This window comes from Ruegeria sp. CDSA021 (assembly GCF_059612325.1).
Genome location: NZ_JBXWQJ010000015.1, coordinates 1 through 57,671, shown reverse-complemented (window position 1 = coordinate 57,671; position 57,671 = coordinate 1). Strand labels below are relative to the sequence as shown.

General features: G+C 57.2%; 45 protein-coding genes (1 of these 45 running past the window's edge). 22 read left to right on the top strand and 23 right to left on the bottom strand.

Annotated elements, in window-relative coordinates:
- Positions 1-1,232, top strand: the 3' portion of a protein-coding gene (locus tag AC2FLD_RS18045; RefSeq protein WP_496671967.1) for an O-antigen ligase family protein. 205 nt of this gene lie to the left of the window's left edge; only the last 1,232 of its 1,437 coding nucleotides appear in the window; its start codon lies off the left edge, out of view; the stop codon is at positions 1,230-1,232.
- Here the strand turns inward: AC2FLD_RS18045 and AC2FLD_RS18040 are convergent.
- Genes AC2FLD_RS18040 through AC2FLD_RS18025 form a run of 4 tightly spaced genes read right to left on the bottom strand, consistent with a single transcriptional unit; the run spans position 1,152 to position 5,039 of the window.
- The gene (locus AC2FLD_RS18040) at positions 1,152-1,832 is read right to left on the bottom strand and encodes a polysaccharide deacetylase family protein (protein WP_496671965.1); all 681 of its coding nucleotides are present in this window, start codon (positions 1,830-1,832) and stop codon (positions 1,152-1,154) included. The two genes, AC2FLD_RS18045 and AC2FLD_RS18040, sit on opposite strands and share 81 nt — an antisense overlap.
- Positions 1,829-2,872 carry a lipid II:glycine glycyltransferase FemX gene (locus tag AC2FLD_RS18035; protein WP_496671962.1) on the bottom strand — a complete coding sequence of 348 codons (1,044 nt, stop codon included), beginning with the start codon at positions 2,870-2,872 and terminating at the stop codon, positions 1,829-1,831. Before AC2FLD_RS18035 ends, AC2FLD_RS18040 begins: the two co-directional genes overlap by 4 nt.
- Positions 2,869-4,089: a GNAT family N-acetyltransferase gene (locus tag AC2FLD_RS18030; protein WP_496671959.1), complete on the bottom strand. Its 1,221-nt coding sequence runs from the start codon at positions 4,087-4,089 to the stop codon at positions 2,869-2,871. The genes AC2FLD_RS18035 and AC2FLD_RS18030 overlap by 4 nt, the downstream gene beginning before the upstream one ends.
- The gene (locus AC2FLD_RS18025) at positions 4,086-5,039 is read right to left on the bottom strand and encodes a glycosyltransferase family 2 protein (RefSeq protein WP_496671957.1); all 954 of its coding nucleotides are present in this window, start codon (positions 5,037-5,039) and stop codon (positions 4,086-4,088) included. Before AC2FLD_RS18025 ends, AC2FLD_RS18030 begins: the two co-directional genes overlap by 4 nt.
- A gap of 231 nt (positions 5,040-5,270) precedes the next feature.
- Here AC2FLD_RS18025 and AC2FLD_RS18020 point away from each other — a divergent pair, with 231 nt between their 5' ends.
- Positions 5,271-6,425, top strand: a complete 1,155-nt coding sequence (locus AC2FLD_RS18020) for a DegT/DnrJ/EryC1/StrS family aminotransferase (RefSeq protein ID WP_496671954.1) — start codon at positions 5,271-5,273, stop codon at positions 6,423-6,425.
- 46 nt (positions 6,426-6,471) lie between these two features.
- Here the strand turns inward: AC2FLD_RS18020 and AC2FLD_RS18015 are convergent, their stop codons facing one another.
- Entirely contained in the window at positions 6,472-7,998 is a 1,527-nt protein-coding gene (locus AC2FLD_RS18015) for an oligosaccharide flippase family protein (RefSeq protein WP_496671951.1), read from the bottom strand.
- 381 nt (positions 7,999-8,379) lie between these two features.
- Between AC2FLD_RS18015 and AC2FLD_RS18010 the strand changes: the two genes are divergently transcribed.
- Both AC2FLD_RS18010 and AC2FLD_RS18005 read left to right on the top strand, forming a co-directional pair.
- Positions 8,380-9,642, top strand: a complete 1,263-nt coding sequence (locus tag AC2FLD_RS18010) for a nucleotide sugar dehydrogenase (protein WP_496671948.1) — start codon at positions 8,380-8,382, stop codon at positions 9,640-9,642.
- Positions 9,635-10,885: a glycosyltransferase family 4 protein gene (locus tag AC2FLD_RS18005; protein ID WP_496671945.1), complete on the top strand. Its 1,251-nt coding sequence runs from the start codon at positions 9,635-9,637 to the stop codon at positions 10,883-10,885. Before AC2FLD_RS18010 ends, AC2FLD_RS18005 begins: the two co-directional genes overlap by 8 nt.
- A gap of 12 nt (positions 10,886-10,897) precedes the next feature.
- Here the strand turns inward: AC2FLD_RS18005 and AC2FLD_RS18000 are convergent, their stop codons facing one another.
- The 7 genes from AC2FLD_RS18000 to AC2FLD_RS17970 form a co-directional block, all read right to left on the bottom strand.
- The gene (locus tag AC2FLD_RS18000) at positions 10,898-12,004 is read right to left on the bottom strand and encodes an acyltransferase family protein (RefSeq protein WP_496671942.1); all 1,107 of its coding nucleotides are present in this window, start codon (positions 12,002-12,004) and stop codon (positions 10,898-10,900) included.
- A 42-nt stretch (positions 12,005-12,046) separates the two neighbouring features.
- Positions 12,047-13,594 carry a hypothetical protein gene (locus AC2FLD_RS17995; RefSeq protein WP_496671939.1) on the bottom strand — a complete coding sequence of 516 codons (1,548 nt, stop codon included), beginning with the start codon at positions 13,592-13,594 and terminating at the stop codon, positions 12,047-12,049.
- 182 nt (positions 13,595-13,776) lie between these two features.
- The gene (gene xrtD, locus AC2FLD_RS17990; RefSeq protein WP_496671936.1) at positions 13,777-15,396 is read right to left on the bottom strand and encodes a VPLPA-CTERM-specific exosortase XrtD; all 1,620 of its coding nucleotides are present in this window, start codon (positions 15,394-15,396) and stop codon (positions 13,777-13,779) included.
- 132 nt (positions 15,397-15,528) lie between these two features.
- Entirely contained in the window at positions 15,529-16,962 is a 1,434-nt protein-coding gene (locus AC2FLD_RS17985) for a hypothetical protein (protein ID WP_496671933.1), read from the bottom strand.
- Between the two features lie 156 nt (positions 16,963-17,118).
- Positions 17,119-17,730, bottom strand: coding sequence for a polysaccharide biosynthesis/export family protein (locus AC2FLD_RS17980; RefSeq protein ID WP_496671931.1), 612 nt, complete (start codon positions 17,728-17,730; stop codon positions 17,119-17,121).
- Positions 17,731-17,844: 114 nt separating this feature from the next.
- Positions 17,845-20,298 carry a tetratricopeptide repeat protein gene (locus AC2FLD_RS17975; RefSeq protein WP_496671928.1) on the bottom strand — a complete coding sequence of 818 codons (2,454 nt, stop codon included), beginning with the start codon at positions 20,296-20,298 and terminating at the stop codon, positions 17,845-17,847.
- Positions 20,299-20,368: 70 nt separating this feature from the next.
- A complete protein-coding gene (locus AC2FLD_RS17970; protein ID WP_496671925.1) occupies positions 20,369-21,058 on the bottom strand; it encodes a sugar transferase in 690 nt (229 codons plus the stop codon).
- 589 nt (positions 21,059-21,647) lie between these two features.
- Here AC2FLD_RS17970 and AC2FLD_RS17965 point away from each other — a divergent pair.
- The 4 genes from AC2FLD_RS17965 to AC2FLD_RS17950 are packed head-to-tail and all read left to right on the top strand — an operon-like array spanning position 21,648 to position 25,841.
- Positions 21,648-22,571, top strand: coding sequence for an ExeA family protein (locus tag AC2FLD_RS17965; RefSeq protein ID WP_298854402.1), 924 nt, complete (start codon positions 21,648-21,650; stop codon positions 22,569-22,571).
- A gap of 1 nt (position 22,572) precedes the next feature.
- Entirely contained in the window at positions 22,573-24,111 is a 1,539-nt protein-coding gene (locus AC2FLD_RS17960; RefSeq protein ID WP_496671922.1) for a GumC family protein, read from the top strand.
- 31 nt (positions 24,112-24,142) lie between these two features.
- Positions 24,143-24,976, top strand: a complete 834-nt coding sequence (locus AC2FLD_RS17955; protein WP_496671919.1) for a CpsD/CapB family tyrosine-protein kinase — start codon at positions 24,143-24,145, stop codon at positions 24,974-24,976.
- Positions 24,957-25,841 (top strand): glycosyltransferase family 2 protein, encoded by an 885-nt coding sequence (locus AC2FLD_RS17950; protein ID WP_496671916.1) that lies wholly within the window; start codon positions 24,957-24,959, stop codon positions 25,839-25,841. Before AC2FLD_RS17955 ends, AC2FLD_RS17950 begins: the two co-directional genes overlap by 20 nt.
- A 61-nt stretch (positions 25,842-25,902) precedes the next feature.
- On the opposite strand, the gene AC2FLD_RS17945 is transcribed toward AC2FLD_RS17950, so the two are convergent.
- Positions 25,903-26,439 (bottom strand): VPLPA-CTERM sorting domain-containing protein, encoded by a 537-nt coding sequence (locus AC2FLD_RS17945; RefSeq protein ID WP_496671913.1) that lies wholly within the window; start codon positions 26,437-26,439, stop codon positions 25,903-25,905.
- Positions 26,440-27,070: 631 nt separating this feature from the next.
- On the opposite strand from AC2FLD_RS17945, the gene AC2FLD_RS17940 reads away from it, so the two are divergent.
- From AC2FLD_RS17940 to AC2FLD_RS17930, 3 genes are all read left to right on the top strand, one after another.
- Positions 27,071-27,781, top strand: coding sequence for a methyltransferase domain-containing protein (locus tag AC2FLD_RS17940; RefSeq protein ID WP_496671911.1), 711 nt, complete (start codon positions 27,071-27,073; stop codon positions 27,779-27,781).
- 184 nt (positions 27,782-27,965) lie between these two features.
- Positions 27,966-29,459: a hypothetical protein gene (locus tag AC2FLD_RS17935; protein ID WP_496671908.1), complete on the top strand. Its 1,494-nt coding sequence runs from the start codon at positions 27,966-27,968 to the stop codon at positions 29,457-29,459.
- Positions 29,456-30,481 carry a glycosyltransferase family 2 protein gene (locus tag AC2FLD_RS17930; RefSeq protein ID WP_496803726.1) on the top strand — a complete coding sequence of 342 codons (1,026 nt, stop codon included), beginning with the start codon at positions 29,456-29,458 and terminating at the stop codon, positions 30,479-30,481. Before AC2FLD_RS17935 ends, AC2FLD_RS17930 begins: the two co-directional genes overlap by 4 nt.
- Positions 30,482-30,518: 37 nt before the next feature.
- On the opposite strand, the gene AC2FLD_RS17925 is transcribed toward AC2FLD_RS17930, so the two are convergent.
- From AC2FLD_RS17925 to AC2FLD_RS17915, 3 genes are all read right to left on the bottom strand, one after another.
- Positions 30,519-31,328 carry an FkbM family methyltransferase gene (locus tag AC2FLD_RS17925; RefSeq protein ID WP_496672105.1) on the bottom strand — a complete coding sequence of 270 codons (810 nt, stop codon included), beginning with the start codon at positions 31,326-31,328 and terminating at the stop codon, positions 30,519-30,521.
- A gap of 65 nt (positions 31,329-31,393) precedes the next feature.
- Positions 31,394-33,358 carry a hypothetical protein gene (locus AC2FLD_RS17920; RefSeq protein WP_496672102.1) on the bottom strand — a complete coding sequence of 655 codons (1,965 nt, stop codon included), beginning with the start codon at positions 33,356-33,358 and terminating at the stop codon, positions 31,394-31,396.
- 323 nt (positions 33,359-33,681) lie between these two features.
- Complete coding sequence (locus AC2FLD_RS17915; RefSeq protein ID WP_496672099.1) at positions 33,682-35,166, bottom strand: NAD(P)/FAD-dependent oxidoreductase; 1,485 nt, start codon at positions 35,164-35,166, stop codon at positions 33,682-33,684.
- 672 nt (positions 35,167-35,838) lie between these two features.
- On the opposite strand from AC2FLD_RS17915, the gene rfbF reads away from it, so the two are divergent.
- From rfbF to AC2FLD_RS17885, 6 genes are all read left to right on the top strand, one after another.
- Complete coding sequence (rfbF, locus tag AC2FLD_RS17910) at positions 35,839-36,612, top strand: glucose-1-phosphate cytidylyltransferase (protein ID WP_496672096.1); 774 nt, start codon at positions 35,839-35,841, stop codon at positions 36,610-36,612.
- On the top strand, positions 36,594-37,679 hold the full coding sequence (locus tag AC2FLD_RS17905; RefSeq protein ID WP_496672093.1) for an NAD-dependent epimerase/dehydratase family protein: 1,086 nt from the start codon (positions 36,594-36,596) through the stop codon (positions 37,677-37,679). Before rfbF ends, AC2FLD_RS17905 begins: the two co-directional genes overlap by 19 nt.
- A complete protein-coding gene (locus tag AC2FLD_RS17900; RefSeq protein WP_496672090.1) occupies positions 37,676-38,908 on the top strand; it encodes a methyltransferase domain-containing protein in 1,233 nt (410 codons plus the stop codon). The genes AC2FLD_RS17905 and AC2FLD_RS17900 overlap by 4 nt, the downstream gene beginning before the upstream one ends.
- Positions 38,908-39,786, top strand: a complete 879-nt coding sequence (locus AC2FLD_RS17895) for an NAD-dependent epimerase/dehydratase family protein (RefSeq protein ID WP_496672084.1) — start codon at positions 38,908-38,910, stop codon at positions 39,784-39,786. Before AC2FLD_RS17900 ends, AC2FLD_RS17895 begins: the two co-directional genes overlap by 1 nt.
- Entirely contained in the window at positions 39,783-40,184 is a 402-nt protein-coding gene (locus AC2FLD_RS17890; protein WP_496672081.1) for a GtrA family protein, read from the top strand. Before AC2FLD_RS17895 ends, AC2FLD_RS17890 begins: the two co-directional genes overlap by 4 nt.
- 104 nt (positions 40,185-40,288) lie before the next feature.
- Positions 40,289-42,325, top strand: a complete 2,037-nt coding sequence (locus AC2FLD_RS17885; protein WP_496672078.1) for a B12-binding domain-containing radical SAM protein — start codon at positions 40,289-40,291, stop codon at positions 42,323-42,325.
- 10 nt (positions 42,326-42,335) lie between these two features.
- Here AC2FLD_RS17885 and AC2FLD_RS17880 read toward each other — a convergent pair whose 3' ends face one another.
- Positions 42,336-44,387, bottom strand: a complete 2,052-nt coding sequence (locus tag AC2FLD_RS17880) for a glycosyltransferase family 39 protein (RefSeq protein WP_496672076.1) — start codon at positions 44,385-44,387, stop codon at positions 42,336-42,338.
- Positions 44,384-45,367 (bottom strand): glycosyltransferase, encoded by a 984-nt coding sequence (locus AC2FLD_RS17875; RefSeq protein ID WP_496672074.1) that lies wholly within the window; start codon positions 45,365-45,367, stop codon positions 44,384-44,386. The genes AC2FLD_RS17880 and AC2FLD_RS17875 overlap by 4 nt, the downstream gene beginning before the upstream one ends.
- Before the next feature lie 241 nt (positions 45,368-45,608).
- Between AC2FLD_RS17875 and AC2FLD_RS17870 the strand changes: the two genes are divergently transcribed.
- Positions 45,609-47,114: a PepSY-associated TM helix domain-containing protein gene (locus AC2FLD_RS17870; protein WP_496672071.1), complete on the top strand. Its 1,506-nt coding sequence runs from the start codon at positions 45,609-45,611 to the stop codon at positions 47,112-47,114.
- The gene (locus AC2FLD_RS17865; protein ID WP_496672068.1) at positions 47,108-48,292 is read left to right on the top strand and encodes a glycosyltransferase family 4 protein; all 1,185 of its coding nucleotides are present in this window, start codon (positions 47,108-47,110) and stop codon (positions 48,290-48,292) included. The genes AC2FLD_RS17870 and AC2FLD_RS17865 overlap by 7 nt, the downstream gene beginning before the upstream one ends.
- Before the next feature lie 7 nt (positions 48,293-48,299).
- Here the strand turns inward: AC2FLD_RS17865 and AC2FLD_RS17860 are convergent, their stop codons facing one another.
- On the bottom strand, positions 48,300-49,568 hold the full coding sequence (locus tag AC2FLD_RS17860) for a glycosyltransferase (RefSeq protein WP_496672065.1): 1,269 nt from the start codon (positions 49,566-49,568) through the stop codon (positions 48,300-48,302).
- Complete coding sequence (locus AC2FLD_RS17855) at positions 49,569-51,005, bottom strand: lipopolysaccharide biosynthesis protein (RefSeq protein WP_496672063.1); 1,437 nt, start codon at positions 51,003-51,005, stop codon at positions 49,569-49,571. It abuts the gene before it with no gap.
- Positions 51,006-51,312: 307 nt separating this feature from the next.
- Between AC2FLD_RS17855 and AC2FLD_RS17850 the strand changes: the two genes are divergently transcribed.
- Genes AC2FLD_RS17850 through AC2FLD_RS17840 form a run of 3 tightly spaced genes read left to right on the top strand, consistent with a single transcriptional unit; the run spans position 51,313 to position 54,480 of the window.
- Positions 51,313-52,239, top strand: coding sequence for a glycosyltransferase family 2 protein (locus AC2FLD_RS17850; protein ID WP_496672060.1), 927 nt, complete (start codon positions 51,313-51,315; stop codon positions 52,237-52,239).
- Positions 52,240-52,284: 45 nt separating this feature from the next.
- Positions 52,285-53,727 carry a protoporphyrinogen/coproporphyrinogen oxidase gene (locus tag AC2FLD_RS17845; protein ID WP_496672057.1) on the top strand — a complete coding sequence of 481 codons (1,443 nt, stop codon included), beginning with the start codon at positions 52,285-52,287 and terminating at the stop codon, positions 53,725-53,727.
- A 3-nt stretch (positions 53,728-53,730) separates the two neighbouring features.
- The gene (locus tag AC2FLD_RS17840; RefSeq protein ID WP_496672055.1) at positions 53,731-54,480 is read left to right on the top strand and encodes a polysaccharide deacetylase family protein; all 750 of its coding nucleotides are present in this window, start codon (positions 53,731-53,733) and stop codon (positions 54,478-54,480) included.
- Positions 54,481-54,483: 3 nt separating this feature from the next.
- Here the strand turns inward: AC2FLD_RS17840 and AC2FLD_RS17835 are convergent, their stop codons facing one another.
- The 3 genes from AC2FLD_RS17835 to AC2FLD_RS17825 all read right to left on the bottom strand — a co-directional run.
- Positions 54,484-56,025 (bottom strand): GMC oxidoreductase, encoded by a 1,542-nt coding sequence (locus tag AC2FLD_RS17835; RefSeq protein WP_496672052.1) that lies wholly within the window; start codon positions 56,023-56,025, stop codon positions 54,484-54,486.
- Positions 56,022-56,801, bottom strand: a complete 780-nt coding sequence (locus AC2FLD_RS17830) for a class I SAM-dependent methyltransferase (protein ID WP_496672050.1) — start codon at positions 56,799-56,801, stop codon at positions 56,022-56,024. Before AC2FLD_RS17830 ends, AC2FLD_RS17835 begins: the two co-directional genes overlap by 4 nt.
- A 13-nt stretch (positions 56,802-56,814) precedes the next feature.
- Positions 56,815-57,671, bottom strand: an 857-nt coding sequence (locus AC2FLD_RS17825) for an NAD-dependent epimerase/dehydratase family protein (RefSeq protein ID WP_496803725.1), incomplete at its 5' end; no start/stop codon positions are given.

Below are 57,671 nucleotides of genomic sequence, written 5' to 3'. Positions count from 1 at the left end.
ATTTTTTAGTAATCGGCTTTGCGTTCTGGGCCAGCCTGACTTTGGCCGTCAATCACGGCATTCAAGAACTGTGGCAGTTCATCGGAATGTTCATAATAGAAACGCTAACCCCCTATTTTATTGCCCGAACTTATATTCGCAATTTGGATGCGTTCCGGTTTTTTGTGAAATGTCTCTTCATTCTGATCATGGTTCTCTTACCGTTTGCGGCTTATGAAGCTGTCACGGGCAAGATGCCGCTCCTGAATCTGTTCGGGAAGGTAATGAGCGTTTACCAGAAGTGGTATTTTGAGCCGAGACTGGGATTGCTGCGCGCCCAGACAACGATGCCGCATCCGATTTTGTTCGGAGTGTTCTGTGCGCCGGCCTTTGCGCTTACCTGGTATGTGTTGGGGTGGAACAAGCCCCTCAATCAAAGGGTCGGTCTTGTTTCCATCGTTGGGGGCACCGTGTTCTGTTCCCTGTCGTCCGGGGCGTTCATGAATGTCATCCTGCAGATGATGCTGATGGCGTGGAACAGGATATTCTGGTTCCTGAAGAACAGATGGAAAATTCTTCTCTATATTTTCTCCTTTTTGTATTTCGTCGGCGAAGTCAGCTCCAATCGGAGTATGTTTCAGATCTTTGCAACACACTTCACTTTGACACCGGGCACCGCATTTACGCGGATCAATATTTTCACCTTCGCCTCTGACGATGTTCTGCAGAACCCACTGTTTGGAATCGGGTTGAATGACTATACGCGACCCCACTGGATGGCCATGTTGACCACGGTGGACAATTTCTGGCTGGTGATAGCATTGCGGCATGGATTCCCGGGGCTATTTCTGCTGTTGGGTGCGGTGTTGGTTATCTTTTTCCAACTTGGCAGCAGGAACCTGACCGGAGCCCTCGCAGACGCCCGTCTTGGGTATCTGATTGCGTTGCTGGGTCTGTGCATTTCCGCCATCACGGTGCATTTGTGGGATTCCACTTTCTGTTTCTTCATGTTTCTTTTGGGGGCGGGAGCCTGGCTTCTTGATGCGGATGACCAGGAAAACCAGGACGGCGACAGGGTACAGTCGCCAGTCGAAGGCAGGAAGATGCGCTATACGCGGTTCCCGAAGGTCGTTCCGGGTGAGTTAACAGCAAGACGGACGGCCAGGTCCGGTTCAACCAGTCGTCGTCCAGCGCCGGCGAGACATTCCCAAAACCCGCCGCAAACGGCGCAGGGGCGGCATTTGACCGGATAAAGTGGCATTCATCTCGTGCGTGGACATGTCACCACGCAACGAAGTCCGCGGCCGCAGAAAACTGTTTGCGCGCCAATTGCCGCCATCGCTTGACCAGGCAGCGGTGTACCCCGCATCGCGCAAGGCCCGAAGGACCCTTGCGTCATAACGCCCGAAGGGGATGCCCGCCTCTGTCACCGGATGTCCGCAGACTTTTTCAAGCTCTGCGCGTGAGGCGCAAAGCTCTTCAACAAGAGCGGCATCATCCAGGGCCGGCCATGCCGTGTGAGCAATGCCATGACTTCCAATTGTCATGCCTGCGTCGCGCAGGGTGTGAAGATGCTCGACATCCAGCGAGCCCACCTGCCCGATCCGGTCGGTGAGTACGAAAAAACGCGCCCGGAGGTTACGGGCCGCAAGGGCGGGCAGGGCAATACTGTAATCCGACAGATTGCCATCGTCGAAGGTGATCGTGAAATGGCCCGGATCGGGGGCCTGGGCGATCTGATCAAGCGCATATTCAAATTGACTGACGGATAGCCAGTAAGGGGCCTCGTCCGGCTCCAGGGCACGTTCCGGTGTGCCGATGCCGTGAAAAATTATGCTCGTTCCAGTGGTCATTGGCGTGCTTTTTTCAAACGGGAATGAAGCGTTTCGGCGCTGCCTATCAAGGCGGAACCCAACCCGGCGGGCCGATATTCGTAAGGTCCGGCAGCCAGCAAGTCCGTTCCGCCGGTCCGTTGTTTGAACTCTGTGACGGTTGGGTTGATGTCAGGGTCGATGCCGTCCAGATCGTACCACTTTATGCCTTGTGCCCGATGCCTCAGAATGGATTCCCACATCAGATAATGGCCGGCATTGCAACGACGCCCCACATCTGTTGTCGCGCCAAACAGATAGACCGCGAAATTCCCCGCCCGGCCAATTGTCATGCCCGCAATGTCGGCGCCATCTTTTTGGGCAAACAGGACCTCATGGGAAAAATCACTGCCCTGCAGCGGGTAGTAGAATTCCGGAGGGATATCGGGTTTCTCGAACCCTTTGGCCGCCTGCACCTGCTGATAGAGCTTATGAAACCTGCCGGAGGCCTCGGAGATCGGGGCGCTTTCCAGTGACAGATCGCTTTTCAGCGCTTTGCGCAGATGATTGCGCCATTTGCCGTGTTGCGCCTTAAGCAATGTTTCTTCGTCCTGATCGCAATCAATGATGACCGTTCGATAAGGCGGAGAGCGATCGGTGGGATGAAACCCCGCAGCGGCAGCAGACTGATCTGTTGCCGGAACGTCGTAAAAGGGCAGGGCAGGAAGCCGCAGCCGAAGGATATGGCCGGTTTCCCGGGCATAGGCGCGCAGGGACGCAAATGTTGCATCCAGACGGTTCTGGTCGATTTCGGGCTGTTCGCGGTGATGCATCATGGGGCCTGCTGCGATCCAGGCGATGCCGCGCCCCAGGCCGGGCACGCGCTTTACGCGCAGGCAGGCGGCAGCGGTCAATTGACCTGCCTGATCCGACAGGGTGATGAACTCAGCCGTGGCTCCGATCCGTTGTGCCGCTGCCTGCGCATAAGTCAGGGTCTGTTCGTATGTCAGATCATGAAAACCGGCACTGATCCGGGGCCATTCTTCCGCAGTGACTGTCTGAAACGAGAAGGTCGTGTTCATAATTGCATCCGTATCCAACTGCTCCAGAGGCTGTTTGGCCGGATTCCCAGCCGTGGGCGGACTTTCAGGAACCAGACACGGTAGTAAAAGAAATGCAGTGCATCCGCCCATAAAAGCAGAGCGCGGGCTCGTAATCGCGCGGAAGCCCGATCAGGTGCCAGAACGATATTATAAAGCGGCACCAGATCTCCACCGTAGCTCAGTTTATATTCATATTCTCCGGCACCAGCCTCAATCAGGTGTGCACCCTGATTGATCAGCTCTTCAACACGCGTGACCAGACCGACGCGGCCCAGGCCAGCCTTTGCAAATTCAGGATCGACTTCCCGTGCATTGAGCCACCAAAGCACCTTGCCGTTCAGGGTGTAACGCAACTGGCTGGACAGCAGCGTTTCATCCAGCCACTGTTCATCGATTGCCGCATGGCCTTTCGGGCTCAGGTGCTGCATCAGGGCGCGATAGAACGCTGCCGCAACCGGCCAGTCGGAAAAATGCCCCCCTTTCCCGGCGGCTTCCCATTGTCGCGTATGCAATGCGATGAACCGATCCATCATTGTATCGACGGTTTCGGGCGTGGAACTGACAGTGCGCAAGGTCTCATCCGCCGGTGTCAGGCGTTTGATGTCCCGCCGGACCTCGCGGCGACGGCTTTTCGAAAGCGAGGCCATAAACGCATCAAAGCTATCCGGCAGGGTCATAAGCGTATGTCCGCGGGTGCTGATATCACGCAAAATGGATATGCCATGCCCCTTCAGGGCCCGCAGGTTTTCCAATTGCCCCGCACGTTCTGAAAAGGGTGACAGGCTTACGACGCTGCATTTCAAATTGCCGGTCAGGTGTTCGATGACAGCCCTGAGAGCTGTGTTTTCGTAACCGGCGGCAATGGGCAGTTCCATGACCGCAAAATTAGGATCCACGCCCGCCAGCCGGGCGACGCGCACCGGAACGGGACCGGCCCACAGGGTTTCAACGCAAAAAGGCAGCACGCCAACGATCTCTGAACCGTCCCGCAGAATATAGCTGACGGGATGCCGGCTGGCGGTAAACGTTTTGCCATAATGATCCCACCAGGCAGATTGCCAGTCGGATAGGAAATATATCTCGGCACCGGATGCCGAGACAAAACTGTCCCAGCTGGCTTGTGTGCTCAGCTTGTGTGCAGGCGCTTCGATGCACTCAAGATCAACATCCGCATTGCTGGAAATGGCATCTCTCATGCCGTTGGTTCCTGACCAAAGAGGTGATATCGGATTGCCGCTCCGGACAGGCGCAGCCGGGCCTTGCGATCAGGTGTGGCCCGCAAAAGCCCGATCAGGCCAAAGGCAATCCCGCGCAACATTGCGCTGCTGAGGAAGATTGTGCGCGTTATCAGCTCACCACTGCGGCCATAATGCTTTCTGGCGTAGATCGTCTTGCTTTTCTGCTTTTGCACATACATGCGCGACTTGATCTGCGCAGTGCTTTTCGAGCCGCCTTCAAGATGCAAAATCCGCGCTTCGGGGGCGAAGACACAGCGTTTGCCAATATTGCGGATACGCCGGCACCAGTCAGCTTCTTCCGAATAGATAAAGAACGCATCATCCAGCAGGCCCACTTTTTCGAAGACCGGGCGTGGTACCAGCATGAACATCCCCGAGACGACATCCACGTCACGCTGCGTCGTCCGGTCCCAGCCCCCATATTCGGGCCAGGTAAACAGCCGTTTCAGCCCAAATTCGATCACCGCCAGGCTAAGAGGTCCGGGATCGGCAAAGCAGGTCAGCTGGATGGTTTCAGGGTCCTCAAAGACCTGGCAGCCGACGCATCCGACATCCGGGTGCGCGTCGAGCCAGTTGCTCATGACATCGATCGCGCGATCCAGGATGATCGTATCGGGATTGAGCAGCAGCAGCTTGGCGCCTGCGGCAATCTCGAGCCCCTGATTGTTGGCGGCGGCAAAGCCCAGGTTTTCGGTATTTGCGATCAACCGGACCTGGGGAAATTCCTTGGCCACCATTTCAGGTGAGCCGTCGCTGGAGGCGTTGTCGACAACAATGATTTCGTGCGGCAGCCGGGTCTCATGCGCAATGGACGCCAGGCAATCCCGAAGAATCTCCCGGGTGTTCCAGTTCACGATAATGATAGATACAGCGTATTCGGTACTCGTGCCGGACGGCGATGAAACCATGATGCTTTGCTCTCGTTAACCACTTACATTCCAAATCTTTAACCACTGCCACATTCTGTGAACACTTTAAACGTGACCGTACGGGGACCGTTGTTGTCGAAAAGTAGCTATAAAAGTCAAATCATTTAGATCAGTATATTGAGGTAATATTTTGACGGTGTGAATCCTTGAAAGACAAAACTGTATCAAGATCGGGTGCGGGCAAATTTTGCTCTCTGGGTTTGGCATCGAATGACTGACCGTGGGAACGCGCTGTATTGCGGTGATCCTGTCATGCGGTTGTCCGACCTGTTCCGCCGGGATTCGGCTGGCGGGTACAAGGCTCTGTTTCAGGATCGGTCGGTGTTCTGGAGTTACAATACCCGCGTGGCGATCCGGGCGTCCTGTGATCTTTTGGGGTTGCAGCCCGGGGATGAAGTTCTGGCCCCTGCATATAATTGCGGTTCCGAGGTCGATCCGCTGATTGATGCAGGTCTTTCGGTTCGGTTGTATCCGGTTTCCGAAAACCTGCGCGCCGATCCTGCACGGATTGCGGCGCTTATTACCGGGCGGACGAAGGCGATATATGTGATCCATTATTTTGGAGTGCTGCAGCCAGACCTGGCGGATCTGCGGGCCTTGTGCGATCAGCACGGGCTGCGGCTGATCGAAGATTGTGCATTGAGCCTTCTCAGCGGCGCCTCGCCGGCGGAAGGCCGGACCGGGGACGTATCGGTTTTTTGCTTCTACAAGTTTGTGCCTGTGCTGGGTGGTGGGGCCATGGTCATCAATGCGCCGGACCTGAACGCCGGGCATCCGTTTCCACGGCCTGCTCCGGGCAAGGCCGTGGCCAAAACACTTTTGCGCGCAGGCCTGGCAACCGTATTGGGGCCGTCTCGCATGCAGGCGATGCTTCAGAAAGCACGCGGCCGGGAAGGGCCACCGCCCCATAATGACGGGGATCAGCTGGAAGACATTCCGGGGCATTACTATTTCGATCCGGCGCTGTGCGGCGCACAGATGAGCGGTTTCACATCCCGCCCATTGCGAGCTTTTTCCGTGGCGGAAACAATTGCGATCCGGCGGGCAAATTGGCAGCGGTACCGGGATGTTTTCACCGGGATGCCCGAGATACGCATGCTTGTACCAGAGCTTTCTTCCGATACCTGCCCGCTGAATATGCCGATCATGGTTGCGGGGCGTGACCGGATTGTACGGGCGCTGCAAAAAAGCGGGATTGGTGCCACCTGCTGGTGGGCGGGCTTCAACCGAAATCTTGATTGGTCAGGGCAGGCCGAGGCGATGGCCCTGAAAGACAATGTCGTCTCTTTGCCGGTGCATCAGTACCTCTCGGCGGCGCATATCGATCACATAATAGCGCAGCTCAAAAGTGAGCTTGCGGCCTGATCAGGCGGGCGGTTCCTGCAGAATGAGGTCCGCATAACCGGGGCCGTCACGCCGCTTTTGACAGCTTGCGTTTGAGTTTTGCGCCAAGCTCCAGTGCCAGGCTCTCGAACCCTTTCGGCTTCCCGGCAAGGCGCCAGAGCAGCAGATGCGTGCCGACATAGACAAATACCCCAACCAGAACTTTGACCGAGAACCGGATGCGCAGCAGCGGCAGGTCTTCTGCTGTCTCATAAGCCCATCCCACCGCGTCGCCACTGCCATAGGCGCTGCTGACAAACAAAACGGCAAGCAGCATGGCAAAGGTCGATGCAAATGTACGCCAGGCCATCAGGATCGGTGCCAGAAACCCGCCGGTTCCGAAATCCTTGGCCATGATCAGTGCCAGACCGATTGCAAACAGGCTGGCGGCTCCGGACCCGAGGATCGCGCCGGTAAAGCCATAGTTCGACCCCAGCACCATCAGCGCAGTTGTGGCGATCAGCAGGATCGTGTTGCGCAGGAACAGGCGCTTTGTCGAGCCTTCGACATAACTCGCGGACCGGACATTGGCCTGCAGTGTTTCGATCGCTTTCAATGGGGCAAGCACCCAGATGACCTGTGCGGCAGCCAGCCATTGATATCCGGCCACGACAACGATCAGGTGGTTGGCGACCAGAGCCATGCCGACACTGGCAGGAACGATGATCCCCAAAAGGATGGCATTGGCCTGTTCAAAGGCTTCCCGACTGGAGCCCTGGGTCCTGGAGGTATTGGCAAGGCTTGGGTAAACCACCCGCTCCAATGGGCCGATGATCTGGCTGGTAAACAGGGCCACAAGGCGATAGCCGACCCTGAAAATCCCCGCATCGGCCAGCCCTAATGAGCTTCCGATGACGATCTGGGGCATGTTGTTGATCAGAAACTGGGTGATCTGGGCCCCCAGTGACCAGGACGACACATCAATGCAATCATGCCAGCATCTGAGCGTTAACCTGGGCCGCATCGGGGCGACGGAAAAGCTCCAGATGACCCGGATGACCTGGGTGATGACGCTGGCAACCACGATGGCCCAGTAATCGCGCCATATCCAGGTCAGGCTGACGGCCATCAGGGTATATGCAATTCTGCTGGTCGTTTCTTCGCCTGCGATGAAACCGAACCGGAGATCTCTTTCCAAAAGTGGAAAGCGCGTGCTTTTGACGGAACTTGCGATGGCAATGAAGCAAAGCGCGGGAATAAGCGATGTCAGCTCCGCAAGCCCGAAAAATGTCATCAGAGGTGCGCTGGCCCAGATCAGCAGCGCCGAAAAGACCCCAAGCAGCAGTTGCATTGTGAACACGGTATTCAGGTGATCGTCGGTGATCTCGGGCTGGCGGATCAGGATCATGGAAACGGCCCGCTGGACGATTTCCAGAAACGCGGCAGCGATTATGAAATAGGCGATGATCCCGAAATCCGTCGGCGTCAGAAGACGGGCCGTTACAACCAATGTCAAAACGCCCAGAAACTGGCTGAAAATACCGGACGCAAACAATGTTGCGGCCCCCCTGGTAAGGGTGGCGCTGTGATCGGGTGTGCCCGGGGCGATCGTCACGCCTGGTTTAGCTGGAGGCTTCAAAAGGTTTGCCTTTCCATACTCGGAACAAAAAACTCATCAACGTACCAATGTTTCTAATCTGGCCACTCTCGGCGTCGCTTCAAAAAACCCGCACTTGCTGTTCTAGAAATTTAGTCGACTGGCTGCTAGTCAAACCAGTAAACATATTTTTGTGTTGAAATCGCATGTTTTTCCAATGTCTGAAAGGTACACTATGTTTCACCCAGTACCGTCGAGGCGAGTCGGCACAAAATATTACACAGCAAAATGAAGTTTCACCTCAGTGTCTCAGATTGGATTCTGACTGCGCAAGGGTAACAAGTAGAAGAGCCCGGTGTTTTCTGGACCCGGTGCCTGTTTTCAAGATGGTATAACAGTATGAAGATTGCAATTTTCGGGTTGGGGTATGTGGGGTTCACGGCAGCGTGCTGTCTGACCCGTGAGGGGCATGAGGTGGTCGGCGTCGATGTAAATGCCGACAAGGTTTCCGAAATCAATGCAGGCCAGCCCCCGATCAAGGAACCCAAGGTGGCCGAGCTGCTGACCGGGGCGCTTGCAAAGAACCTGATCCGTGCGACGGTCGAAATCCCCGATCTGTCCGATGTGGATCTGGCCATTGTCTGCGTCGGTACGCCCAGTTCTACTGACGGCTCGCACAACATGAATTTCGTGGCCGAGGTGACGCGACAGATTGCCAAGGCCGTGTCACCGGACCGGGGGCGGCCGCTGACCGTGGCCTATCGGTCCACCTTCCGGCCGGGCACGGTGCGCCAGCTGATCGAGCCAATCTTCCAAAGCTATCTGGGCGATCGGACGGGTCAGGCGATCGAGATTGTCTATAACCCCGAATTCCTGCGCGAGGCTTCGGCGGTTGATGATTTCTTCAACCCGCCCAAGATCGTTGTTGGCACGGCCGATGGCAATCGCTCGGCCGTGATGGACGAAATGCACGAAGGTCTGGACGCGCCGGTGTTCTACACCGCTTTTGAAGAGGCCGAGATCACCAAATTCGTCGACAACACCTGGCACGCCACCAAAGTGGCTTTTGCCAATGAGGTCGGTCGGATCTGCCACAGCATGGGCGTGTCGGCGAAAACCATGCACGAGATTTTCGTCTCGGACACCAAGCTGAACATCTCTCCCTATTATACCCGTCCGGGCGGGGCGTTCGGGGGGTCCTGCCTGCCCAAGGATGTGCGTGCGTTGCAACATATCGCCGGTGAGGTGGGCGCGCATACCCATCTGATCGACAGCCTGTTGCAGACCAATCAGGCACATAAAACCTATCAGGCGCAGGACATCATGGCGCGGCTGCCCGATGGGGGCCGGGTGCTGATGGCGGGGCTGGCCTTCAAGGCCGGAACCGACGATCTGCGCGAAAGCCCAAATGTCGATATTGCCCGGCGTCTGCTGCAGGCAGGCTATCAGCTGTCGGTCTATGACCCGGCCATCAGGCCAGCCGATCTGCGGGGGCAGAACCTGGGCTATGCCTTTACCCACCTGCCCAATGTTGGCAGCCTGCTGGTGGACCGCGCCACCGCCGAGGCCGGGCCCTGGGATCTGGTGGTCGGCTCGAACCGGATCGTGAATGATCTGAACCTGGGTGATGCAGAGGTGGTAAGAACCTATGAATATGACTAGCCCTGTACCCGCGGTTCAGCCGATCTCGTTCGAAGAGCTGCGCCAGAGCCAGCCCCTGAAGGGCCTCAAGGTTCTGATCGTGGTGGAAAACCTGCCCGTCCCCTTTGACCGCCGCGTCTGGATGGAGGCGCGCACGCTGGCTGCGGCCGGCGCGCTGGTCTCGGTCATCTGTCCCACCGGCAAGGGCCATGAGGAACGCGTGTGGGAAGATGAAGGCATCAAGGTCTATCGCCACCCGCTGCCTTTGGATGCCAGTGGCGCGCTGGGGTATCTGCTGGAATATGGCGCGGCGCTGTTCTGGGAAAGCTGGCTGGCGCTGAAGATCAAGTTCACCCGCGGCTTTCACGTCATCCATGGCTGCAACCCGCCCGATCTGATCTTTCTGGTGGCGCTGCCCTTCAAGCTGTTTGGCGTGCGCTATCTGTTCGATCACCACGACATCAACCCCGAGCTCTACGAGGCGAAATTCGACAAGCGCGGTTTCTTCTGGAAGCTGATGAAGACGTTTGAACGGCTGACCTTCGCCTCGGCCCGGGTGTCGATTGCCACCAATGAAAGTTATCGCAAGATCGCCATCGAACGCGGCGGCATGGCTCCCGAGGATGTGTTTATCGTCCGGTCCGGTCCTGACCTCAGCCGCCTGCAGCACCTGCCGCCGAACCCGGACTGGCGCAACGGGCGGAAATATATGGTGGGCTATGTCGGCGTCATGGGCGATCAGGAAGGCATCGACCTGCTGTTGGAGTCTGTCGCGCATCTGGTGCAGGTTCAGGGCCGCGACGACATCCAGTTCTGCCTTGTGGGTGGTGGCCCCAGCCTTGAGAAGCTGCAAGAACAATCTGCCGAAATGGGTCTGTCGGATTACGTCACCTTCACCGGCCGTGCACCGGATCAGGATCTGTTCGAGATCCTGTCGACCGCCGATGTCTGCGTGAACCCGGACCGGGTGAACGAGATGAATGACAAGTCCACCATGAACAAGATCCTTGAATACATGGCGTTCGAGAAACCCATCGTTCAGTTTGATGTGACCGAAGGGCGGTTTTCGGCACAAGAGGCCTCGCTTTATGCAAAGGCCAACGATCCGGTGGATATGGCCGACAAGATCACCGAGTTGCTGGCCGATGACGACCGTCGCGCTGTCATGGGCCGCTATGGCGGCGCCCGGGTCGAGGCTGAGATGGCCTGGCCCCATCAGGTGCCAGCGCTGATTGCCGCCTATAAGCGGATCTGGAAAGGGTAATCAGCCAGATCGCTACTTCGCCGCTTGTTTTGTTCCTGCCTGCCCATACGCTTTCCTTCGGTATCGAAGCTTCATGGCCGGAGCCTCGATGAAGTGCCATGACAGGACCGCACATAACAGGGTGAGGGGAAAAGACATTGCCATGTTGACCACCGGCGTCGTGACGCCGGACTGCGCCACCAGTTGCTGGATCGGGAACGCGTAGATGTACACCCCGTAGGAATAGTCACCCAGCTTGTTATAGGGCAAAAGAAGCGGGATTCTGGAATAACCCACAAAAACCACGGCGTAAGACAGGCTGATGGCAAAGACCGGCAGAAACAGTGGTGTGAACCATGCCACAAAGGACAATGCGGCGGACAGGGCCAGCAGTGTCCGGGACAATGGTATGTGCTGACGCCAGATGTAAAAAAACATTCCCGACAGGAAAGGCAGCCCAAGCCGTGTGAGGACCTCGATCCTTGGATTCACGTCAACGAATGCAACGATGACTGTATAGAAACACAGGAACAACAGCGTCAGCCCGGCAAAGATCTTTTTGTTTCCCAGAAATCCAAGCAGACCGCATAAGAGGACACCGACATAGCAGGTGACCTCGTAGGACAAGGACCAGAGCGAGCCATTGATCGCAGCGCCATAGGGGTTGGTTTCGAACACACCGGGCAATGTGTATTGCAGTTTGAACAACAGAATGTTGCGGATGAAATAGCTGCCGGCTTTACCCCAAAAAACAGAAGGGGGCGCTTGTGTTAACAACAGCCCCGCGACCAGAATGGTGATCACGGTTACCACGGCAAGCGCAGGAAACAGCCTCAGGGCTCTTGCGGTCAGGAATGATGTCGCAGACGGGTTGCGGTCAAAACTGCGCGTAATGAAGAACCCTGATATTGCAAAGAAAGCCCATACGCACATCAGGCCAAGCGACAACCCATGCAGTGTGGATTCAAACGGTTGCCCGAACTCGGCACCCCAGCTCAGCGGATAGGCATGGGCCACCAGCACAAGGGCGGCGGCTATAATCCGGATCAGATTGAAATTGTTATCCCGCCCGTCAGATCGATCCGCGATACGCAGCGCTGGCTTCTTCCCCGAGATCACATGCACACTATGCTCACTCATCCGCGGGTCTCTGGGTTACTGGCACTATCATGGGATACACAATCATTTTGAAGCTGATCTTTGATACAATATCCATGGTACGGTTGTCGCAAGAATATTGAACCCCTGGACCTGGGGCGGAAACGATTCCTTCGAGCAAACGACAATTGTATCGGCTTTGGCGTTTGACAATGCGGCTATCGCGGACGGCACGGTACGATTTATGTCCGAAGCAACGTTCTGAACCGCGTTTTGCACATGGGCCAGCGGCCCGATTATGTGCAGCGGGTGTTGGGCCGGATCGGCGAAGGTGGGGACCGCGGTGCCGTTAAAGATCATGAGAAAGGGCAGGGGGCCGCAGTTGGGCCGAGAAAACCCTGGATCCTTGATGTCTTCGATATAAGCACCCGCGCCCAGGTTACGCGTGTCGTGGCTGCTCAGTGCATCAAGATAAGAGGCGTAATTTCTGCCATCCTGATACCATCCGATGCTCAGCATCAGGTTTCGCGCCAGAAACAGCCCGGCGATCATCGCAATGGCGAGTGTGCGGGACGACGATTTCGCATCGGGGGCCAGAGACAGGCTTGCGGCCAGCAGTGCCAGAAGCAAAAGTGGGATGCGTTCGCCCAAATGTCCGACACCAAACAGGGCCGGGGGCGTGATCAGGATCAGCAGCACACATAGGGCCACTGCAAGTTTCATGCGTCTGTCGATCTGCCAGACCCCGGTCACGAGACCACCGATCAGCAGGCCCCACAACACGATGCCAAAACCCCAGTCGATCGATTGCCATGTGGTTTCGGCCACGCGAAGGAAACCGCCGACCCTCAGATAGGCTTCGGTGCTCAGCCGAACCCATAATGTCCCCTGTTCGGCATGGCTGAGAAGACTTTGTATCGGCGTGCTGCTTCCTGCGCTTATGGTTTTCGTCTGGGTAAACAACAGGGCTGGCACAACAGCGACCAGCACAAGCCTTGCAGCTTTGTTGAAAAGAGTACGCGCCCCCGGATTGCCCGACCCAAGAGCAAGCGACAGCTCGATCATACACAGCAGCAGCCCCCACAGAGCAAAGGCCAGCCCGTGAATGAAAAACAGGAGCACGCCTATGCACATAGTAACGCTCAGTTGCCGGACAGGCCGGTCCTGTGCCGCAATCCAGTATCCGATTGCACCCAGCAGAACCCCTAATCCAAGCAGAAAATTTGAAAACCCCCAGATCAGGATGTGGTTATACGCCACCAGACCGGCCAGAAACACGGTCAGTACCGAGACGTGGCCGTGCAGAACGCGTGCAAGGTACAAAATGCCTGCGAAGGGGGCTGCAATGATCAACCCTGCTATCAGCTTGGCCCCCAAAAGCGGGGGCAGGACGTGCATGATACCCGCGCCCAGAATGTCCAGCCCGAGGTTGGGCAGCACTTGCCAGGCGGCTTCATAATTCTGTTGCAGCATGGCCGATTCCGGCAGCTTGGCCAGAATGTAATAGCGGGCGACATGGGCGTAGAAATCCGTCAGCGGCAGAACGGGTGTTACGCATAGGGGAACGAGGCTGGCAAACAGAACCAGTGCCAGAACCGGGCGCAGTGAACGGCGTTGAGGTGTCGTAATCATTTCTGCCGCAGGCACATTTTCACCTACATACCAAGAACTAAAAAACCTGATCCCTCAGATATCAGTAACAGATCATTGTGCAATCTATATTGCTTAATGCCATCTGAAACCCGGGATGCAATGACTTCAGGAGAAGGATTTGGTGGCTAGGGCGCTGCGATCACGTCGAGCTTGCCGTCTTTCTAAAACGGTACAAACCGCGGCAGGCGGTTCAGGCTCGGCTCCATGAAACGTTGCAACCTTGCATCCGCATCCGCTTCGGTTTCGCCGGGCAGGATGGGGGTCACAAACCGGACCAGAGCGCCATCGGTGCGCCCCATGGTGAAGCCGTCCTGAATGACGCTCATCTTGGCCCGGAAATCGTTGACCATACGTTTGCCACGCTGCTCGAACCAGTAATAGACCAGCTGTTTTGACAACTCTTTCTGAATCACTGCGCGGTTCACAGCGAAGCTGCCATAAGGCGTGTTCCCGGGGTTAATCTCATACGGTTCGAGGCTGAAGATTTCCCAGCCACCCACCGGCAGGCAGACCTCGGGAGAATGGATACCGTCACCTTCGCTTTGTTTGTCGTAGAAGGCCACGAACATGTTCACGAAGTCGCCCGAACTGGTGTCGATATAGGTAGCATGAAGGTAATCGCTGGCACCCAGAACCTGTTCAACCTGTGGATCCAACGTGGTGGGCGACCCGGACCAGGGGCCAAGCTGCCGTGGATAGAGAACAAACGGGTCACGCTCGACAGGCTGCACTTCGGAAGCGGGCCGCAGGGTCCAGGCGGTTGAAACCGCAAGCGTCAGAAGAGCCGCGATCGCCAGCGCCACCGATGCGCGAATGCCAAAGATACGCAACGCAACAGAACCCAGCCCCTGGGTATCCAGATCAATGGTCTCGCTGAAAGGTTGCGGATTCGGAGCCAGACGCTGCAACCCGATTGCCATCAGGAACAGGATAGCGACGCAAAGCAGGAAGATAATCCAGCCTTCGAAGAAATGCATAAAGCCTTCAGCCTGCTCGATGCCGTGCTGGTTGACCAGCACGCCGATCACGCCGATGCGGATCGAGTTCATCAGCACGGTCAAAGGGGCCGCCGAAACCAGCAAAACCACCTTGTGCCAGATCGGGCCACGGTAAAGCAGGGCAAAGAGATACGAGAAGCTCAGGATCGGGAACAGGTAGCGCAGCCCGGAACAGGCCTCGGCCACCTGCAGTTTGTAGACCCCCAGGTCGATGATGTTGCCTTCGATGAAAACCGAAACACCGGCCATCTGCACGAACCAGACGCCCAGCTCGGACGAAATCCATTGCAGGAAGATCGTGAGCTTCCAATAGACGAACTGCGGCAGGGGCAGCATGAACACCAGATGCAGTACGGGCAGCTGATGATATTTGCCCCGCTGCCAGCCGAACACGGTCAGCATGATGCCGCCCACCCAGATGATCATGGCATAGGTGACGATATCGGGAATACGGGCCAGGTTGCCCAAAATGGCAACGAGCAGGGCAACTGCAATCACCGCCACCCCCGGCCAGCGATCATGCACAACCGGGTTGGGTGGTGGCATATCCCGCAATTCACGCAGGAACAGATACAGCGAGATGATCGGAATCAGCGGGCCATGGCTGTATTCGGGGGTGCTCCAGGCGGCGCCCAGAGACACGATCCCGATCCAGAAGACGGGTACCGATCCAAACAACAGCAGGACAAACCAGAACAGCCCGACGGTGTTCATGACCGGCAAGCCTCTCCGGGCCGTTTCAAGGATATTACGGCGGCTGTTTTTCGAATCGAGGTGATGCATCACTGTTCATCATGCACATTAAGGTGCGGCCTGAAATTATGACGGCTCAAGTTCCCGCTATTTTGATCCGTTTTCGGGACATTGAGCGCGGGTTGTCCTGATTGTCGATATCATGAACCGCGTGAATGAACGTCAGGGTTTGAGAGAAAAGCGCCGGCCCAAAGTCAGAAAGACCGAGTTTGAAGTTGCCTTAAAGCCGTTCTGATCGTCCATCTCATATTGGTACCCCACGTTTACAGCCCAGTCTTTTGTGACCGCCCGTGTATAGGACGCACTAAACGTACCGCGCTGGCGCGGGTTGGGTTGACCGGTTCCCTCGTCTTCCTGGTCGATGTAATCGATACTGAAAGACAGCCCCGATACCGGGTTGATGAAATAGTCATATGTCAAAAACACCAGTGTTTCACGTGTTTCTATGCTCTGCGTACTGGTGCCGACCCGGCGTTGCACCGTTGCTCCGATCCGGGAACTGGCCAGCTGATAGCTGTAGTCGAGCTGCCCGATCGGTGTGACTTCGTCGAATGGTCCTCTGGTCAGGCCAACGTTGAAGCTCAGCACTCCGCTGGCGCGCTGAAAACTGCGGCCGGCCGTTGCGTTTATCCGCGACCCATTAACCCCGAATGTCTGGTCAATCTGAAAATCTGCCGAGCCGTCTGGCAGGGTTTTGTTCCATGCGAAATCCCAGACGAAATCCTCGGTCACGGTGTTGGTATTGGTTGTGCGCTGCGTGTCATCCACCTGACTGTAGCCGATATTCGCACTGACGGTGGTAACGGGAGATACGTTATAGGTCCCCCCTACTGTTACAACCGTCGTTTGCTCATCGGTTCGCACGTTGTCTTCTGCAGAGAAATCAGTGTAGCCGAGACGGAGGTTAGCCTGAAAAACCGGTGACACCCGCAATGTCGTGATTGCCGTGTAATTGCTTGACTTGTTGTCGAACAGGTTCGGATCGATTGTGTTTGTATAAGTGCGTTCGCTATAGCTGTAGATGAATTGGAACCCGATTGGATCATTCAGGCCGGTTTGCCAATTCAGGTTGCCCAGGGAGTTGACCTGATCCCCGATGGTTCCGATCACATCGGCGGCATCAATTCTGCCATCCAGATTGGTGTCGGTCAGTGAACGGTTAAAGGCCAGATCCTGTTCGCGATAATCCAATAGCAGGTCAAGCTGGCTGTTAAGGCGCGACCGCTGATACGACAGGCGGGCAGAGGGGTCTGCAAAATCGGATTCCGTTCCGATAATCGGTTCATTGGCGACCCGGTACAGCCCGGAAAGATCAAGCGCTAATCTCGAATCCGAGGTCTGCTTCAGAATACCCAGAGCCAGCGTATTCTCCCACCAGGTCGTGGACCCAAGCGAAGGGTCGGTCAGGCGAAGATTGCTGTCATGCCTGAGCGACGAGAAATAATCCAGGGTCACACTCAGGCCGGTACCTGTCCCAGGCTGCTGACCGGTTGGCAGACCGACCCTGCGGGCCGGGTTTCGCTGTGCCCGTTGTGCGATCAATTGCTGGCTGGGCGTTTGCTGCACGACCGTCGAAGCAACTGTGGTCTGTTGCACGGATGTTTGCTGTGTCGAGGTCTGTGTCTGCTGCGTAGTCGTTTGTTGTGTCGAAGCCTGCTGCCCGACGGCTGGTGTAAACGAACTTATGACAGCGATCCCGCCCCCCAGAATGGTGGACAGCCTGCTCCTGGATTTCCCCACCTGTATCAGCCCCTATTCGAACAAGCGGCGTGCTGGTACGACAACCACGTCTCCGGGTCTAAGCACTGTATTGCCTTGGATGCCACCGCCCGAGCCTTTGTAGTTATAAGTATATTTTCTCATCACGCCTGTTTTACTGTCAGCCCGGCGCAATTCGATGCGCTTGCGGGCCGCGAAATTGGTCAGACCACCAGCCTGAGCCAAAACCTGAAGAATTGTTGTGCCTTCGGTTGCCAGATGCTTGCCGGGCACATTGACCTCGCCCATGATGAAAACATCGATGGTTGGTCCGGATGCCGCCTGTCCGCCCAGAAGCGGTGGCGGGGCCAGCGACGCCACTGAAATAAAGACTGTCGGCGGCGTATTGAAATTCGAGGCCAACGCCGATGAGAGTGACGCGCTCAATCCGCTGGTTGACTGGCCGGCTGCCCGGATCGAACCGGCAAGCGGGAAGTTGATGGACCCGTCCGGCAGAACCAGAATGGTCCGATTCAGGGTGGGGTCTTCGAGAACTTCAACCTGCAGCGCATCGCCCGGTTGGATTTGATAGGATTGCGCCCATGATCCAGTGGCCGCGATCATGGCAATGACAAGAGCGATTAATGATCCGAGGACTGTACGCATATTCAAATCTCTCACTTTTTTCCTTTATGCCGCCCTGCAGGATACAAAACAATCTGCAGGGAGTCTGATACATACAAGATGCGGCAGAAATGCAGCGGCGTCATCAACTCTGTGTTAGTGGCTGTTGGTGGATATGGCGTTCAGCTGTTCGATCTCAGCCTCCACCAAGGATGCGACTTCCGTAGAAGCCCCGCTGAAAGCCCTGGCCTTATGGAAAAGACGCAGAGCATCTTCGTTCCGCTCCAAAGCCGCATATGTTTTTCCCAGATGATATAGTACCAGGGGATGTTCAGGGAACGCCGCTGCCGCAGGTTCAAGATAGGCGACCGCCTCTTCATAATTTCCCACCCGGTAGGCGACCCAGCCATATGTTTCCTGGAAGACCGGTTCCTGTGTGCCCCGCAGACGTTGCGCCAAAACCTGTGCGCGCCGCAGACTCTCCTCATCGGTGCGATATGTTGTCAGCAGGCTTGCAAGATTGTTGGCTACAATCAGAGAGCGATTGGTGATCGGATAAAGCTTTTCGTATGTTGCGATGGCCTGGCCCAGATCTCCGCTGCGTTCGTAATCCGTCGCCTGCAGCATGAGCAAGGCCGGGTTTTCAGGCAGATTGGCCAATGCCTCGGTCAGAATTTCCCTGGCCTGATCGGGCGCGTTCCGTTCCGTTGCCAATCCGTGCAGCGCAATCCATGCCCGCGTCGTAGTCGGATATTCCTCAAGAATGACACGGTAGAGTTGTTCGGCTTCACTGCGGCTGCCTTCACTGATCAACGCGCGGGCTTTGATCAGGCGGATTGGCAGAGAGTCGGGATTTTCCGCAAGCAACTGGTCAAGGTGTGCGAAGGCTTCGGCCGTCTGCCCTTTTGTAAGCATCAGGCGAACAAGCGCGATATCGGCGGGCAGGCCAAATTCGGGATCATCCGCCAGCTCGTTCAGGAAAGAGGTCAGCTCCTGTGTCCGTTGCTGTGCGGCCAGCATGTGCGCCCTGAGCTCATTCGCAGAGCGTCGTGTTCCCGGGTTGTCCAGATCCCTGATGGCATCAAGGACGGTTTCCAGGCGGTCCCAATCCTGCATGCTCAGATATACTTCTCCCAACAGAAGCAGAAGCTCGGAATGTTCCGGAGTCTGGCGCAGGGCTTGGGCCAAAACACGTTCGGCGATCACCAGATCACCTTCCGCGATCAGAAATCGGGCATAGCGCAGCGTTTCGTCCGGTGCGTTCCCGGAAATTTCCGTCGCCAGCGCCAGCATCTCGCCCATCAGTTCCCTGTCTCCGTTGCGCTCATGCGCCTGGGCCATCAGGGTCATCAATTGCGGGTCGCGGGGTGCCTGACCGAGCGCTTCGCGCAAAAGCACAATCGCATCGCCGGTCTTGTCCTCATCAATCAGCCAGGACGCCTTGAACTTGAGAGCGCTGACCTGAGCTGCATCCTCGGACAGGACTTTTTCAACCAAAGCGCGGGCTTCATTGGACTGGCCGACCTGAAACAGCATGAGGGCAAACTCTACCTCACTGGCGCGGGTCTGTATGTTTCTTTCCGCCCCTTCCAGCAGTGTCTGCATCTCGGCGATCGCGGTCTGTTCATCACCTGATCGGAATTTCAGCGCTGCCCGCACCGTCTTGAATTGGAACGTGTTCGGGCCGTTCTGAGCGATGATCGTATCCAGCTCACCAATGGCCGCTGCAGAGTCGCGGTTATCGTTCAGAAAGGCGATCAGCCGCTGTGTCGGCATGTGATCTTCAGCGAGCGGATCCACCTCGGCCCGCAGCATCTGTTCTGCCGCATCCAGATTCCCCTGATCGATATAATGTTCCACAAGCAACTGCTCGACGCCCTCATCGTCAGGGAATGTCGCGGCCATCTGCCGAAGAAACGTCTCGATTTCTGCGGGCATATCCAGTTCCTGAAGTGCGCGGAGCCGGATTCCATAAAGGCTTTCTTCCATTGGATCGGTGGCTATGGCCACCTCTGTTTCCTGCAGAACACCGGGCCAGTCCTCATCGCGGATCAGATGGTCAATTACGATTTGGCGCGCGGTCATCAGTTTCGGATGGCTTTTGATCATCTCGCGGGCCCTATGGACGGCGACGTCCACACCTGCGAAATCCCCACCCCTGACCGCGTCGGTATAAGCCAGCATGTTATTGATGGATTTGATTTCGATATCATCCGGAGCCAGAGCGCTTGCCAATGCGCCGTGACGCCTGACATCTTCCCAATTCCCCACTTCCAGAGCCATCTCAGCAAGGTTGCGATGGCCCTCAAGGTTGTCTGGATACTGTTCTATCAGCCGCAGATACTGACCATATGCAATCGAGATGTTGCCGCGCTCGCGCTCCACCTTGGCAAAGGTCAACCGTGCTTCTTTGTGCTGACCGTTGAGGTTGAAAACATTTCTGAACTCAACAAGTGCGCGCTCGACATCACCAGCTTCCAGATGGGCCAACCCTGCCTGGAAATGCGCTTCGGCCCGTTCCTCGGCCGAGTCGCACGCGCTCAGCAGGAGCGTCGCCGCAAAAAGGGCGACAATCAGTCGTGCACCAACAGAAGGTACGATCCAGTTCATTGCTGTTCTCCTGCAAAACTTAAGGAAAAAGCATACAACCAATCAATCTGTTCGGCTGCATGGCCCGTTCTCAGCAACCCGTGCCGCGCAGGACAACGAAAATGGTCCGGAACACGATTGAAACATCTGTACTGAACGACATGCTTTTCCAATATTCGGTATCGTGAAACGCACGCTCAGCAAATGTGGACTGATTGCGTTTCGAAACCTGCCAGGGTCCCGAAAGGCCGGGGCGCATGGCGGTATAGAATTTTCCAGGATAAAGCTCTTTCTGGTTCACCATCATCGGGCGGGGGCCGACCACGGACATTTCACCGGTAAAAACGTTCCAGAACTGCGGCAGCTCATCCATCGAGGATTTGCGCAGGAAAGTTCCGAATTTGATGATACGCGGGTCATTGCGCAGCTTCTGATCGCGATCCCATTCTTCCTGGGCTTCGGGGTTCGTCGCCAGATGCTCCTGCAGTACGGTTTCAGCATCATGCACCATGGTGCGCAATTTAAGCATCTTGAAGGCTTTGCCATTCTTGCCGACACGTTCCTGCCGATAAAACGGGGTCACGCCCTGACACGCAAGAAACGCGGCCAGCAACAGCACCACCGGCACGACAAAAGGCGCTGCAAGCACTGCGAACGCTATGTCAAAAAGACGCTTGCCCCCGCTTCTGTATATCCCTGGATATGACACTGCGGCAGGCACAACAGAAATGCCGGAGTAGCCCGCGCCAGCGTTGGCCACTTCTTTCGAATGACTTGTCACTATTTAAACCCCCAACACACAAAATTACTCACGAACCACTTACCAAACTCAGGAACCGAACACGCTCGACCTCAACTACATATATTTAAAATCTTATATTTTTATACCACTTCGACCTTGCACTTACTCACTTGCGAGGTCGCTTTCCCGTATACAACTGTTAACAAATTCCACCTGTCTTGCAAAACATTAATGCTGGCGAACATGTTCTCTGATCGCTGAATACAGGTGCTTTTTTACGGTATCATGAAGCTGCGCCCAGCTGATCCGACGAAAATTCATGAATTTTCGTTTCCCATAGGGACACAATGAGTGGAGTTTTTATTCTTTAGATTTGATTTCCGCCTTTGGATTCTCTTTTTATGTGTGATCACACCAAGTTCTGGCCGCCTCTTTCCTGGTCAACCCATTAAGGATGCAACGGAAACAATCGCACCAAACGCCTCCGATTGAGAGAGCGGAAAGGTCAATTCACCGCGTGTGCAGTTTAGTGATGCCTGCTATCTTGATTTTGTGACAAAGTAGTACCCAAGTACTTTTTGTTTATGTGATGTGTTCGTTGTGTAAGGGATTTCTGGTGGTTCAGAGTATGAGTTTGGATAATCTCCGGGGGGCCAGTGCGAGGTTTGACAAGGCAGAAGGCAACCGAGGTGCAATGGCGTCCAGCGACGGGTTTTATCTAGATTATTTCGGGCTTGACCGACGGCCCTTCACGCTGCTTCCGGATCCCGGATTCATGTACTGGTCACCGCTGCACAAACGCGGTTACTCGGTGCTGCAATTCGGCGTCATGAGCTGCGCCCCCATCACGGTGCTGACCGGAGAGATCGGGGCCGGGAAAACAACCCTTGTGCAGCATCTGCTGAGCGAAATGGAAGATTCGATCACCGTTGGGCTGATCTCGAATGCGCAGGGCGGTCGCGGAGAATTGCTGCAATGGGTCCTGCACGCGCTGGGTCTGCCGATTGAGGCGGATGCAAGCTATGTACAGATATTCCGGGCGCTGCAGGATTTTCTTGTCGCGGAATATGCCGAAGGTCGGCGGGTGGTTCTGATCTTTGACGAAGCGCAGAACCTGACTGTCGAAGGGTTGGAAGAAATCCGGATGCTGACCAATATCAACTCGAACACGGATGAGCTGATCCAGCTTGTTCTGGTTGGCCAGCCCGAATTGCGCGACATGGTTCTGGACCCGAAAATGCGTCAGCTGACGCAGCGCGTTGCGGCAAGCTTTCATCTGGAACGGATGGATGAGCCATCGGTCGAAGCCTATATCAGGCACAGGATGAAAACGGCTGGCGGTTCAGGTGACGAGTTTTCGGAAGAGGCCTGCAAGCTGATTTTTCAACAGACCCGCGGTGTCCCACGCCTGGTCAACCAGTTCTGCGATTTCGCCCTGCTTTATGCCTGGACGAATGAAGCGGATAAAGTCGATGAAACCATCATCAATCAGGTGGCTGATGATGGTGTATTCTTTGGCGGAAATTCACTCGAGAAGGAGCTGACGGTCTAAGATGGGTCCTGTACGCTACTATTTCTCCATTTTCCTGAGACGGTTTCCGTATTTTCTGATCGTCGCCCTGATCGTGTCTGTTGCGTCATTCATTGTCGCCAGATCACTGCCTGCCACATATGTCTCAACGATGCGCCTGATTGTTGAATCGCCTCAGATTCCGGGTAATCTGGCGGCCAGTACCGTCACGACGCCTGCGGCAGAACAGCTTCAGATCATCGAACAGCGCCTGCTGACCCGGCCGATCCTTCTGGAAATCGCCCGTGAGTTTCAGGTTCTGCCCGACCAGGATGAGGCAAGCCCTGATCAGGTTGTCAAAGCCATGCGCAAGAACACCTCGATCTGGATTTCCAGCGGCCTCAATCAGGCCAGCCTGATGACGATCAGTTTCGAGGCACGAACCGGCCCGATCGCGGCTGGTGTATTGAATGCGTATCTGACGGAAATCCAGAAGCTGGATGTCTCGTATCGCAAGGAACGCGCGACCGACACGCTGACCTTCTTCCAGCTGGAAGTCGACCGCCTGAGTAACGAGCTAAGCAGGCGCAGCGCCCGCATCCTTGAGTTCAAGAATGACAACTCTGATGCGCTCCCCGACAGCCTGCAATTCAGGCTGGCCCAACAGGGGGCATTGCAAACCAATCTTGAACAGACGGATCAGCAGATATTTTCCCTTAAGTCACAGCGGGAAAATCTCATGAATATCTTCAGTTCGACAGGGCAGGTTGTCGGGCCTCCGCAACAAAACCAGACCCCGGCACAACAGCAGTTAAGTCAGCTGCAGTCACAGCTCGACAATCTGCTCGTGGTCTATTCCGAGAACAGCCCGCAGATCAAACTGCTCCGCGCCAGGATTGAAAAGCTTGAGAAAGTTGTAGCTGCCGAACAAGCAAACGCCCCGGCGCCATCTAACCAGACGGGAAATTCATCCCTTGACCTGCAACTGGCGCAGATCGATTCACAGATTGCAGCGCTCGAAGATCAGCGCCGCGTGATTCAGGATCGGCTCGACGCGCTGACCCTGACGATTGACCAGACCCCGGCCAACGCCATCACGCTTGCAGAATTGCAGCGCGAACACGACAATATTCAAAGCCAGTATAATGTCGCGATCAGCCGGCTGGCCGATGCTTCGACCGGAGAACGGATCGAAGTTACGTCCCAGGGGCAGCGTATTTCCGTCATTGAACACCCCTCTACGCCAACCGAACCGGCCAAACCGAACCGATTGATGATCGCCGGAGGGGGGGCCGCCTTTGGCATCGCACTGGGGCTGGGGCTTGTGGTTCTGCTGGAGATTCTGAACCGGTCCGTACGTCGACCCGAAGATCTGATCAGCAAGCTTGAAGTCTGGCCGATTGCCACCATTCCCTATGCCCCGTCACGCGGCGAGGTGATCATGCAGCGAACCGTATGGGGTGGGATCATATTGGCCATTCTGGTCGGAGTTCCCGCTGCGGTCTGGGCGGTGCACATCTATTACCTGCCCCTCGATCTTATTGCAGAGAGAGTCATGGATAAGCTGGAGACATTCTGGTGAGTATTGTTTCGATTGATTTGGTGGAAATGTAATGGACCGTCTTCAGCAAGCGATTCAGAAGGCGCGTGAAGAACGCAACAGCCGACAGCAATCCCAGCCTGTGCCTGCCGCAGAAGTTCAGCAGCCCCCGGCACCGCATGAAAGCGTTGATGAAGATGTTTGGCTGGCTGTGCCGGAAATAAAGATCGAGCAACGCCTCATCTCTCGCAACCGTTTGATGTCATTCCATGGCGGCGCAGACGCATCACCTTATGACATGTTGCGCACCAAGATGCTGCAGCAGACTCTCTCCAATGACTGGCACCGGATCGCACTGACATCCCCTTACAGCGGATGCGGCAAAAGCACGACGACCGCCAATCTGGCCTTCAGCCTGGGGCGGCAGGAAGAATTGCGCACGATCGTGATCGATTTCGACATGCGGCGTCGAGGGCTGGCCGAGATCCTGAAACAAACCGGCAGCCACAGCATGGCAGACGTTATTCAGGGGAAGATACCGTTCCACGAACATGCATTGCGTTATGGGAACAATGTGCTCTTCGGGTTAAATTACGCATCGACACGAAACCCGGCGGAAGTTCTGCAAAGCCGACGGGCAATCGAATTTCTTGAGCAGCTCGAGGCGGACTACAAACCTGACATCATTCTGTTCGACACGCCCCCCCTGATGATGAGCGATGACAGCCACGGATTTCTCAGGAATGTCGATTGCGCCCTGCTTCTGGCGGCGGCCGAAGAGACCAGCATAGATCATATCGACGTTGCCGAGCAGCAACTGGCGGGATTGACCAGCGTCATGGGAATCGTGTTGAACAAATGCCGGTACATCAGCGGGACGTTTGGCAATGAGTACGGATCCTACTGACGCAGCTCCGATCGATGCGGTGATCATTCCCCATTACAATGATCTGCCCCGGCTGGAACGGTGCCTTCTTGCCCTGAGAGAGAATGACCTGACGGCGACGGAAATCATCGTTGTCGACAACAATTCTCCGGTATCGCTGGAGGCGATACGGCAGTCCTTTCCCGAAATGCGTTTTGTCACCGAACACCAAAAAGGTGCAGCTCATGCGCGCAACCGTGGGGTTGCCGAGACCACGGCACAGCGGTTGTTCTTCATCGATGCCGATTGTGTGCCCGCGCCGGACTGGTTGACCGTCGGGCGACAGGTCGCGGATCAGGCCGATCTGATCGGTGGCCGGGTGGATGTTTTTGACGAAACCCCGTCACCCCGCAGCGGTGCCGAAGCGTTCGAGGCTGTTTTTGCATTCAACTTCCGCAGGTATATCGAGGTTCAGGGGTTTTCCGGTGCGGGCAACCTGTTGACCCGGCGGGATGTGTTCGATGCAATCGGCGGCTTCATCAACGGTGTATCGGAAGATCGGGAATGGACCATGCGCGCGGTCACGCGAGGTTATAACCTGATATACCGGGATGACTTTCGCGTCAGCCATCCATCCCGGCAGGATTGGCCCGCGCTCAAAGCCAAGTGGCGGCGCACGACACAAGAAGCGTATCTGCTGCATGGCACCAATCCCGGTGCGCGGCTACGGTGGGCAATCCGGGGGTTGGCCATGCCCGCCAGCGCGATCGTGCATACGCCAAAGGTCATCTCCAGCGACAAGCTGGCCTCGGCAGGCGAAACATGGCGGGCGATCTCCACATTGTTCCGGCTCAGATGCCAGAGGATGATCTGGATGCTGCATCAGGCGGCGGGCGGCAACATCTGACCAAAAGAAAAGGGACCGTGAAAACGGCCCCTTGCTTTGTCTGTCAGGTTTGTGTGTCCGCTCAGGCGGCCTTGCGGCGGCGCGTCAGAGCCAAACCGCCAAGCGCAGTCAGAAGCAGCAGACCACCGGCGGGCAGCGGAACTGCGGCCACGTCAAAGTCAAAGCTGATCGGACCACCATTTGTCGTCGATTGCGAATTGGACCAGCTGAACACAAGGTTCTGGCTCAGGGAATTCGGGCTCACGCTGCTGAACAATGTGGTGAGCGTGCTCTGAATGCCACCCAGAACTGCTGTGGACGCCAGAACGTTGCCGGGGTTCTTGGCATCGACCCAGCTCATGGTCAGACCTGTGAACGCACCCAGTACCCGAATGGTAATCGATGCATTCGCGACACCAACGAGCGGATCAATCGGCGATGTGAAGTTGACCGAGTACGAACCAGGCCCGCCAAATGTGGAAACGGATCCGATAAAGGCCGTATCAGATTTAATGTCATAGCTGCCGCCTGCCGTCACCGAGGTCAGCGCGCTGGCCGATCCGGCCATCATTACAGCAGCAACAACCCCTGCCGCCATCATTTTCAAACTTCTAAACATACAAAGTCCCACCTTTGATTTTTATACACACAACCCGCTCGAAATCCCGGCAGGGCACCTACTGCAAACATTAGTAATTCATTTCTATTTGATTGCGAAGGATTTTTCTTGGAACTGTGGCTTTTTTTGGGCGCAGCGCCCCTTTAGCCAGCACAATAAGCTCATGGATTACAGTTTGTTTCTTTAACGTGAACCAGAATCGCCCAAATAAGGCGAATCTGCGTCTGGAAAAACATGCCAACTTCCAGCGATTCCAAGCGTTCTGGCACGGCACCACACACAATCCGAGCAGGTTTAAACGGTGCAAAACTGTACTCGATCTCTCCGCGATAAGGTGCAACCGAAACAACCTTTTCACATGGCGCGCGCCTGCGTGCCGCACAGGGCGGGAAACAATACAAATCATTTCGATGCACTGTCCATTTTCAGCACTTCACAAAGGACCAGCAGACCACGCCAGAAGAGAAAAAGACCAGAAACCCGGGGTCGGCCATATTTCTCCTTCGACGACCCGAAAGTTTCGTGTAGCCTTGGACTGTTATTGTACCAAGTTCAGGCACGCATCCTCAATCGGAAGTTGTTTTTAGCCGTTTGTTCATTGTGCCTGCCTATTAGCGAGGAGACGTTACGCATGGGTGTTGGCCAGAACATAGCCGCTGAGAATGCGAACTGGACCTTTGGGGGCAATGTTCCCGATACGTTTGTAGACCACATCAAATTATCTGTTCCTCTTTACGAAATGGGCCACGGCCTGATCTGTCAGGTTTCGGATTTCTTCGTCCGCAATGACAGCCTTTGTTATGAAATCGGCACATCGACCGGGGAGTTGATCCGCAAGCTTGCGGAACATAATGCCGGTAAGCCGGATGCGCGCTGGATCGGCATCGATGTCGAACCCGAGATGGTGAAAGTCGCCGAAGCTCATTGTGCGGATGTCCCGAACATTTCCATTCTTCATGACGATGCCCGTCATATGGAGATGGAAAAGGCGGACATGATCGTCAGCTATTATACAATGCAGTTCATCCCGCCCCGGTACCGGCAAGAACTGTTCACCAAGATCTACAACACCCTGAACTGGGGTGGTGCGTTTGTCATGTTCGAAAAGGTCCGGGGGCCGGATGCGCGGTTTCAGGATCTTGTGACCCAACTCTATAACGAGTTCAAAATCGGCCACGGGTTCTCAAGCGAAGAAATTGTCGAAAAGGCGCGCAGCCTGAAAAGCGTGCTGGAGCCGTTTTCCACCCAGGGCAATCTGGATCTGCTGGGCCGGGCCGGCTTCAAGGATGTGATGAGCATTCAGAAATATATTTGTTTTGAAGGTTTTCTTGCGATCAAATGATTGCTTAGCGCGATTTCGGGTGATGGCCATAGTAGAACTCGGCCCCACAGCCCGCTGGACGGAGGCAGCCAGAAACGCTGATGAACATGTCTGTTTCGAATCTCGATAACATGCGCCCAAGCATCGGGCGCAGTCCGGGCACGACCGCATCCCGCGTGACCGGACCAAATGCTGCGGAAACGACATGAGCGTATCGATGCCCTCAGACAAGCTGTCCTGGCAGACCCGGTCGGTCCTGCTGGTCGTACTGGCGGGTCTTGCCTGTCTGTCCGTGTTTCTGATCAACGGCGGTCCGCTCTATTATTTTGACACAGGCAGTTACATTCGACAGGGCAGCGTGGCCCTGAACAGCCTGCTGCCGCTGGTGAACGAGACCGGCACGACGGGCGGCACTTACACCGCAGATGACGACGAGACTGCAACCGGCTCCCGCTCGCTGATTTATGGCCTCATCATGGCCGCGTTTTTTCGCGCTGACGCCCTTTACGCTGTTCCGGTCATCCATCTGGCTGCCACGCTTTTTACGGCCTTGATGCTGGCGCGAACGGCTGGCCGGTCTCTGGGCGGTGCGCAGAACACAATGCTGATGACCGCAATCCCGCTTCTGGCGGCGGCCAGCACCTCTTTGCCGTTTTACATCGCCTATATGATGCCGGACATATTCGCACCAATTCTCCTGATCGCGATTGCCGCACTCACCGCCTTTGGGCAGACAATGCGTCTCTGGGAGCTTTTTCTGATCTCGGGGCTGGCTCTGTTCTGCATTGTGCTGCATCCGTCGCATCTGGCGATCACAGGGCTGATGATCCCTTTTGTCGCCCTGACGGCTCTGGGTCGCAGGATGCCGAAGCGCTGGCGCGCAACGGTCCTGATGGTGATGCTCCTGACGCTTGCGGCGGCCGAGCGCAAGGCCTTCCAGATCACCGTTGAAGCCCAGATGAACAAGGAAGTTGTCTATACCCCGCATATCACTGCGCGGCTTATCGTTGACGGGCCGGGAATGGACTATCTGAAGGATGTCTGCCCGGACGCAAGTATACCAACCTGCGCGCTGTATGAGGCGCTTTCATGGTCGGATGACCCTTACAGACTGACCGCATCCCATATCATTTTCGAGCGCTCTTCTCGGCTGGGGTCGTTCCGTCTGCTGTCGCCAGAGGAGCAAAAACAAGTGGCGCTGGCACAGGGGGACTTTGCCAAGGCAGTCTTCCTGTCGAGGCCGATTGCGACGTCTTTCGCATTGGCCAAAAACGGCTATCACCAGATTATACGCTATAGCGTCAACATGACAATTCCGACGGATGTGGAATTGACCAACGCACGCACGCTGGCCCGCCTCGACGAGGCGCAGTACGATTTGATTCAGAAAGGGAATCTGGCCTGGGACAGGACTTGGATCGAAACCATCGATATAGTGCATGGCGCGATCTATGCCGTGTCTTTTGCCTTTATCGTCATTGTTTTGCTTCGGCCCGGTAGTGTGTCGCGTGACATGAAGCTGTTTGCGCTGTTCATCTTGATCGGAATAGCGGTCAACGCACTGGTTTGTGGGGGAGTATCACAACCCGCGGATCGTTACGGCGCGCGCGTGATGTGGCTATTGCCCTTTACAGCCGCCTTTCTTTTCCTTGTTCAGCGCTCAGGCGCTTCGCGTATCATTGCCGGAGATCCTTCGTGAGTTCAGATCAACCCCTTTCCATCAGCGTGGTCATGCCGGCTTACAACGCCGAACATCTGCTCCCGCGCGTTTTGCCGCCATTGATTGAGATGCTGAATACCGGACAGGTGCAGCAGGTTCTGGTGGTGGATGACCAGTCCCCGGACGGCACTGCGGCGCTGGCACGGGAAATGGGCGCAACCGTTCTGGCCACACCCGTCAATGGCGGTCCCGGAGCCGCCCGCAACCTGGCCGCCCAGCAGGCTACGGGCGATATCCTGTGGTTTGTGGATTCCGATGTCATCGCCTGGCCGGACGGGCCGGAACATATTCGCCGGGCGATGTCCGAAGACAATGTAGGTGCCGTGTTCGGATCCTATGATGATGCCCCGGACGGGCAGGCCTGGTTTTCACGCTACAAGAACCTTCTGCATCGCTATCACCATCAGCGCGCCCGCCGCGAGGCGCGCACCTTCTGGGCCGGGTGTGGCGCCATCCGGCGCGACGTGTTTCTTGAGGTTGGCGGGTTCGATGTCAAAACCTATGAGGTCCCCTCGATCGAGGATATCGAACTGGGTTATCGGATCGCGGCCACCGGTCGCCGTATCCTGGTCGAGCCACTTTTACAGGGCAAACACCTGAAGGTCTGGACCATCCGCAACAGCTTGAGCACGGATATCTTCTGCCGTGCCCTGCCCTGGGCCCGGCTGATGATCTCGCGCGAGGGGCTGACGGATGACCTGAACACCTCAATGGCTGAACGCGCACGGGCCGCAATCGCCGGGCTGCTGTTGCTGTCGCTTCTGGCCCTGCCGTTCTGGCCCGGAAGCTGGCCTTTGCCTTTTGTGTTACTGGCTGCGGCCTTTGTCGCCAATCTCGATCTGGTCCGCGCCATGTCCGGACATGGCGGGCCGTGGTTTGCGTTCAAATGTCTGCTCTATCATCAGGTCTATTACGTCTACTCGGCCACCATCTATGTCTGGTGCCTGTTCGAATATCACATGCTGGGTCAGAAGCAGAAATTACGTGTCACGCGGAACTAGAGATCCGCGTAACACGGGTGAATATTGAGGTCAGCAGTCAGAACTGCTTTGCCGGCAATTGTTCAAACGGCAATTTTTCGACCTGATCGAAACGCGGATTACTCTCGTGAACATAGAACGTGTCGTAGAGCGAATTACGTACAAAGTGATAACCATTGGAAAACAGCAAGTCATTCAGCTCTGGCGTTGGACGTTCGATCGTCATTGCCAGAAAGCGGTATTTGTCGAATGGGAAATCGCGCAGAATTCGTGTTTCCGACCCTTCGACATCCAAGCTGAAATAGTCGATGTCTTTCGGTGCGTTATAGCGGTCGAACACCTCGTCCAGAGGCACAGCTTCTACCGTGACAACCTTGCCCTTCTCGCGGAACCTGGCCAGTTTCGCGGCACGGCGCTCGGTCATGTTATCGGCTTCATCCACCAGCAGGCTGCTGCGCTGGCCGTCGATCATGAATTCCAGCTGGCCGGGTTCGGGATCGACCGCCAGCGGGACTGGTGTGGCCGAACGATGATGCCAGTTGATGATCTTGTTGAAATTCACCGGATTGGGCTCGATCAGCAGTCCGGTCCAGCCATAATGTTTTTCAAGGGCAAAGGTGTTGGAATCGGAAAACCCATCCGCAGCACCTAGCTCGACAAAAAAGCCATTGCGCTTGCCGTTATAGACTTCGTTGATCACCCACATATCCTGCCCACGGTCCGAGACTTGCTTGGGCAGGTAGCCAAGATTGTTCATGGCAAATCGACGGCTGAAATTCCGGGTGCTGACCACACCGATATAAGCGAAATAGGCTGGCTTTTGGAGGAGCGGATAGGTTTCGACCAGCTTGGTGAGATTCTGCTTCATAAAGTTCTCCACTTAACCGCCCGCTCTTGGCTTTTCGGGCAAAAACATTGTTGCACAGACATCGGCTACCTTAACCCTGCAATTTTCGCGATATCCCACACCGGATACAGCGTTTCGCGCGTTCCACGTCCGAAAATTGTGTCGAATGGCACATGATAGACACGCGCAATGCTGATCGGAACGTTGGTGTTCCCAAGGTCGCTTTCGTAAGCTGCCCGATCACGCACCACCAGAATCCGATCTTCGACCACTGCGCCGATCATGGTCTCTCCGTCTTGCAAGGGTTCGGATGCGGGGCGGATGAAATAGTCCGCGACAGTGTCGTCGGGTACGGGCATTCCGGCGTACACATAAACCGAGAGCCCACCGGCCATATAGCGGTTTTCAAGCTCGGCCTGTGTCCAGATCGGCGGGAAGGCTTCATCGAGCAACGCCTGCACGACGCGCATCTCGTCCAGATCAGGGAACGGGGCGGTCTCGGTTTCAATCGCAATGCGATGCCCCAAGTTCCGCGTCTGGGTAAACGGGCGCACTGACTCCGGCCAGCTGATCCAGGCGCTGATCGCCACCCCGGCCAGCGCACCGACCAGCGCCGGTGCAGGCGCGGCTTGAACTGGACGCAGGCGCCAGAAAATGATCAGCGGAATGACTGCGGCGGGTGCGAAATGATGCGGCAGGATGCGATAGGCCTGAACATAGAAAAACAGAACATAGGAGATAACGGTCAGGGTCAGGGCTTTGGACAATTTGTCCTGCCAGCGCCACGCCAGCAGGGCTAGACCGGGCAATATCCCGCAGGGCAGCAACCAGAACAGGAACCGTCCGGTGTCAAAGATCGTGACGAACCGCAGGCGGCGCAGGATGCTGCTCGTGTTGAACTCACTGGACACACTTGTCAGCCCCGACGACCGCAGCACCATTTCAAGCAGCGATGCCAGGATCACGATGCCAACGGCGATCACTCCTCCAGCGATCACCTGCCGGAACGGCAAAGGTTGGGTCAGCACGAAATAAGAGACCAGGAAGAAGCCGATCAGCAGAATACCGTTCGGCGCGGTCAGTAAAGCCAGCGTGGACACAACCGCCATCCAGCCAAATTTCCGTTCGGTAAAGAACAAGATATAGCCCAGGACCCCAAGCAGGATCATCGGCTCGCGCGTCATGGGCAAGGCGATATCGGCGAAATACGGGTTGTAAGACGGGTTGAATGCCATCACGAAGGAAAACAGAAGCAGCGCAGCCCCAAGCCCGAGAACAGAGCGCGCATCGGTACGCCCGTCCGGGCTGCGCACAAATCCCAGCATGACCCCAAACAGGATCGAAAGGCCGGGTAGATAGGCCAGGCGAATAGAAACCTCATAGGGCCCAAAGAACCGCATAAACCCGGTTTGCAAGAAGGTCTCCGTTATCATCTTCGGGGTCGGATACCCGCCGATCCCACCGGAGTCCGGCGGCCAGAGCGGCAGGCCACGGGTTATGAACAGCATCGCGTTCAGGAAACTATGTGCGCCGTCATCATTCAGCGCTTCCCAATAGAACTTGGGCGTCATCAGGATCAGCACCGCCAGCGGCAGCAGGATCATGCCGACGACATCCCATCCCCTGCCTCGGAAGATATCCGGACCGGATCGGGTGGAGATCAGACCAATGCCAGGCAGGCAGAGCAGAACGACCAGAATGGTGAAGGTCGCCTCGGTCATGGTAATACCGCTGGTGGCCTGCAGTGCAGCCGCGACGGCGGGCACACCAAACAGGGAAAACGTGAATCCCTTGAGCAGCCAGTGCTCGAAACGATCCCCGGGCGTTGCAATTCCCAACGCCAAAAGCAGGCCCGGCGCAACAAACAACGCCGATGCCGACATAACCGCCAGCGGCACCCAGACATACAAGAACAGCACTTCACTTACGATGAAGTAGGGCGAGGCACCATCTGCTAGTGCCGACTTTGCTGCTAGCATGGCCGCAAGATCCTGACCAGCCACCACAATGCCGGTCAGCACAATCAGGATTATTGAAAGGCGCAATACCATCACGTCTTATACAAACTCATCAAAATACAGCAGTCGCAAATTGCACCGCGAAAACCATATTGGCTTCCTGCTGAATGTAAGCTTCCTCAATCAACCAATTTCCTGATACCATGTAATTCTCGTCAGGTTACGGATTTTATGCCAGCCGGATGGATTGCAGGCGCAATGCGATATCAATACATCCGATCTGTTTACATTGGCGGAATTGAGGAAACAAAAACCTGAATCCGCTTCATGTGCATTTCAGGTCACCCAGCAGACATGGCCAGCTCAAATCACTCTGAATCTGCAAATGCGCAGCCCCCGGGGCTGAAGGTCCGGGATCAGAGCGCGGTACTTTTTCTGAAGGCCCCCTTGGAAGTAGACTTCTTCTTGGCGTCGGCCTCGAACTCCTCGTGATAGGACCGCTCAACATTGACATCCCAGACGTCATGATTTTCACCCAGGATATTGCGCGCCGCGTACATCGCCGACAGCATTGAATGATCCTGGTTGTTGTAGCGGTGCAATCCATTGCGACCCACGGTCTGGAAGTTTTCCAGCGTCTTCAGCCAGTCGCTGACCGTGTCCAGGGCGTCCTTGTATTCGCTGTCATAGACCGGATAAGCCTTGGGCTGCCGGATAACTGCGTGATCGATGACATCACTGGCCTTGGCCAGACCAAGCTTTTCAAGCTCTTCACTGGCAAGATGCCTGAGATCCTCGTCACTTGAGGACCACAACCCGTCACCCTTCTGACAGAAATATTCCATCCCGATCGAGGCAGTGTTCTGATCGGGCAGCATTTCTGCCGACCAGGCCCGGAAATTCTGGATGCGACCAACCTTCACCTGCGGGCTGTGGATGTAAATCCAGTTGTCCGGGAACGGGTCTGCGTGATCCAGGATCAGGGTCACGATAAGGAAATCACGATACCGCAGGCGGTCTGCCGCCTCGACAACTTCGGGCGGCGGCGGCGGGTCAAAAGCGTGGATCAGATCGCGCACCGCCATCGAGTTGATGAACTCTGTGCCCTCCACCCGCTCAGTGTGTTTTTCGCCATCCTCGGTCCAGTGGCGCACATCGATCGAGGTGACGCGATTGCCATCGCGGTTCACCTGGATCACTTCGGAATGGGTTTCGACCGAACCGCCCTTTTCCCCGATCAGATCGCGGGTCTTTTCCCACATCATACCGGGCCCCAGACGGGGATATTGGAATTCCTCGATCAGGCTGGCCGTGTCATTGGCCCCGGAAATCGCGTTCCAGACCGCCTTGGGCAGGGACAGGTTCTTGATCCGCTGCGCGGCCCAGTCGGCGCGGATTTCCGACGGCGGAATACCCCAGACCTTCTTTGTATAGCTGTGGAAGAAATGCATGTAGAGCCGTCCGCCGAAACGGTTGATTACCCATTCTTCGAACGTGTCTTCCTGCGGCTTCGGCCGCAGCTTCCATTTGATGAAGCTGCCGACAATCTTATACGTCTCGTAAGGCCCAATATTGCCAAGAGCGTTGAAGATACGCAGTGGGTAATCGTAGAATTTATTTCTGTAGAAAATGCGGCTCAGGCGTTGCACTGTGATGAAATCATCCCCCATCACCTCGTGCCACATCTCTTCGACCTCACGCACCTTGGTGAAAAACCGGTGACCACCAATATCGAAGCGATAGCCTTTATGCGTTTCGGTTCGTGAGATGCCACCAACCATGTCCGAGGCTTCAAACACCCGGGGAACATGTGTGTCGCTCAGTTTCTGAAGTTCATAGGCTGCTGTCAGCCCTGCAGGACCACCACCGATGACTACAACGGGAACAATATCTTTTTTCAAATGACTAACACCCATACCAAAACACTGACCTAAGGCTATAAGAGGTTATCCGAGATTCACAACAAATTCCTAATGGCTCCCAAAAGGGAAAACCTACCCGCCATTTGTTTCACTCTCTGCAGGGCGAAACGGAAGCATGAATAAGTCGGCAATGACAGCGCCCGAACCCAAAGCTCCGGAACACCCGGAAGCCTCGATCACCTCTCCTGCAAGCCGGATATCTGGCTTGCAGGGAACACAATCTCTACCGCTCTTCAGGCAACGGACAAAGAACTCAATATACTGATTAATAAATAGTTATTTATATCAAAATCTGCTTTTGCACGTTTTAACCCCACTATTGTCAAATCCGAAGCGTTGCGGTGGCAGGCTCCATGTCTCCGACCCTCCCCCGCCATCCATTCGTACCACAGAATGTGTTGCGATCTGTCCATAGTTCTGACGCGGGAGGACGTGTCAACAATATCTCCCCATCCATCATATTGTGCATACCTAGATACCAGAGCACACGGAAATCGGATGCATCACGACTCGGAGCATTGTGAATCTTGACATGGGCGCACCGCTCCCGTCCTACTGCTTGCGAGTGTTTGTAGGATCAAGTCACATTGGGTTCGGGTTCAGGATCCGCAGATTGGTGGCTGGCTTCGTTGTTAACGAGGGAGCAATTTTATGAAGTGCGTTATTCTGGCCGGTGGCTTAGGCACCCGGCTCAGCGAAGAAACTGTCAGGATACCAAAGCCCATGGTTGAGATCGGTGGTAAACCGATCATCTGGCATATCATGAAAATCTATGCAGCTCATGGCATTACCGATTTCATCGTGTGCCTCGGCTACAAGGGCTACGTTATCAAGGAATACTTCGCGAATTTCTTTCTGCACAGCTCGGACGTCACGATCGATCTGGCCAATGGCGGACTTGAGATTGCAAACAGTAAATCGGAACCATGGCGCGTGACGCTGGTCGACACCGGCGAGGACAGCCAGACCGGGGGGCGGCTGCGCCGAGTCATGCATCTGCTCAAGGATGAAGAAGCCTTTTGCATGACCTATGGCGACGGGGTCGGGAATATCGATATCAACTCGCTGGTCGCATTCCACAAGAGCCACAGCAAACGCGCCACTCTGACGGCAGTCGTGCCGCCGGGACGTTTTGGCGCGCTGGAACTGGCAGGCGATCAGATCGAACGTTTTGCCGAAAAGCCGGGCGGTGACGGTGGCTTTATCAATGGCGGGTTCTTTGTGCTGCATCCTTCGGTTGGTGATCTGCTGGACGAGGACGGCGCGATCTGGGAACGCGCCCCACTTGAAACGATGGCCGCAGAAGGCGACCTGATGGCGTTTCGCCATAAAGGTTTCTGGCAGCCGATGGATACGCTCCGCGACCGCCGTCAGCTTGAGGCGCGCTGGCAGGCAGGCAATGCTCCATGGAAGGTCTGGGAATGACGCTGGGTTCCGCTCCGAAAATTATCCTGCTTGGCAATCTGGGCTATATTGGCCCGGTCGTGGCTGCGACCTTGCGGAAATCCTATCCCAACGCCAATCTGATCGGCCTTGATCCCGGTTTTTTCTCGGACCGGATGACCACACATGACGCGTGGCCCGAGCGGGTTTTGAACCAGCAGATCATCGCGGATATTCGCGATATCGATGCGTCACTGTTCCAAGGGGCGGATGCGGTTGTTGCGCTGGCGGCCATCTCGAACGATCCGATGGGTGCCCGGTTCGAAACCGTCACCACCGAAATCAATCAGGACGCCCTTGTCCAAGCTGCACATCTGGCCGCCGAGGCGGGGGTGTCGCGCTTTGTGTTTGCCTCCAGCTGCTCGGTCTATGGTTTCGCCGAAGGCGATGCACGATCCGAAGACGCGCCCCTGAACCCGCTGACCGCCTATGCCCGCAGCAAGATCGGGACCGAGCGCGCGCTGGCGGCCATGGACACGCCGGGGATGCTGCGCACCGCGCTGCGTTTCGCCACCGCCTGCGGGCCGTCGCCCCGGCTGCGGCTGGATCTGGTGCTGAATGACTTCGCCGCCTGTGCGGTCACTGCTGGCAAGATCACGGTGCTCAGCGATGGCAGCCCCTGGCGGCCACTGATCGATGTGCGCGACATGGCGCGGGCCATCGACTGGGCCATCACCCGAACCGAGGATGCCGGAGGTCAATGGCTGGCGGTCAATGCCGGGTCGGATGTGTGGAACTATCAGATCCGCGATCTGGCGCAGGCCGTGGCCGAAGCGGTCCCCGGGGCCAGTTACTCGATCAATCCCGATGCCTCACCCGACAACCGATCTTACAAGGTCGACTTTTCGCTCTACAAACAACTGGCACCCGAACATCAGCCAGTGCAGACGCTTGCAGGCACCATCCGGGATTTGTTGCAACTGCTGAACGATATCAACTTTGGCGATGCCGATTTCAGATCGTCCCCGCTGATGCGGTTGAAAGCGCTCGAAGAGCATATCCGCACTGGCACACTGAGCGAGGATCTGCGCTGGAGGATGCCGCAATGACACACCCCGCTTGCCGGAGCTGTGGCACAGCCCTGACCCAGACGCTGGTCGATCTGGGGCTTTCACCGCTGGCCAATTCCTATGTCCCGCCCGAGCGCGCGGGCACGGCCTGTCCGCGATATCCGCTGCATGCCTGGGTTTGCAACGACTGCTATCTGGTGCAGGTCGAAGATGCGGTGCCCGCGGACGAGATTTTCAATGCCGATTACGCCTATTTCTCCAGCTATTCGGACAGCTGGCTGGCCCATGCCAAGGCCTATGCCGAGAAAATGGTCGACCGGCTTGATCTGGGACCGGATGATCTGGTGATCGAGATCGCCTCGAATGACGGATATCTGCTGCAGTATTTCGTCGAGAAAGGCATCCCGGTTCTGGGGATCGAACCTTCGGGCAGTGTGGCAGCGGCGGCCGAAGAAAAGGGCGTGCGCACGCTGGTTGATTATTTCGGCGAAACGCTGGCGCAAAAAGTTGCTGCGGCTGAGAAACCTCCGGCGCTGATCGCTTCGGCCAATGTGCTGGCGCACGTGCCTGACATCAACGATTTCGTCGCCGGCATTGCCACGCTTCTTACGGGTAATGCGGTTTACACGGTCGAATTTCCGCACCTTCTGAACCTGATCAACGAAGTGCAGTTCGACACGATCTATCACGAGCATTATTCATATCTGTCACTGCTGGCGGTCGAGAAAATCTTTGCCAAGGCGGGCCTGCGTGTCTTCGACGTCGAGGAACTGCCCACCCATGGCGGTTCGCTGCGGGTGTTCGCCTGCCTTGAGGGTGCCAGCCACCCCGAAGGGCCCGGTCTGGCCAAAGTCCGCGCGGACGAGGCTGCGGCGCAGTTCGATCGCCCGGAAGGCTATATGAATTTCACCGGTCAGGTTGAAGCGCTGCGCGACGGGCTGCTTGGCTTCCTGCGCGAAGCAAATGCCAGGGGTGACACAATTGCCGCCTATGGTGCCGCCGCCAAGGGCAACACGCTGCTGAACTATGCCGGGATCGGCCCCGATCTGATCTCTTACTGCGTTGATCGCAACCCGGCCAAGCAAAACACGCTGTTGCCCGGCTGCCATATCCCCGTGCATGGGGTCGAAGCATTGCGCGAGGCACCGCCGGATTACGTTCTGATCCTGCCCTGGAACATCCGGGATGAGGTCACGGATCAACTGTCCGACCTGAAAGCACATGGCACCCGGTTCGTAACCGCCGTACCGGAGGTCAGGATCAGCTGATGGCACGGGTTCTGCTGACCGGCGCAACCGGATTGATCGGACGCGCGACAGCCATAGCTCTGACGCAGGTGGGTCATGAGGTCGTGACGCTGGGCCGCAATCCGGCCAGCGACATCCCCTGTGATCTGCTGGACCCCGACGCCACCTCAACAGCCGTTGAAGCAGCCCGCGCTAGTCATCTGGTGCATCTGGCCTGGCATGACGGGCCACGCGATCGCTGGACCTCTCCGGCTAATCTGGACTGGATGGCCGCTACATTGCATCTGGTACGGGAATTCGCGCGTACAGGCGGCCAGCGCGCGGTCTGCGCCGGAAGCTGTGCCGAATATGACTGGTCGGTACCGGAGCTGATCGAAGCAACGCCTTTGCGACCACGCACCTTGTATGGCGCAGCCAAGGCCGGAACCGGCATGGCACTGTGTGCGGGGCAGGATTCGCTTGGCCTTTCACTGGCTTGGGTCCGTATCTTTTTTGTTTATGGGTCCGGCGAACCGCCGGGGCGGTTGTTCGGCGACCTGATTTCGAACCTCAAAGCGGGCCAACCCGTAGATTGCACCGATGGCCTGCAGGAGCGCGACTTCCTGCATGTTGGTGATCTGGCGCGCGCCCTGTTGCGACTGTTGGAGACGAATGTGACCGGCCCGGTCAATGTCGCCAGCGGCACCGCAATCCCGGTCCGGGCCCTGATTGAAGAGGTCGCGAAACAAATGCATCACCCCGATCTGATCCGGCTGGGTGCGATCACGCGCGCAGCAGACGATCCTGCCCGGCTGGCAGCAGATGTAACCCGGTTGCGACGTGAGGCCGGCTTTGTACCGCAACATGACATCACCTCGGGCGTGGCAGACATTCTTAGATCCGAAGGGGGGCAGACGTGAAGAAACTGCTTGTTCCCCGAAAGAAATCCTTCATGCGCTTCGCTATGGTCGGCGTATTGAACACGGCGTTCGGCTATGCGCTCTTCACCATTCTCAATCTGTCTGGCCTGCCCCCGCAAGTCGCACTGGTTATCTCGTTTTCCGGTGGAGTTCTGTGGAATTTCATGACCCATGCCCGGCTTGTGTTTGACACCAAGGGCCTGGGTCGGTTGCCATTTTATATCCTGTCCTACCTGGTGGTTTATGCATTCAATGCCCTATCGCTGGAGGGCCTGTTGTCCATGGGATTTCAACCAATCATTGCGCAGGGAATGATCGTCCTTCCGGCCGCAATCTTAGCCTTCATCCTGATTTCCCGGGTGCTGACAGATCGCTTTCCATGGCAACAGGAGATGTAAAAAATGCTTGAATATAATATTCTGGCTTAAAAGCCGTTGAAGACCGAACTGACCATGGAGTCTGAAATTTGACATAAGAACTGTACCGCGAGGATAGTTAACTAATGCGTCTTTACCTTGCCGATCTCGGCCACAACCTCGTTACTGCAACATCGGACACCTACCCGCTGGGTGTCGGAAATCTTGCGACCTTCGCACAAGCTTATGCGAAAAGCCCAACACCGATTGATGTTGCGATCTTCCGTGACCCCCAAGAGCTCAAAACCGCAATCGACACAGCTCCGCCCGATGTGATCGGCTTTTCCAGCTATTCCTGGAATCACCATCTGGCCCTGTCCTTTGCCGACTATGTGAAAACGGTCAATCCCGACAGCCTGACCCTGATGGGTGGCCCCAACTTTCCGCTGACCGAAGACGAACAGGACAGCTGGATCCGGACCATGCCGCAGATCGACATGCATGTGCGCGGCCCCACCTATGAGGGCGAGCGCGCGTTCCTCAGCACGTTGCAGCGTTTCATCGATATCGGCGCCCGCCGCGAAGGCATGTGGGAAGAGGCCGTCGATGGCGCGCTTTACGTGCACCCCAAAACCGGAGAGATCCTGCGCGGGGGCGAACCGCCCCGCATCCGTGATCTGGACGAGATCCCCTCGCCCTATCTTGCCGGGTTGATGGACAAGTTCTTTGACACGGGTCTGTTTGCGCTGATGCAGCTGGCCCGTGGTTGCCCGTTCACCTGTGCTTTCTGCAATTCAGCGGTCAAATCGAACTCGAAAGTCTTCCGCCATTCGTTTGAGCGGACCAAGGCCGATCTGGATTACATTGTGGCCCGCATCAACCATGCCAGCCCGCTTTGTTTTGCTGACGACAATTTCGGCATGTATGTGCAGGATGAAGAGGTGGCCGATTATCTGGGCCATCTGATGGACCGGTACGACTGGCCCAAATACATCCGCACAACCACGGGCAAGAACCGGGGCGACCGGATCATCAAGGTGATGCGCAAGGCCAAGGGCCGGTTGCCGATGACCTCGTCAGTTCAGTCTCTGAATCCGGAAGTTCTGAAAAATATCAAACGCGACAATATCAGCCTGGACACCTATACCGAGGTACAGCAGGAGCTTCATTCAAAGGGTATGCAATCCTATGGCGAACTGATCCTGTGCATGCCCGGTGAAACCAGGGAATCCTTCATGGATGCCGTCGATCAGCTAATCGAGACCGGCGTCAGTCGGGTGGCTGCGCACCAGTTGATGCTGCTGCATGGCGCACCGCTGGCCAATCCCGACAGCCGCGAGAAATTCGGCTTCAAGACCCTTCACCGGGTCGTCGCTCGCTGCCTAGGTAAATATAACGGTCCGACCGTGGTCGAAACCGAAGAGATGGTAGTGGAATCTGAGCAATTCTCGTTCCAGGATTACCTGGACACCCGCGTTTTCCATCTGCTGCTGACGATCTTCTATTACGAAGACAATTTCGAAGAAGCCTTCCGGCTGGCGCGGTCCCGTGGCATCCGGCCCTTCCTGATCGTCAAACACATGCAGGAGATCCTTGATCAGGCCCCCCAGCCCTTCCGGGATGCGGTGGCCGGTTATCTGGAGGAAAACCAGCAGGAGCTGTTCGAAACCCGCGCCGACTGTGTCGCCTGGGCGCAGGAAAATTATGACGGCCTAATCAGCGGTGAACTGGGGGGCAATCTGCTCAGCAAATACTCGATGATTGGCCGGTTCATCGTGCTGGATGAAGCACTTGATTTCCTGAAACGGGCCATTAGCGACCTTCTGGACAAGGACGACCACAAAGCGCACAAGATGCTCGACACGATCATCAATTACTACAGCGCTGTGATGCTGCATGTGCCTTTCTCGGAAACCCTGGAACATGAACCCGTCTGGAGCTCGTCCTTCGATGTCGAGGCCTGGCGGAATTCGGGATATGAAGGCGTGCTGCAGGATTACCAGTTCGATGCGCCCCGCGAGTTCCAGACCCAGGTCGATCAACGGGTGAAAACCACCCTGCTGTCACGGATCGAAACCTTTGGCGAACATGCCTCGGGGCTGGGCCGGTTCACCCGGACGATGTTTGCCAAGGATTTCCGGCGCAACTTCGTACCGAGTGAAAATCAGCATGCCGCCGAATAGGCCCACGGGCCTATTCACCGTCTCCCAGATAGACAATCTCGCGCCCAGGGAAGGCTGCGATGATGGCTGCGTTCTGCTCAGGGCCCATATCGCGCAGGAAAATCGGCTTGCCCTTGGGCAGGAACGGGTCGTTGAGATAAAGCGCTGATCCGATATTGGCATTTGTTGAGACAAAGACCAGAGCATTGCTCAGCTCTGCGGCCTGTGCCTGACGTCTGATGTCTCCGGTAAAGCCACCGTATCCATCGTATTTCGAAACCCCACGCCATGAGGTGAAACTAACGACCGAGACTGCGCAAAGCAGCATGACGATACAGTGCAGACGACCGTGATACTGTTCCGGTAGCCGGTCTTTGACCGCCTCGATCCCAGCCGCTGAAAGAACCAGAAACGGCAAAAGTGCCGTATGCCAGTAACGTGGCCCCAGATAAAAAGTGCCGGTAAACCAATAGAAGAACAGCACACCCACAAGGGTCAAAAAGATCACCAACATGGCCCGGTCGAATCCGGTCAGGCGCTTGCGCCAGATGAAGACAATCCAGATCGGGATCAGTGACCCGAAGGTCCAGCCCAGAAGTTCAAGGTTGAGCGAGGCAATCCCGTTGATCAGATTCAGCAGACCCTCGGCCGGGCTGTGACCAACCCAGATATCCAACGCGCCCCAGCTTTTGGCGGGTGGTCCCACATTGGGACCAAAGCCGAACGCATTTTTCGTGTCGGGCCAGAGCCGGCTCAGGTAATCGGATTGCGGGGTCAGCAGCACATCGCCGGTGGTTCCATAGTTGAGCAGCAAAAAGACGGACCCGGACAGGACACCGCCCACGGCGCAGGCCAGCACCTGCCCGACCCCTCCGGGCAGACGGCGCAGCAGCCACAAGCCAGTCAACCCTCCGACAATCAGTGCGTCCAGTGGTCGGGTAACAAAGCTCCATCCCAGCGCAAGTCCGGCAATAAATGCCAGCAGGATCGCCCGCTGCGCCGAGCCTTCTCCGGCCCGGATCAGGCACCACCAGGCCAGAAGCACCACGACCAGCATCACGGAATGCGTCATCAGCGTGGCCCCGACGGCCAGCACCCAGGGCGAGGTTGCCATCAGCAACGCGACCATATCAGCACGTTCACGACTGATGGCACGACGGACAATGTCATGGGCCAGCCAGACCGATATCCCGGTCAGGATCGGGTTGATCACCCAGGGAGCCCCCATCAGAACCCCAAGGCTCAGAACAATGGCCCAGCCTTGCGCCGGGACACTGATCCATTTGCCCTCATGCACCTCGAGAAGATAATATTCCAACGCGGGTTGCGCAGCTTCGGGTGGGACCGGAGCCCAGAGCGTACCAGCCGCAAAGGTCCGTGCCTGAAAGAGATAGGCCAGTTCATCCTCGACATGGGGCACGCGGTCGAACGCGGTCCAGGCAAGGATCGCACTGGCCACCGCCGCAAAGGCCGCCAGAGCCGTAACTGGTATACGCGGCATGCGATCGGGGCCTGCCACAGCGAACATGGCGACCAGCGTGGCCATCTGAACAAGGGACAATGCACCACCAACACCGATCTGCAGTCCAAACGCCATGTAATAGCCATAGGCCACATAAGGCGTTGCGGACAGGCAGAAGACCGCAACCAGAACTATCAGAAGAAACAGGCGGACAATCCCCGCTCCGGCGACAAGACCCCTAACGGCCTCCCGGCCTGCAGGGCGTGTCAGAACAACGCCCGCCAGCACCGCCTGTGCGGCCAATATCATCAGCATAATCAGGTTTTCAGGCGGATCAGCAGAAATCTCAAGCCGCGGAAACCAGAGCGGTTGAGTCAACCACAGCCGGGCGGAACTGCCCAACAGAACCAGAGCGGCCAGCGCCCCAAACAGAGGTAATCCGCGCGACCAGAAGGCTCCGATAAGAACCACTGCAGCCGCAGCCATAACCATAAACCACATGCGTAACTCGGCCAGCGTGGCATTGGTGACAGGCGCATCCACGGCCCAGGCAGGACCTGCACACGCGCAGAACACAAGAGCAAGGCAGGGCCATTGCCACCGGATTGTCTGCGCGATCATGCCAGATGTTCTTCTCTGGCCAGAGCGGGGTCCCGAGCGGGACCTTCGATATTGATACGTTCCTGCTCGGTGACGATGGGTCCGCCACGCACCTGATTATGGATCGAGGTGATGTATTCCCCCAACATCCCGATGAACAGCATCTGAATGCCCGACAGGAAAAACAGGGATACGATGATGGTCGTCGTCCCGCGCGGTGCCTGATCGGGATTGACGAAAAACAGCACCACTGAGATGAGCGAGAACAGGATACAGGCAATCGCGATCACCAACCCGCTGATTGTACAGAACCGCATCGGGGCCCGCGTGAAGGAGAAGATCGCATTCAACGCCTGATCGATCAGCGCCATCAGGCTGTGTTTTGATAGCCCCTTGGCACGAGCCTTCCAAACATAAGGCTTGATGATCCGACGGAAGCCACAGCTTGCGATGATGCCACGGATGTAGGGATAGTGGTCCTTATGCGCCAACACCGCCTTCAGAACCTTACGATCGATCAGCTGAAACTCTCCGACCGACGGCTCCAGCCAGACATCCGACAACCCGTTGACGATCCGATAGAAAAGGCCGCGTGCGTTGCGCATCACGAACCCTTCTTCGCGGGTGCTGCGGGCACCGGCCACCACGTCATAACCGCTTTCCCACAATTCGACGAATTCAGGGATCAGCTCGGGCGGGTCCTGCAGGTCAACGGGCAGCATGACGACAATCCCGTCGCCGGTCGCATAGCGCAGCCCGTTGAAGGTTGAGCGGAACACCCCAAAATTGCGGGCATTGACCACGACCTTCACGTCCTGATCCTGTGCGGCGATTTCGCGCAGGATTTCCACCGTCCGGTCAGAGGAGGCATTGTCGATAAAGATATGCTCGCGCCTGTAGCCCGGCAGCTCCTTGTCGAAAATCGCCTTTACGGTTTCATAACAATTCGCCACGTTCTCTTCTTCATTGAAGCATGGCGAAACAATGGAAATTGTTTTCATAGCTTTATTTAACATCAAACAGCACCGCTTACCCCACCAATACTCGGGTATAATCATACCATCCCGCGAAGATCGGGATTCGCCAACACTTAACCCGCAGGAATGGTATGAAATAATGCGCGCATATCACCACAGAGGTGGGCGAAATCATTTTTCCGTGGCAACAATACCCTGCGGCTATTGTTTCCGTTAAAGCGACGTCCGCTAATATTTCACGTGATTGTAAGCAGGCAAGACGCAGATGAACCGTAAACTACGAAATTCACTCTTCAAACTTCACACTTGGCTGGGACTTCATCTATCACTCTTTTTCGCGTTCATGTTCCTTACGGGCACTTTGCTTGTTGCCAGCTTCGAACTTGAATCAATCGGCCGCCCGGACATCTGGACCACGATCGACAAGGAAGAGCGTACCGCCAGCTTCGGCATGATCTATGACGGCATCAAAGAGACCCACCCCGAGAGCGGCATTTTTCTGATGATCAAGCGTCCAACCCCCTGGTTTGCGGATCGCACTTTCGGTCGCACGGGTTGGGGAGAGAATATCAGTTTCTGGACAGACCCGGTAACCGGTACCATCGTCGATGAGACGCGGCCCAATGGGTTTCGCGATATCCTGCGGAACCTGCACGACACCTTCCTGACTGAGAAGCGGATCGTGTTCATGCTGGTCAGCGCCACATCCGTGATCCTGCTGTTTCAGATCGTCAGCGGCCTCATCACCTATCGGCGTTTCTGGAAAGGGTTTTTCCGCTGGCCCAGCCGTGCTTCCGGATTGCGCACATGGGCGGGCAGTACACATCGGCTGACAGCTCTATGGTCAGCGCCACTCCTGATTTTGACCGCCGTGACCAGTTTCTATTTCCTATTGGGCAGCCTGGGGTTTGAAGGCACCCAACCACAGCCCAAACCACCCGTCCCGCGTGAAACCGTTCTGCCTGCCAATTTCGGTTCAGACCTTATCGATCAGGCCGAGGCCAGCGCCCGCGACGCGCTGCCCGGGTTCGAGCCGTTCATCATGTTCCTGCCTGATAAACCCACTGGCTCTTTCGGTTTCACAGGGCATGTCGCAGGACAATCGGGATTTTTCGGACCAGGTAATGTATCAATCGATCCGGTAACACTCGAAGTTCTGGGGGCTTACACGGCAAATGAGGTGAGCGGGCTCGCCTACTGGAAACCTCTTATGGACATGCTGCATTTTGGCACATGGGGTGAGGCATATTCGATGGCGCTGTGGATCGTCCTCGGGCTGATTACGACCTGCCTCGCCGTCACCGGCGCTTTGATTTTTGCAGGCCGACTTGCCCCCGAAGCGGCGCATCTCGGTCCGATCAGGCGGATCTGGCGAGGCATGGGATGGACCCGGTGGGCGTATTTGCTGCTCATGATGGGTGTTATAGCGGTTGCTGTTCTCCGCTTCGGCCCCGGATCCCATTCTAAAACCAGCGCGTTTGCAGTTGATGCGCCGCCCTCGGCGGTCTGGATGCTCATGCACGCACCACTCAGACGTGACACCCCCCTGGATATCGAATTGCGGATCAGCGAGCCCGATGTCGAAACCGTATCCATCGAATTCAATGGGAAGGAGGTGCAGTCGCTTGAGTTCATGCAAACAGGCGAGACTGCCATAGCATCTTTTCAGCTACTGCCCTCGGACATGGGAAACACCATCGTTGCCCATCTGCAAAAACCGGATACAGACACAAGAACCGCCACCTTCCGCCTAGGACGACCCCTTTGGTAAGCGAAGCCCCGCCGCCTTTAATCAACCGGGATGCTCAGCCCGCCGGGTTGTGTATCCTGCAAACCTGTTCCTTCTTCTCCTTCGGTGGGGGCATTCAACGCCATATCAATGACCTCAGCACCTCGCTGATGGCACACGGGCACAAGGTAATCAAAGCCGGAACCCCCGGAAAAGCCACTGCCCCCGAGGATGGCAGTCTGTTTTTGCCGCTGCGGTTCGACCGTGTCAGCGATCACGCTGCCAACGGCCAGCTTGGCCTTGTGACGCGGCTTTACTGGCTAGCGCGCTCGGCGCTGACCCTGCGGCGGGCGCTCAAGGCACATAAGGTCGATGTCATCCATGCCCATGAAACTGCCCCGCTTCTGACAGCCCGCCTGGCCAGTCTGGGGATGGGGATCCCCATTGTGATGACCTATCACGGCTCGTCGCCCGACCGTCTCAACGCGGTGGCCCGCGCCTGCCGGCAGCAAGCCGATCTGGCGATCTGCCCCAGCGAAACCGTCATGCAATCCCTGCTGGAACGCCAGGTCGATCCCGACAAGGCGCGGGTGATGCTTTTGGGGGTACGCCCCAACCCGCCCGCCGATCCGGCCGCTGCGGAGGCCCTGCGGCGTGAACTGTTGGGCGAAGATGGCACACATCTGGTTCTGTCCTTGTCCCGTCTGGACCACCAGAAGGGCCTCGACGCGATGATCGATGTGGCCCGGCGTGTGCGGCGGGATCTGCCCGGTTTGCGGATCGTTGTCGGGGGCGAAGGCGTGCTGCGCGGTCAGGTCGAAGCCTGGGCCGAAGAGGCCGGGGTTTCAGACATCATCCGTTTCCCCGGTGTGATCTCGGATGTCGCCACCCATCTCGCGGCCTCTGATCTTTATATGCTGACCTCCCGGTGGGAGGCCCTGCCGATTTCAATTGTAGAGGCGTTCCGCGCCGGGCTGCCGGTGATCGCCACCGATTGCGGCGGTGTGCGTGAATTGGTGGATGGCGATGTCGGGCGCCTGTGTGCGGTCGATGATCTTGATGCCCTGTCTCAGGCGCTGCGCGATCTTTGCACCGACCGCGCCGAATATGACCGGCTAAGCGCCAATGCCACGGCCCGCGGTGCAGAAGACAGGTTTTCGCCAGCCCATGTGCATAGCGGATTTGAAAAGCTGTATCGGCAGCTGGCCGGGCGGGGATAATCCCCGGTCAGTCCGCCGCGCCGTTCTCAAAAGCACCAGCTTCCAAGGCATGGGCCAGATCGGCCCGCCCTGCACGATGCGCGGCCTGAGCAAAAGCCGCGCCGAACCGGCCCAATACCTGATCTTCGCGCCAGAGCGTCTCAAACCCGTGCCGCGCCGCTGCCGCCATCTGATCCCGCGCGGCGCCTCCGTCCTGAAAACGGCGGATGGCTGCGATCAGGTCATCCTCGGTTTCGAACAGCTCTCCACCCCCTGCCCGTTCCACGATCTCGGGGAACGGACCCAGCCGCCGGGCGATAACCGGCGTACCCAGCCGGAAGCTTTCGATCAGGATGATGCCGAAGGTTTCATAACAGACCGAGGGCACGATCAGCCCCAATGCACCACGATAGTAAGCGTTCAACTCGTCAGGCGTCTTGCGGCCCAGGAATTTGATCCGGTCATTGCCTGCGGCCTGTGCCTTCAGCTCATCCGCGTAATCGCCATCGCCGAGGATCAGCAGATCCGCGTCGGGATAGCGGTCAAAGGCCGGGAACACATCCTGCAACCCTTTGATCTTTTCCAACCGTCCGACAAACAGGAAATAGGGGCGGTCATGCGCTGCCGGTTCCGGCAAGGCGCTCTGATCCAGGTCGGGCAGGAAATAGGGCAACACCTGCATGTCCTGCCGCAGGCCGAACTCGCGATGCTTGGCGCGGCTGAATTCGCTTTTGGCGATGATCAGATCCATATGATCCAACGCCCGGTCCAGCGCACCCGTATAGCGCCAGAGCTGCGGTGGGCGTTTGTAATTCAGCACACAGCGCAGGCACTGGCGATCGTCACACAGCTCGTGCCCGTGCCGCCACAGAACATGGGTCGGGCAGACCAGCCAGTGCTCATGCGCCTCATAGACTTTCAACCCCTCGCCCATCGGCAACAGGCCCGGTCCGCCGATCAGGGATGTGTTGTTGTGCCAGATGATATCCGGCTTCCGCTCGGCCAGAATCTCGCGGATGCGGGCGGCGTGCACAACCGGGCGGCCCAGTTGCTGGGTCAGCAGGTTCGACATCACGCCGTTGCGGCTGCGCAGCCCGATCCGCCGCACCCCGTCGGGGTCACCTTCGGGCTGGGGTTTGCCACCAAGGATCAGATAGCTGTCTTCGTCATGCACCACCGTCACGTCATGCCCGCGCGCCACAAGCGCCCGCGCCATGCGCTGAATGCCAATGGCATCACCACCAAAGGAATACGGGGGGTAGAATGTGGTGAACATCAAAATGCGTAACGATTTCATCTATCTCTCAATTCCTTGAGTGTCAGCCGCAGGCAGGTGCCCGCCTTGCGGCCCAAACATCGAAACCAGCAGGTACAACCTGTCCCGCTGGAGCAAAAAAGCCAGCAAACCATAGGCAAGAACACCCGTCACCGTGCCGGCAAGTAAAAGCAAAGCCAGAGACAGGCCGTCCAGTTGCCACACGACCCCCTGCACTGCCGCCGCCATCCCCCCTGACAGCAGGAGCGGCGCAAGATGCTGCCGCATCAAAGTCAGGCCGGACAGCCCCGCAATATGTCCCAGATTGGCAAATTTGAGCGGCCAGACCAGCAGAAAGACAGCCACAAAACCGGCCGTGACGACCGGCAATCCGTAAGGGGCGAGCGCCGCGATCACTGCCGCCGCCAGCGCCACCTCGACCCAGGACAGGATCGCGAGACGCCCCGCCTGACCTGCCGCCAGACAAAAGGTCTGCTGCACCTTTTCGGCGCACAGATATATGCCAAACACCGACATCAGGCTCAGGACCGGAGCGGCGGGCGCCCATTTCTGACCGAACAGCAGCACCAGCGCCGGTTCCGCCAGAACCGCCAGCCCGGCAAAGGCCGGAAAGGCCAGAAACCCGGTCAGGCGCATGACGTCGATCAGCAAATCCGTCGTCTGACCACCATCGCGCGCTGCCGCACCAAAGGCAGGCTGCGCCACGGTGCGCAGCGGTGTGATAATCAGGAACGAGGCGGTCTCGATCACACGCCAGGCAATTGCATAATACCCCGCCGGCACCGGCCCCAGCATCGCGCCGATGATTACCGCAGGCGACTGCACCGCAGCCAGTTCCGCCGCGCGCAGGCCCAGAATACGGTGACTGAAATGCAAGATCCTGTGCATGTGATCCCGCGATGCGTGGAACGTCGGGCGCCAGGATACCGCCCCCCAGGCCATCACGATATTGGTGGCCGTCATCACCAGCCGCTGACCGACCAGGCTCCAGACGCCGTATCCCGCCAGCGCCATGCCAATGCCCACGACCCCTCCGACCGCCGCGCCAAGTGCTGCACGGATAGCCAGAACTCGGAACTGCATTTTCCGGCGCAGGATCGCCACCGGCACCGCCGTCAGTGAAAGCATCAGCACCGTTGGGGACAATCCGATCAACAATTCACGCGCAACCGGCTCATTGTAGAAATATGAGACCGGTCCCGCGCCCAGATACAGCGCAACCGTCAACACGCCCCCCAGCAGCGCCAACAGCCAGAAAACCGAGTTCAACCGCTCTGGTGACAGCGCCTCACGGGTCAGCAGAATGTCGGAAATCGTCTCGCGGACCAGGAATTCGGAAAACAGCACAAAGGCCGCCACCATCGCCAGAAGGCCAAAGGCCTCGACCCCTAAAATGCGGGCAAGAATGGCAAAAATGATAAAATTGAACGCCTGCTCGACCCAGATCCCAGCCGACATCCAGGCAACTCCGCTGCTGAAACTCTGCCGCCCTGACACCCGTTTCCTTCCTGTTGCCCGAACCCCGCCAAGTGCCGATGGACACATGGCTCAATCACTCACACCTGTTGCGCACAGTATACGTAATTACAAACTTGACGCCTTAACGGTCGAATTTGGTCAAATTTATTGTCTATGTTCAGTCTGTACGTGTTCGAATACTATACGCAATACAGGGAATTAAGCCCGTCGCGCTCTATGCACCATGCAAACCATGCAGCAGGGTCTAGGGCAGGGACTATTAAGTGAATAAAAGGTTTTCATTTTCATGAACAAAGTCGCAGAGCCGATGGAGACGAACAGCACCACACCCGAAGAGCTGATCGCATCGGAAACCGCCGGCATGAGCCTGAGCGTGGTCATTCCCGCCTATAACGAGGAAAACGCCGTCCGCCACACGGTCGAAGATGTGCGCACCCATCTCGAACCGCTGGGCATTCCTTACGAGATCATCGTGGTAGACGATGCCAGTCAGGACAACACCCGCGCCGAGGCCGAGGCCAGCGGCGCCACCGTCACCTTCAACGACGTCAATTCCGGCTATGGTGCCAGCCTCAAGCGCGGCGTGCGGATGGCGCAGCATGAATATGTGGCCATTCTGGACGCCGACAGTACCTATCCCGCGCGTTACCTGCCGGGCATGCTGGCGATGTGCCGCGATCAGGACATGGTCGTGGGCGACCGGGGCGCGGCAATGAAGAACGTGCCGTTGCTGCGCAGACCAGCCAAGAAATTCCTGTTCGCCTTTGCCTCGTTCCTGGCCGAGCGCAAGATCAACGATCTCAACTCGGGCCTGCGCGTGTTCCGCAAATCCGAACTGATCCCGTTCCTGCCGTTGCTACCGCAGAATTTCTCGTTCACCACCACAATCACGCTGTGCATGACGTCGAATGGCAAGCGGATGATCTATACGCCGATCGAATACGGCAAACGGGTGGGTAAATCGAAAATCCGGCCGGTTGATTTCATCAATTTCATCATCCTGATTCTGCGCATCAGCACCTTGTTCAACCCGTTGCGGGTATTCATTCCGCTGGGGTTGGTGTTCTTTGCATTGGGTGGGATAAAATTTGTCGTCGATATCACCTATCTGAACCTCAGCGGAACCACAGTGTTCGCCTTCCTTGCCGCCATCATGATCTGGTCGCTTGGATTGATCGCTGACATGATCTCGCGGCTACATCTCAGACCGTGAAAGACGTGGCGCAAACAGTCCAATAACAGCAAAGGAAGCGTGCACGTGACAGACGTCTCTTCTTCTGATGGTAGCACCGACAAGCCTGAAATCATTATCCTCGGTGCCGGGCCCGCCGGTCTGGCCGCGGCCCATGCCCTGACCGGGCAGGCCAAAGTGACCGTGATCGAACGCGCGCCCAGTGCCGGGGGCAATTCGGCCTCGTTCCCGATTGAGGGCGTGATCTGCGATTATGGCTCGCACCGGTTTCATCCGGCCGCAGAGCCCGAGGTTCTGGCCGATGTGAAAGCGCTGCTGGGGGACGATCTACTGCTGCGTCCACGCCATGGGCGCATCCGGCTGGGCGGCAAATGGATTCACTTTCCGCTGAAACTGACCGACGCGCTGATGCGCCTGCCCAAACCCTTTGCCGCGTCGCTGATCGGGGACATGGTGCTGAAGCCCTTCCGCAAGAAAAGCACCGGGCCCGAGACATTCTCGACCGTGCTTTATGACGGGCTGGGTCCAACGATTTCGGACAATTTCTATTTCCCATACGTGCGCAAGCTTTGGGGTCTGGACCCAGACAAGCTGGCGGTGAAACTGGCCGAGCGCCGGGTCGGCAGTGGCTCGGTCGGCAAGATCCTGATGAAGATGTTGCGCCTGTTGCCGGGGCTGCGCAGCGAAACGGCGGGTCGGTTCTTTTATCCGCGCAAGGGGTTCGGGCAAATCTCGGACGCGATGCGCAACAGTGCCGAAGCCAACGGCGCCACCTTCCTGTTCAACACCGAAATCACCGCCATCGAACGGGACGGCAACCGCATCACCGGGTTGACGATCCGCAACGAAGATGGCGAACGACACATGACCGGCGATCTGATCCTGTCGACCATTCCGCTGACCGGGCTGACGCGCTTGATCAGCGACCCTCCGGCAGAGGTGGTCGAGGCCGCCCGCGCGATCCGGTTCCGGGGCATGATCCTGCTGTACCTGGTGCTGGAGACAGACCAGTTCACCGAGTTCGATGCCCATTACTTCCCGGAACTGTCGATCCCGATCAGCCGCATGTCGGAGCCCAAGAACTATAACGCCAGCGGCACGCCAAAGGGCGTCACCGTGCTGTGCGCCGAACTGCCCTGCGACCCGGATGAGAAATGGTGGTCCATGTCCGACGAGGAACTGGGGCAGGAGTTCACCAAATGGCTGGGCCAGCTGGGCCTGCCGGTCACGGTGCCGGTGCGCCGCTGCGAAACCCGGCGGCTGAGCCATGCCTATCCGGTCTACGATGTGGGCTATGAAGACCGGTTCGATACGGTCGATCGGTGGCTCTCGGATCTGGACGGATTGCTCGTATTTGGACGGCAGGGCCTGTTCGCCCACGACAATACGCACCACGCCTTTGCCATGGCCTATGGCGCGGCGGATTGCATCGACGACAAGGGCAATGTCGACCGCGCGAAATGGAACCGCTATCGCGAGGTCTTTGCCACCCATGTGGTGGAAGACTGACCCATGCCCGCCTGGCAGGCCGATATCCTGATGTATCATTCGATTTCGGATGCGCCGGGGCCGACCTCGATTGCGCCAGACATCTTTGCCGCACAGATGCAGGCGCTGGCGGCATCCGGCCTGCCGGTGGTGACACCGGACGCGCTGGCCAACCCGCCAGCCCCCCGCGTGGTCATCATCAGTTTCGATGACGGATTCCAGGACTTCGCCGATATCGCCTGGCCGATCCTGCGCGATCACGGGTTCTGCCCGATCGTCTATCTGCCCTCGGGCCTGATGGGCGGCACCGACAGCTGGGCCGGGGGCAATATCCCGCCCCGCCCCCTGATGGATTGGGACAAGGTCGAGACGCTGGCCAGTGAAGGGGTTAGCTTTGGCGCGCATAGTGTCAGCCATCCCGATCTTTCCACATTGGATGCGCTCATGCTGGAAGAAGAAGTCACCGGTTCCGGTCAGGACATCGCCGCCCGGCTTGGTCAGCCTGTCCGGCATTTCGCACCGCCATATGGCGCGTCGAATCCGAATGTACGCGCACAGATCGCCCGGCATTACGACACTTCGGTCGGAACAAGGCTGGGCGTGGCCGGGCCAGGGGATGACATCCACGACCTGCCCCGGCTCGAGATGTTCTATTTCACCGACATCGCCCGCTGGCAGGCTCATCTGGCCGGACGCGGCGGGTCCTATTTGGCGGCCCGCAAACTGATGCGCGGCGTGCGAAGCGGGCTGAGCAGGGTGCTGCCCATCAACTGAATGTCAGACTTCGGGTGCAAGCGTTCCGATCCGGTGGGCATTCGCCATCACACTGAATGTAATTGTCGTGGCCGGGATGGTCGGCAGGACAGAGGCATCAACGACGTGAATGCGCGTCGCGCCATGCGGGCGCCCCAGCACATCGCTTTCACCCGGGCCCGGGTCATCTGACATCGGCAGATCACCTCCGACATGAAAACTGGCCCCCGGCGCCCCGAACCGCGCTGCAAAAGACAGGCTGGTCAGACCAAGCCCCCGCAAGGCCCGGCCATAGCGCGCAAGTGCGGCGCGCATTGTCTCGGCGGTTGCGGGATTTTCGTTCAGTTCCGGGCGTAGCCGCCCGTTCTCTGTCAGACGCAAGGCTATTTCATGCGAATGATCGGAATGCAGGAAAACCTGCGCCACGATCAGACGTCGGGCCAGGGCCTCAAGCAGCGGCCCGCTGCCGGGTATCCGGCGGCCATAGTTCTGTTTCAGATCCCGGGCGTAATATTCGTTCCAGGTATAGATCTGCGCGTGAACCAGTTGCCGCGATACGGTCGGGTCATCCAGTTCGGCAAAAAGCTGCGGCAGCGTCTGATAGGGCAAAACATCGGGCCGCCTTGGCACACGCCAGCGATGCAGCATCGGCAGAAAGGCCTGCTGGCTGTCTTTCAACACCAGCTCCTTGCCCCGCAAGCCGGGTGACGCCAACAGGATGCGTGCGCTTTCCAGCACCCCGGTGGCCAGAAACACCCGGCTTCCCCGGACATCACTGCCATCTGCCAGAGTGACGACAACCTCATCGCCTTCCTCGCGGACCTGCCGCACCACGTGATCCGCACGGTAGGTAAAGCCCGGCTCTGCCTGCAACACCGCACGGGTCTGTCTTGCAGACCAGATCAGCGACCACGGGCACCCGTGCAGACACAGCCCGCAGGTCTGGCATCCCGATCCAACCGCCTGACGTGCCAGACCGACATGCATCCCAGCCCCCTGCAATGCCTTCGCCTTCTGCCTGGACCGGGCCAGCAGCATCTCGGCCTGCGCGGTTGGCGGAACGGGTATTCGGCCTGTCATATCGCAGGCGGGAAAGAGATTCTGAAGCCCATCCTTTTGCCCGGACACAGGCATTATTTCCGCCACCGCCCTGTAATGTGGGGCAAGATCGTCGGTCGTTATGGGCCAGTCGTCGATATCTGCCTGCCGATACGGCAAGACCGCAGCGCCCCAGACATTGGATAGCCCGCCCGCCGCCCGCGAGGCGCGCAAAACAAACCAATCCGCCCCTTCCGCCAATATGCGCGCAGGTGAGGCCAGCGCATAACCTGTTCCATAGCGCCACACCTCGCCTTCCGGGGCCTGAAACTGAGGTTCCATCCAGGCTGTACGCGCCTCAGCGGTCCAGTCTTCGGCGCGGGTTCGGGACATCTGCTGCACCCGGTCCGTGACCCCGGGCCCTGGTTCCGCCCCGGCATCCAACATCGTGACTGTTCGTCCCCGCGCCAGCAAGGCCCGGGCAACGGAAACCCCGGCTGGTCCGGACCCTATGACAAGATCGCTCACTGCGCCTTTACTGCCCGGACCAGAACCAGCATTTCATAGTTGGGATCATGGGTGGACAGTTCTTCGAGGGCAATTTCACTGGCCCCAAGGCCATGCAGGTTGCAGATGCAGGTAAAGACATTGCCAACGGTCGACACCTCGACATTCTCTGCCGGAAAGACCGCCCGGAACAAATGGCGCTTGGACTGGCTGGTGAAATGCCAGTACTCGCCCCAGTCGTCCACCCCTTCGCGCCGCGCCACCCGGGTCATGCCGTGCGAGGTACACAGCACCACACCACCGGGTTTCAGAATACGTTCGAGTGTTGCGATCGCTTTGCCCACTTCAAAGATCATCTGCAGGGTCTGCGTGATGATGATGCAGTCAAAACTGTTGTCGGGAATATGCGGCGCATCGGTGATATCCGCCACGATAGTCGCTTGCGGATTGCCCTCGACATAGCTCAGCACATCCGCCTGCGTGACCCGGTCGCCGCCAAATTTCTTCGTATAGGCCGGATCGCCGAATTCCAGAACCCGACCACGGATGTCGTCACTGTGGTTTTGCAGGAACTCTTCCATGTAGTGGCGTTCTATGGTCAGCAGATCGCGATCCTGCCCGAAAACGGCACTGATCGGTGACAACCGCCGCAAGCCGCCGAAATCCACCGACCCAACCGGGGTCGACTGAAGATTGTGCAATCGCTGTTGCTTACGGATCCATTTGCGCAGCCGTTCCGGCAGCAGCACGGTCGCGGTGTCGCGCACCAGCTTTTCAACTCTTTGTCCCGGTGTCATCGTGTTTGGCTCTTCATGCGTAAGCTTTGGCGCGTTTCTCGGCCATGATGTCAGCGATGATGTCGTCCAACGTGCGCGCCGGGCTGAAACCGGTAAAGCGCCGCAGCTTCGAGACATCCGGCAGACGGCGGGCCATGTCTTCGAACCCTTCGGGATAGACCTCTTCATAGGGCACCAGACGGATCTCGGATGCGGACCCCGTTGCGGCAATCACCTTTTCGGCCAGCCCCCGGATCGTCACTTCCTGCTCACCACCGATATTGAAGACCTGCCCCCGGGCTTCGGGAACATCGAGCAGACGCATAAGCGCCTCGATCACATCGGCCACATGGCTGAAACAGCGCGATTGCTCGCCGGTGCCATGAACCTGAATCGGCTGGCCAGCCAGGGCCGCTTCGATGAAGTTCGGAACAACCATGCCATAACGCCCGGTCTGGCGCGGGCCGGTCGTGTTGAAAAAGCGCAGCACGACCACCGGCAGATCCACCTCTCGCGCATAGGCCAGCGCCATGAACTCGTCCAATGTCTTGGCGCAGGCATAGGACCAGCGCAGAATGCTTGTGGCGCCGATCGTCAGATCGTCATCTTCGTTGAACGGGAATTTTGATGCCTTCCCGTAAACCTCGGAACTGGAGGCAATGAAGACCAGTGGTTTATGACGCAGAGCCGCGCGCAACACGTTCTGCGTGCCGTCAACATTGGTCGCAATCGACTGGCTGGGCTGATCCATGATCAGCTTGACCCCGACGGCGGCAGCCAGATGAAACACCGCGTCGGCGGCCCCAACCAGCTGTTCGACCAGCCCGGAATCCAAGACGCTGCCTTCGACAAAATGAAAGGCGGAATGATCCTGAACAGAAGACAGGTTTT

Coding starts and splice junctions, on each gene's coding strand:
- AC2FLD_RS18040 (WP_496671965.1), bottom strand. CDS start 1,832: ATGACCACTGGAACGAGCATAATTTTTCACGGCATCGGCACACCGGAA.
- AC2FLD_RS18035 (WP_496671962.1), bottom strand. CDS start 2,872: ATGAACACGACCTTCTCGTTTCAGACAGTCACTGCGGAAGAATGGCCC.
- AC2FLD_RS18030 (WP_496671959.1), bottom strand. CDS start 4,089: ATGAGAGATGCCATTTCCAGCAATGCGGATGTTGATCTTGAGTGCATC.
- AC2FLD_RS18025 (WP_496671957.1), bottom strand. CDS start 5,039: ATGGTTTCATCGCCGTCCGGCACGAGTACCGAATACGCTGTATCTATC.
- AC2FLD_RS18020 (WP_496671954.1), top strand. CDS start 5,271: ATGACTGACCGTGGGAACGCGCTGTATTGCGGTGATCCTGTCATGCGG.
- AC2FLD_RS18010 (WP_496671948.1), top strand. CDS start 8,380: ATGAAGATTGCAATTTTCGGGTTGGGGTATGTGGGGTTCACGGCAGCG.
- AC2FLD_RS18005 (WP_496671945.1), top strand. CDS start 9,635: ATGACTAGCCCTGTACCCGCGGTTCAGCCGATCTCGTTCGAAGAGCTG.
- AC2FLD_RS18000 (WP_496671942.1), bottom strand. CDS start 12,004: ATGAGTGAGCATAGTGTGCATGTGATCTCGGGGAAGAAGCCAGCGCTG.
- AC2FLD_RS17995 (WP_496671939.1), bottom strand. CDS start 13,594: ATGATTACGACACCTCAACGCCGTTCACTGCGCCCGGTTCTGGCACTG.
- xrtD (WP_496671936.1), bottom strand. CDS start 15,396: ATGCATCACCTCGATTCGAAAAACAGCCGCCGTAATATCCTTGAAACG.
- AC2FLD_RS17980 (WP_496671931.1), bottom strand. CDS start 17,730: ATGCGTACAGTCCTCGGATCATTAATCGCTCTTGTCATTGCCATGATC.
- AC2FLD_RS17975 (WP_496671928.1), bottom strand. CDS start 20,298: ATGAACTGGATCGTACCTTCTGTTGGTGCACGACTGATTGTCGCCCTT.
- AC2FLD_RS17965 (WP_298854402.1), top strand. CDS start 21,648: ATGAGTTTGGATAATCTCCGGGGGGCCAGTGCGAGGTTTGACAAGGCA.
- AC2FLD_RS17960 (WP_496671922.1), top strand. CDS start 22,573: ATGGGTCCTGTACGCTACTATTTCTCCATTTTCCTGAGACGGTTTCCG.
- AC2FLD_RS17955 (WP_496671919.1), top strand. CDS start 24,143: ATGGACCGTCTTCAGCAAGCGATTCAGAAGGCGCGTGAAGAACGCAAC.
- AC2FLD_RS17950 (WP_496671916.1), top strand. CDS start 24,957: ATGAGTACGGATCCTACTGACGCAGCTCCGATCGATGCGGTGATCATT.
- AC2FLD_RS17945 (WP_496671913.1), bottom strand. CDS start 26,439: ATGTTTAGAAGTTTGAAAATGATGGCGGCAGGGGTTGTTGCTGCTGTA.
- AC2FLD_RS17940 (WP_496671911.1), top strand. CDS start 27,071: ATGGGTGTTGGCCAGAACATAGCCGCTGAGAATGCGAACTGGACCTTT.
- AC2FLD_RS17935 (WP_496671908.1), top strand. CDS start 27,966: ATGAGCGTATCGATGCCCTCAGACAAGCTGTCCTGGCAGACCCGGTCG.
- AC2FLD_RS17925 (WP_496672105.1), bottom strand. CDS start 31,328: ATGAAGCAGAATCTCACCAAGCTGGTCGAAACCTATCCGCTCCTCCAA.
- AC2FLD_RS17920 (WP_496672102.1), bottom strand. CDS start 33,358: ATGGTATTGCGCCTTTCAATAATCCTGATTGTGCTGACCGGCATTGTG.
- rfbF (WP_496672096.1), top strand. CDS start 35,839: ATGAAGTGCGTTATTCTGGCCGGTGGCTTAGGCACCCGGCTCAGCGAA.
- AC2FLD_RS17905 (WP_496672093.1), top strand. CDS start 36,594: ATGGAAGGTCTGGGAATGACGCTGGGTTCCGCTCCGAAAATTATCCTG.
- AC2FLD_RS17900 (WP_496672090.1), top strand. CDS start 37,676: ATGACACACCCCGCTTGCCGGAGCTGTGGCACAGCCCTGACCCAGACG.
- AC2FLD_RS17895 (WP_496672084.1), top strand. CDS start 38,908: ATGGCACGGGTTCTGCTGACCGGCGCAACCGGATTGATCGGACGCGCG.
- AC2FLD_RS17885 (WP_496672078.1), top strand. CDS start 40,289: ATGCGTCTTTACCTTGCCGATCTCGGCCACAACCTCGTTACTGCAACA.
- AC2FLD_RS17880 (WP_496672076.1), bottom strand. CDS start 44,387: ATGATCGCGCAGACAATCCGGTGGCAATGGCCCTGCCTTGCTCTTGTG.
- AC2FLD_RS17875 (WP_496672074.1), bottom strand. CDS start 45,367: ATGAAAACAATTTCCATTGTTTCGCCATGCTTCAATGAAGAAGAGAAC.
- AC2FLD_RS17870 (WP_496672071.1), top strand. CDS start 45,609: ATGAACCGTAAACTACGAAATTCACTCTTCAAACTTCACACTTGGCTG.
- AC2FLD_RS17860 (WP_496672065.1), bottom strand. CDS start 49,568: ATGAAATCGTTACGCATTTTGATGTTCACCACATTCTACCCCCCGTAT.
- AC2FLD_RS17855 (WP_496672063.1), bottom strand. CDS start 51,005: ATGTCGGCTGGGATCTGGGTCGAGCAGGCGTTCAATTTTATCATTTTT.
- AC2FLD_RS17850 (WP_496672060.1), top strand. CDS start 51,313: ATGAACAAAGTCGCAGAGCCGATGGAGACGAACAGCACCACACCCGAA.
- AC2FLD_RS17840 (WP_496672055.1), top strand. CDS start 53,731: ATGCCCGCCTGGCAGGCCGATATCCTGATGTATCATTCGATTTCGGAT.
- AC2FLD_RS17830 (WP_496672050.1), bottom strand. CDS start 56,801: ATGACACCGGGACAAAGAGTTGAAAAGCTGGTGCGCGACACCGCGACC.